This is a genomic window from Aeromonas sp. s2, from assembly GCF_040907935.1.
GTDB lineage: Bacteria > Pseudomonadota > Gammaproteobacteria > Enterobacterales > Aeromonadaceae > Aeromonas > Aeromonas dhakensis.
In genome coordinates this window covers 113105-169904 of record NZ_JBFOCR010000020.1, presented here as the reverse complement: position 1 = coordinate 169904, position 56800 = coordinate 113105, and the positions used below count along the sequence as shown (strand labels likewise).

General features: G+C 60.2%; 55 protein-coding genes and 2 tRNA genes (2 of these 57 cut by a window edge). 39 read left to right on the top strand and 18 right to left on the bottom strand.

Translation table 11 applies throughout. From position 1 onward, the window contains the following. On the bottom strand, nucleotides 1–203 hold the beginning of the coding sequence (gene ispA, locus AB5Y81_RS16535) for a (2E,6E)-farnesyl diphosphate synthase (protein WP_279485377.1). 688 nt of this gene lie to the left of the window's left edge; only the first 203 of its 891 coding nucleotides appear in the window; its start codon is at nucleotides 201–203; its stop codon lies beyond the left edge, outside the window. After that, the gene (gene xseB / locus AB5Y81_RS16530) at nucleotides 204–455 is read right to left on the bottom strand and encodes an exodeoxyribonuclease VII small subunit (protein ID WP_005298113.1); all 252 of its coding nucleotides are present in this window, start codon (nucleotides 453–455) and stop codon (nucleotides 204–206) included. A gap of 219 nt (nucleotides 456–674) precedes the next feature. Here xseB and pomA point away from each other — a divergent pair, with 219 nt between their 5' ends. The 3 genes from pomA to greA all read left to right on the top strand — a co-directional run bounded on the left by pomA (nucleotide 675) and on the right by greA (nucleotide 2969). Next, entirely contained in the window at nucleotides 675–1433 is a 759-nt protein-coding gene (pomA, locus tag AB5Y81_RS16525) for a flagellar motor protein PomA (protein WP_005298116.1), read from the top strand. A gap of 8 nt (nucleotides 1434–1441) precedes the next feature. After that, nucleotides 1442–2338 (top strand): flagellar motor protein MotB, encoded by an 897-nt coding sequence (locus AB5Y81_RS16520; protein ID WP_005298118.1) that lies wholly within the window; start codon nucleotides 1442–1444, stop codon nucleotides 2336–2338. Nucleotides 2339–2492: 154 nt separating this feature from the next. Beyond that, on the top strand, nucleotides 2493–2969 hold the full coding sequence (greA, locus tag AB5Y81_RS16515) for a transcription elongation factor GreA (protein ID WP_005298120.1): 477 nt from the start codon (nucleotides 2493–2495) through the stop codon (nucleotides 2967–2969). A gap of 47 nt (nucleotides 2970–3016) precedes the next feature. Here greA and AB5Y81_RS16510 read toward each other — a convergent pair whose 3' ends face one another. Together AB5Y81_RS16510 and yhbY are read right to left on the bottom strand one after the other, a co-directional pair. After that, nucleotides 3017–3610: a hypothetical protein gene (locus AB5Y81_RS16510; RefSeq protein WP_010633109.1), complete on the bottom strand. Its 594-nt coding sequence runs from the start codon at nucleotides 3608–3610 to the stop codon at nucleotides 3017–3019. A gap of 105 nt (nucleotides 3611–3715) precedes the next feature. After that, nucleotides 3716–4012: a ribosome assembly RNA-binding protein YhbY gene (gene yhbY / locus AB5Y81_RS16505; RefSeq protein WP_005298134.1), complete on the bottom strand. Its 297-nt coding sequence runs from the start codon at nucleotides 4010–4012 to the stop codon at nucleotides 3716–3718. Nucleotides 4013–4109: 97 nt separating this feature from the next. Between yhbY and rlmE the strand changes: the two genes are divergently transcribed. The 16 genes from rlmE to AB5Y81_RS16425 all read left to right on the top strand — a co-directional run bounded on the left by rlmE (nucleotide 4110) and on the right by AB5Y81_RS16425 (nucleotide 20851). Then, nucleotides 4110–4739, top strand: a complete 630-nt coding sequence (gene rlmE / locus AB5Y81_RS16500) for a 23S rRNA (uridine(2552)-2'-O)-methyltransferase RlmE (RefSeq protein ID WP_005298136.1) — start codon at nucleotides 4110–4112, stop codon at nucleotides 4737–4739. Nucleotides 4740–4784: 45 nt separating this feature from the next. After that, nucleotides 4785–6734 (top strand): ATP-dependent zinc metalloprotease FtsH, encoded by a 1950-nt coding sequence (gene ftsH, locus AB5Y81_RS16495; protein ID WP_279485378.1) that lies wholly within the window; start codon nucleotides 4785–4787, stop codon nucleotides 6732–6734. A 62-nt stretch (nucleotides 6735–6796) separates the two neighbouring features. Next, entirely contained in the window at nucleotides 6797–7642 is an 846-nt protein-coding gene (gene folP, locus AB5Y81_RS16490) for a dihydropteroate synthase (protein ID WP_279485379.1), read from the top strand. A gap of 17 nt (nucleotides 7643–7659) precedes the next feature. Next, entirely contained in the window at nucleotides 7660–8994 is a 1335-nt protein-coding gene (glmM, locus tag AB5Y81_RS16485; RefSeq protein ID WP_279485380.1) for a phosphoglucosamine mutase, read from the top strand. Between the two features lie 131 nt (nucleotides 8995–9125). Next, nucleotides 9126–9890, top strand: a complete 765-nt coding sequence (gene tpiA / locus AB5Y81_RS16480) for a triose-phosphate isomerase (RefSeq protein WP_279485381.1) — start codon at nucleotides 9126–9128, stop codon at nucleotides 9888–9890. Beyond that, nucleotides 9891–10217, top strand: coding sequence for a preprotein translocase subunit SecG (secG, locus tag AB5Y81_RS16475; RefSeq protein WP_010633113.1), 327 nt, complete (start codon nucleotides 9891–9893; stop codon nucleotides 10215–10217). 7 nt (nucleotides 10218–10224) lie between these two features. Continuing rightward, a tRNA-Leu gene (locus AB5Y81_RS16470) sits at nucleotides 10225–10309 on the top strand. A gap of 92 nt (nucleotides 10310–10401) precedes the next feature. Beyond that, nucleotides 10402–10478: transfer RNA gene (locus tag AB5Y81_RS16465), tRNA-Met, on the top strand. 166 nt (nucleotides 10479–10644) lie between these two features. Further along, complete coding sequence (gene rimP, locus AB5Y81_RS16460; protein ID WP_005298148.1) at nucleotides 10645–11103, top strand: ribosome maturation factor RimP; 459 nt, start codon at nucleotides 10645–10647, stop codon at nucleotides 11101–11103. 14 nt (nucleotides 11104–11117) lie between these two features. Further along, nucleotides 11118–12620, top strand: coding sequence for a transcription termination factor NusA (nusA, locus tag AB5Y81_RS16455; RefSeq protein ID WP_005298150.1), 1503 nt, complete (start codon nucleotides 11118–11120; stop codon nucleotides 12618–12620). Between the two features lie 20 nt (nucleotides 12621–12640). Further along, entirely contained in the window at nucleotides 12641–15343 is a 2703-nt protein-coding gene (gene infB / locus AB5Y81_RS16450) for a translation initiation factor IF-2 (protein WP_005298153.1), read from the top strand. Nucleotides 15344–15398: 55 nt separating this feature from the next. After that, complete coding sequence (rbfA, locus tag AB5Y81_RS16445; protein ID WP_005298154.1) at nucleotides 15399–15833, top strand: 30S ribosome-binding factor RbfA; 435 nt, start codon at nucleotides 15399–15401, stop codon at nucleotides 15831–15833. Nucleotide 15834: 1 nt separating this feature from the next. Further along, nucleotides 15835–16785: a tRNA pseudouridine(55) synthase TruB gene (gene truB / locus AB5Y81_RS16440; RefSeq protein ID WP_026141377.1), complete on the top strand. Its 951-nt coding sequence runs from the start codon at nucleotides 15835–15837 to the stop codon at nucleotides 16783–16785. 143 nt (nucleotides 16786–16928) lie between these two features. After that, nucleotides 16929–17198: a 30S ribosomal protein S15 gene (gene rpsO, locus AB5Y81_RS16435; protein WP_005298162.1), complete on the top strand. Its 270-nt coding sequence runs from the start codon at nucleotides 16929–16931 to the stop codon at nucleotides 17196–17198. Between the two features lie 167 nt (nucleotides 17199–17365). After that, the gene (gene pnp, locus AB5Y81_RS16430) at nucleotides 17366–19504 is read left to right on the top strand and encodes a polyribonucleotide nucleotidyltransferase (RefSeq protein WP_005298164.1); all 2139 of its coding nucleotides are present in this window, start codon (nucleotides 17366–17368) and stop codon (nucleotides 19502–19504) included. A 129-nt stretch (nucleotides 19505–19633) separates the two neighbouring features. After that, a complete protein-coding gene (locus tag AB5Y81_RS16425) occupies nucleotides 19634–20851 on the top strand; it encodes an MFS transporter (RefSeq protein WP_279485382.1) in 1218 nt (405 codons plus the stop codon). On the opposite strand, the gene AB5Y81_RS16420 is transcribed toward AB5Y81_RS16425, so the two are convergent. Next, nucleotides 20845–21927: a protoglobin domain-containing protein gene (locus tag AB5Y81_RS16420; RefSeq protein ID WP_010633118.1), complete on the bottom strand. Its 1083-nt coding sequence runs from the start codon at nucleotides 21925–21927 to the stop codon at nucleotides 20845–20847. The genes AB5Y81_RS16425 and AB5Y81_RS16420 overlap by 7 nt on opposite strands. A 134-nt stretch (nucleotides 21928–22061) precedes the next feature. Beyond that, nucleotides 22062–22415 (bottom strand): DsrE/DsrF/TusD sulfur relay family protein, encoded by a 354-nt coding sequence (locus AB5Y81_RS16415; RefSeq protein ID WP_211028834.1) that lies wholly within the window; start codon nucleotides 22413–22415, stop codon nucleotides 22062–22064. Between the two features lie 177 nt (nucleotides 22416–22592). Between AB5Y81_RS16415 and AB5Y81_RS16410 the strand changes: the two genes are divergently transcribed. Next, nucleotides 22593–22967 (top strand): DUF1090 domain-containing protein, encoded by a 375-nt coding sequence (locus tag AB5Y81_RS16410; RefSeq protein ID WP_211028835.1) that lies wholly within the window; start codon nucleotides 22593–22595, stop codon nucleotides 22965–22967. 67 nt (nucleotides 22968–23034) lie between these two features. On the opposite strand, the gene fumC is transcribed toward AB5Y81_RS16410, so the two are convergent. From fumC to AB5Y81_RS16395, 3 genes are all read right to left on the bottom strand, one after another. Continuing rightward, nucleotides 23035–24429, bottom strand: coding sequence for a class II fumarate hydratase (fumC, locus tag AB5Y81_RS16405; protein WP_279485383.1), 1395 nt, complete (start codon nucleotides 24427–24429; stop codon nucleotides 23035–23037). Between the two features lie 73 nt (nucleotides 24430–24502). Continuing rightward, complete coding sequence (gene pepE, locus AB5Y81_RS16400) at nucleotides 24503–25231, bottom strand: dipeptidase PepE (protein ID WP_279485384.1); 729 nt, start codon at nucleotides 25229–25231, stop codon at nucleotides 24503–24505. Between the two features lie 316 nt (nucleotides 25232–25547). Beyond that, entirely contained in the window at nucleotides 25548–26912 is a 1365-nt protein-coding gene (locus tag AB5Y81_RS16395) for an endonuclease/exonuclease/phosphatase family protein (RefSeq protein ID WP_279485385.1), read from the bottom strand. A gap of 140 nt (nucleotides 26913–27052) precedes the next feature. On the opposite strand from AB5Y81_RS16395, the gene AB5Y81_RS16390 reads away from it, so the two are divergent. From AB5Y81_RS16390 to AB5Y81_RS16370, 5 genes are all read left to right on the top strand, one after another. Continuing rightward, entirely contained in the window at nucleotides 27053–27901 is an 849-nt protein-coding gene (locus tag AB5Y81_RS16390) for a patatin family protein (protein ID WP_279485386.1), read from the top strand. Between the two features lie 525 nt (nucleotides 27902–28426). Further along, the gene (locus AB5Y81_RS16385; protein ID WP_017784592.1) at nucleotides 28427–29401 is read left to right on the top strand and encodes an isocyanide synthase family protein; all 975 of its coding nucleotides are present in this window, start codon (nucleotides 28427–28429) and stop codon (nucleotides 29399–29401) included. A gap of 10 nt (nucleotides 29402–29411) precedes the next feature. Continuing rightward, nucleotides 29412–30287, top strand: a complete 876-nt coding sequence (locus AB5Y81_RS16380) for a TauD/TfdA family dioxygenase (RefSeq protein WP_279485387.1) — start codon at nucleotides 29412–29414, stop codon at nucleotides 30285–30287. Then, nucleotides 30287–31570, top strand: a complete 1284-nt coding sequence (locus AB5Y81_RS16375; RefSeq protein ID WP_279485388.1) for a glycosyltransferase — start codon at nucleotides 30287–30289, stop codon at nucleotides 31568–31570. The genes AB5Y81_RS16380 and AB5Y81_RS16375 overlap by 1 nt, the downstream gene beginning before the upstream one ends. Before the next feature lie 276 nt (nucleotides 31571–31846). Then, complete coding sequence (locus AB5Y81_RS16370) at nucleotides 31847–32773, top strand: L,D-transpeptidase family protein (protein ID WP_005298188.1); 927 nt, start codon at nucleotides 31847–31849, stop codon at nucleotides 32771–32773. 72 nt (nucleotides 32774–32845) lie between these two features. On the opposite strand, the gene AB5Y81_RS16365 is transcribed toward AB5Y81_RS16370, so the two are convergent. From AB5Y81_RS16365 to fldB, 4 genes are all read right to left on the bottom strand, one after another. Further along, a complete protein-coding gene (locus AB5Y81_RS16365) occupies nucleotides 32846–33238 on the bottom strand; it encodes a VOC family protein (RefSeq protein ID WP_279485389.1) in 393 nt (130 codons plus the stop codon). 175 nt (nucleotides 33239–33413) lie between these two features. Next, complete coding sequence (locus AB5Y81_RS16360) at nucleotides 33414–34754, bottom strand: TldD/PmbA family protein (RefSeq protein WP_279485390.1); 1341 nt, start codon at nucleotides 34752–34754, stop codon at nucleotides 33414–33416. Then, the gene (locus AB5Y81_RS16355; RefSeq protein ID WP_208200720.1) at nucleotides 34754–36154 is read right to left on the bottom strand and encodes a TldD/PmbA family protein; all 1401 of its coding nucleotides are present in this window, start codon (nucleotides 36152–36154) and stop codon (nucleotides 34754–34756) included. Before AB5Y81_RS16355 ends, AB5Y81_RS16360 begins: the two co-directional genes overlap by 1 nt. Before the next feature lie 297 nt (nucleotides 36155–36451). Then, nucleotides 36452–36970 carry a flavodoxin FldB gene (fldB, locus tag AB5Y81_RS16350; protein ID WP_005298196.1) on the bottom strand — a complete coding sequence of 173 codons (519 nt, stop codon included), beginning with the start codon at nucleotides 36968–36970 and terminating at the stop codon, nucleotides 36452–36454. A 183-nt stretch (nucleotides 36971–37153) separates the two neighbouring features. On the opposite strand from fldB, the gene xerD reads away from it, so the two are divergent. Then, the gene (gene xerD, locus AB5Y81_RS16345) at nucleotides 37154–38053 is read left to right on the top strand and encodes a site-specific tyrosine recombinase XerD (protein WP_279485391.1); all 900 of its coding nucleotides are present in this window, start codon (nucleotides 37154–37156) and stop codon (nucleotides 38051–38053) included. Here the strand turns inward: xerD and AB5Y81_RS16340 are convergent. Continuing rightward, complete coding sequence (locus AB5Y81_RS16340; protein ID WP_279485392.1) at nucleotides 38050–39588, bottom strand: diguanylate cyclase; 1539 nt, start codon at nucleotides 39586–39588, stop codon at nucleotides 38050–38052. The two genes, xerD and AB5Y81_RS16340, sit on opposite strands and share 4 nt — an antisense overlap. 167 nt (nucleotides 39589–39755) lie before the next feature. Further along, nucleotides 39756–40166 carry a large-conductance mechanosensitive channel protein MscL gene (gene mscL / locus AB5Y81_RS16335; protein WP_279485393.1) on the bottom strand — a complete coding sequence of 137 codons (411 nt, stop codon included), beginning with the start codon at nucleotides 40164–40166 and terminating at the stop codon, nucleotides 39756–39758. 258 nt (nucleotides 40167–40424) lie between these two features. Between mscL and AB5Y81_RS16330 the strand changes: the two genes are divergently transcribed. The 6 genes from AB5Y81_RS16330 (at nucleotide 40425) to nqrE (ending at nucleotide 46084) form a co-directional block, all read left to right on the top strand. Beyond that, complete coding sequence (locus tag AB5Y81_RS16330) at nucleotides 40425–41144, top strand: disulfide isomerase DsbC N-terminal domain-containing protein (protein WP_279485394.1); 720 nt, start codon at nucleotides 40425–40427, stop codon at nucleotides 41142–41144. Further along, nucleotides 41107–42837, top strand: coding sequence for a single-stranded-DNA-specific exonuclease RecJ (gene recJ, locus AB5Y81_RS16325; protein ID WP_042006918.1), 1731 nt, complete (start codon nucleotides 41107–41109; stop codon nucleotides 42835–42837). The genes AB5Y81_RS16330 and recJ overlap by 38 nt, the downstream gene beginning before the upstream one ends. Nucleotides 42838–42986: 149 nt before the next feature. Further along, entirely contained in the window at nucleotides 42987–44168 is a 1182-nt protein-coding gene (locus tag AB5Y81_RS16320) for a MerR family transcriptional regulator (RefSeq protein ID WP_279485395.1), read from the top strand. A 40-nt stretch (nucleotides 44169–44208) separates the two neighbouring features. After that, nucleotides 44209–44712, top strand: a complete 504-nt coding sequence (locus AB5Y81_RS16315) for a GNAT family N-acetyltransferase (protein ID WP_117402510.1) — start codon at nucleotides 44209–44211, stop codon at nucleotides 44710–44712. Nucleotides 44713–45030: 318 nt separating this feature from the next. Next, nucleotides 45031–45324 carry a hypothetical protein gene (locus AB5Y81_RS16310; protein ID WP_082033526.1) on the top strand — a complete coding sequence of 98 codons (294 nt, stop codon included), beginning with the start codon at nucleotides 45031–45033 and terminating at the stop codon, nucleotides 45322–45324. Between the two features lie 160 nt (nucleotides 45325–45484). Further along, complete coding sequence (gene nqrE, locus AB5Y81_RS16305; RefSeq protein ID WP_010633144.1) at nucleotides 45485–46084, top strand: NADH:ubiquinone reductase (Na(+)-transporting) subunit E; 600 nt, start codon at nucleotides 45485–45487, stop codon at nucleotides 46082–46084. A 48-nt stretch (nucleotides 46085–46132) separates the two neighbouring features. Here nqrE and AB5Y81_RS16300 read toward each other — a convergent pair whose 3' ends face one another. Continuing rightward, a complete protein-coding gene (locus AB5Y81_RS16300) occupies nucleotides 46133–46702 on the bottom strand; it encodes an alpha/beta hydrolase (protein ID WP_279485396.1) in 570 nt (189 codons plus the stop codon). 433 nt (nucleotides 46703–47135) lie between these two features. On the opposite strand from AB5Y81_RS16300, the gene AB5Y81_RS16295 reads away from it, so the two are divergent. From AB5Y81_RS16295 to AB5Y81_RS16265, 7 genes are all read left to right on the top strand, one after another. After that, nucleotides 47136–47786, top strand: coding sequence for a TnsA endonuclease N-terminal domain-containing protein (locus AB5Y81_RS16295; RefSeq protein WP_279485397.1), 651 nt, complete (start codon nucleotides 47136–47138; stop codon nucleotides 47784–47786). Next, entirely contained in the window at nucleotides 47783–49645 is a 1863-nt protein-coding gene (locus AB5Y81_RS16290) for a Mu transposase C-terminal domain-containing protein (protein WP_368146735.1), read from the top strand. Before AB5Y81_RS16295 ends, AB5Y81_RS16290 begins: the two co-directional genes overlap by 4 nt. Continuing rightward, the gene (locus AB5Y81_RS16285; protein ID WP_279485400.1) at nucleotides 49642–50538 is read left to right on the top strand and encodes a TniB family NTP-binding protein; all 897 of its coding nucleotides are present in this window, start codon (nucleotides 49642–49644) and stop codon (nucleotides 50536–50538) included. The genes AB5Y81_RS16290 and AB5Y81_RS16285 overlap by 4 nt, the downstream gene beginning before the upstream one ends. A 1-nt stretch (nucleotide 50539) precedes the next feature. Then, on the top strand, nucleotides 50540–51421 hold the full coding sequence (locus AB5Y81_RS16280; protein WP_279485401.1) for a TniQ family protein: 882 nt from the start codon (nucleotides 50540–50542) through the stop codon (nucleotides 51419–51421). Between the two features lie 125 nt (nucleotides 51422–51546). Then, the gene (locus AB5Y81_RS16275; RefSeq protein WP_368146733.1) at nucleotides 51547–51969 is read left to right on the top strand and encodes a very short patch repair endonuclease; all 423 of its coding nucleotides are present in this window, start codon (nucleotides 51547–51549) and stop codon (nucleotides 51967–51969) included. 68 nt (nucleotides 51970–52037) lie between these two features. Next, nucleotides 52038–52430 carry a hypothetical protein gene (locus tag AB5Y81_RS16270; RefSeq protein ID WP_239053093.1) on the top strand — a complete coding sequence of 131 codons (393 nt, stop codon included), beginning with the start codon at nucleotides 52038–52040 and terminating at the stop codon, nucleotides 52428–52430. After that, nucleotides 52427–53410: a DNA cytosine methyltransferase gene (locus AB5Y81_RS16265; protein WP_368146731.1), complete on the top strand. Its 984-nt coding sequence runs from the start codon at nucleotides 52427–52429 to the stop codon at nucleotides 53408–53410. Before AB5Y81_RS16270 ends, AB5Y81_RS16265 begins: the two co-directional genes overlap by 4 nt. 40 nt (nucleotides 53411–53450) lie before the next feature. Here AB5Y81_RS16265 and AB5Y81_RS16260 read toward each other — a convergent pair whose 3' ends face one another. Both AB5Y81_RS16260 and AB5Y81_RS16255 read right to left on the bottom strand, forming a co-directional pair. After that, a complete protein-coding gene (locus AB5Y81_RS16260) occupies nucleotides 53451–55553 on the bottom strand; it encodes an ATP-binding protein (RefSeq protein WP_157737165.1) in 2103 nt (700 codons plus the stop codon). A gap of 112 nt (nucleotides 55554–55665) precedes the next feature. Continuing rightward, nucleotides 55666–56800 carry the 3' portion of a hypothetical protein gene (locus AB5Y81_RS16255; RefSeq protein ID WP_279485404.1) on the bottom strand. The gene runs 614 nt beyond the window's last position, so 1135 of the gene's 1749 nt are visible here — the last part of the coding sequence; its start codon lies off the right edge, out of view; its stop codon occupies nucleotides 55666–55668.

Here is a 56800-nt window from a genome sequence, read left to right as displayed (position 1 = left end):
CCGTCCAGCAGCTCGCGCTTTACGCCCAGCATCTCGCCGACGGCGTAGACCAGAAAGGGGCGCACCCGCTTGCCACCCAGCAGCAGGCCATAGCGCATGGCATCGCGCAGGCGGGGGGCCATGGGTGGCAAGGATTCAAGTTGTGCAGAGAGACAGTCGTCAATACGTTGCCGGTGCAGGCGGGAAAAATCGTCCAGCGTCACTCACTCCTCTCCTTGCTCTGGCTGGAAGGGGACTGCGTGCTCGCTGCCATCAGCCTGAGTCAGCAGGATCTGGATCTTCTGCTCGGCCTGCTCCAGCTTCTGCTGGCCAGCACGCACCAGGTGAATGCCCTGTTCGAACTGCTTGAGGGCCTCTTCCAGCGGCAGGGAGCCCTGTTCCAGTTGATGAACTATGGTTTCCAGCTCTTCCAGAGTGGCATCAAAACTCAGGCGGTCGATTTTTTTACTGGCCATGTCCATCCTCGGGGATTGAAAAAAACGGCTTATCTTAACATCGACGGCGGGCAGGGGGGAGGCAGAAAAATGCCATCGGCTTAAACTCTCGGAAAAGTGGCCGATAATAAGCCATCTTCCAAAGGGGAAAATGGTAGCGGCCCTTGCCGCTGGTGAGCCAATAGCAGAAAATTCAACAAACTACAGATACAACAAATTTCAGCTGACAGGAGTAGGGATGTGGATCTAGGTAGTCTGATTGGCATAGTGCTGGGATTTGGGGTGGTCATCTATGGCATGCTGCTGGGTGGCCCTGTGGGGATGTACATTGACGTTCCTTCAATCTGCATCACGGTGTTAGGCTCCATCTTTATCGCCATGATGAAGTTCAACATCGGCCAGTTCCTGATGGCGTTCAAGGTGGCCGGCAAGGCATTCATGTACAAGGGAGACAAGCTCGACGATCTGATCGTCAAGGCAGTCGAGCTGGCCGATGCGGCCCGCAAGGGCGGTTTTCTGGCGCTGGAAGCGGCCGAGGTGCCCAACCCCTTCATGAAAAAGGGCATCGACATGCTGGTGGACGGTCACGACGCCGACGTCATCCGTGCCGTGATGGAAAAAGACATAGAGCTCACCGCCGAGCGTCATGTCATCGCCATCAAGGTGTTTCGGTCGTTGGGGGATCTGGGGCCGGCCATGGGGATGATCGGTACCCTGGTCGGGCTGGTGGCCATGCTGGCCAACATGAGCGATCCCAAATCCATCGGCCCGGCCATGGCGGTAGCCTTGCTCACCACTCTGTACGGCGCCATCGAGGCCAACATGCTTGCCATCCCCATCGCCGACAAGCTGGAGCTGCGCAGCGGTGAGGAGAAGCTGAGTCGCTGCCTGGTGCTGGACGCCATCATGGGCATCCAGGATGGCCAGAATCCGCGGGTGATCCAGTCCATGTTGCAGAACTACCTCAACCAGTCGAAACGCAACAATGGCGATGAATAGGGGGCTGTATGTCTGATTGCAAATGTCCACCCCCCGGGCTGCCCGGTTACATGGGGACTTTCGCCGATCTGATGTCGCTCTTGATGTGCTTCTTCGTGCTGCTGCTCTCGTTTGCCGAGATGGATGTGCAGAAGTTCAAGCAGATTGCCGGCTCCATGGAGAAGGCGTTCGGGGTGCAGAACATTCTCGAGGTGAAGGACATCCCCAAGGGAACCTCCGTCATTGCCCAGGAGTTCAGACCGGGTCGCCCGGAACCAACACCCATCGATACCATCATGCAGCAGACTATCGACATGACCCAGACCGAGCTGGAATTCCAGCCCGGTGATGCCGACAAGGCTGGCGGTCATGACAAGAGCGAAGACAAGCTGGTGGGGGGCGATACCCAGCAGGAGGCGCAGAAACAGCAGCAGGAGCAGTCCAATGCGCTGGCCAAGGCGCTGGCGGATCAGATGAAGGCGCAGATCCAGGATGGGGCGATCGAGATCGAGGCGCTGGGCCAGCAGATCATCATCCGGATCCGCGAGAAAGCCGCCTTCCCGGCGGGTTCCGCCTTCCTGCAGCCCCAGTTCTGGCCTGTGGTGCGCAAGGTTGCCGCCTTGCTCAAGGATGTCCCCGGCGAGATCACCATCTCCGGTCATACCGACAACGTGGCCACCGAGGATGAGCTGTTCCAGTCCAACTGGGAACTCTCCTCCCAGCGGGCGGTGGCTGTGGCCCACCAGATGATCAAGGTGCCCGGTTTTGATGGCAGCCGGCTGGTGGTGCAGGGCATGGCGGATACTCAGCCGCTGGTGCCCAACACGACACCGGAGAACCGGCGCATGAACCGGCGGGTGGAGATCTCCATCATGCAGGGCAAACCGACGGTATCTGCGCCGATCAGCGCCCAGGAGCAGAAATAGTCATAGACAATTGTGATGCCAAAGCGCGATCTGCCTCGCAGGGACCGACATGGATTTTGTGCCGGCTTCATATTAAGATGCCTCATCCGAACCGACAGCTGCGGCTCTCTCTGATAGCCGCAGCTTCTCTTTTCAAGCAACCCAGGTTTCGACTATGAATCATACTCCGATGACTGTTCGCGGCGCTGAAAAGCTGCGTGAAGAGCTCGAATATCTCAAGACCGAGCTTCGTCCGCAGATTATCGAAGCGATTGCAGATGCCCGTGAACATGGTGATCTGAAAGAAAACGCCGAATATCATGCTGCCCGCGAGCAGCAAGGCTTCTGTGAAGGCCGTATCCAGGAAATTGAGAGCAAGCTCTCCAACGCCCAGGTGATCGACGTCACCAAGATGACCAACAATGGTCGTATCATCTTCGGGGCGACCGTGACGCTGCTCAAGAGCGAGACGGAAGAAGAGGTGGTCTACCGCATCGTGGGTGACGACGAGGCGGACATCAAGCAGAACATGATCTCCGTGAATTCGCCCATTGCCCGCGCCCTGATCGGCAAGGAAGTGGACGATGTCGCCATCGTCAAGACACCGTCCGGCGACGTGGAGTACGAGATCCTGGAAGTCGCCTACCTCTGAGGTATCGACCAGCCAGCAACAGGGGAGCCCGGCTCCCCTGTTTGTATTCAGCGGGGCTGATAAGCCTGGGTGAAGGCGTCCTGATGGCGCTGAAACATCCAGCCGCGCAGCTGTTCAAGATCCTCTCTGGCCATCTGGAAGTGCAGTGCCCAGCCCTGTATGCCGTTGCGACGGTGGATCCGCCTGACCGGCTCTGCGCTGAGGGGCAGAGGAGGGAGACCTTCGATCAGCAGGGTGCCTGCCAGCGTGGTATCCATGGCCAGCTCGGCCGGCAAGCCTTCCACCACCAGCCCGTCCAGCGACAGGCTGTGCACCAGGTAGTCCTCTTCTCCCATCTGGAAGCGGGCCTGTTCATCCAGCCGCCAGGTGCGCGGATGGGGGTAACCCAGCTCCTTGATGACGGGGGCTGCGATGCGTGGTTCGACGAAGCCGTCATCGCCCTGAGTGAAACGCAGCGGGAAGCGGAGCTGGTGTCCGGCGAAGCGGGCTTCCAGCACCAGCTGGTCGGCGCGTTGCAACAGGCCAAGCAGGGGAGTGGCGAGATAACCGCTCAGGGGTTGTCCGGCGGCCGTCTCCTGATCGTTTCCCAAGTCCCGTAGCATGGCCAGTTCATCTTCGGTGAGAATCTGATGGTGATCCATAGCGGGTTTCCACGAGTATTCATCGCAGGTTAAGGGCCTGGCGACTACTTTGGCAAGCGACTTGGGAAGAGAGAAAATGAGAGGAAAGAGCGATGCTCTTTCCTGTTACTTGCGGGGCAGTTGGATTTTCGGCTCGTTGGCCTGACGGTAGATGGTCAGCACGTGGCCGATGCTCTGTACTTTCACCGCGCCGGTTTCACGGACGATGGCATCCATAACCAGCTGTTTCATCTCACGATCTTCAGACGCAACCTTAACCTTGATCAGCTCGTGGTGGTTGAGCGCCAGATCGATCTCGGCCAGCACACCTTCGGTCAGACCGTGTTGTCCCAGCAGGACGACCGGCTTCAGACTGTGGGCAAGGCCCTTGAGGTACTGTTTCTGTTTATTGTTGAGAATCATGGCAATTTCTTCATAAGTCAGGGTTGAAAGGGGCGTATTCTACCCCCACTTAGCCCTTAATACTAATAACCCTTGTGGTTTTTTAAAGTCGACAATCATGACCCAGAAAAAACATTCCCCCAGTTCAACCCGCTGGTTAAAAGAGCATTTTGACGATCAATACGTCAAGAAAGCCCAGAAGTTGGGGCTGCGTTCCCGTGCCGTGTTCAAGATCGACGAGATCCAGGGCAAGGACAAACTGCTCAAGCCCGGCATGACGGTGGTGGACCTGGGGGCGGCCCCCGGTGGATGGTCCCAGTTTGCCATCGATCAGGTCGGTGACAAGGGGCGGGTGATTGCCTGCGATATTCTGCCGATGGATTCCATCGCCGGTGTCGATTTCCTGCAGGGAGACTTTCGGGAGGAAACTGTACTGGGAGCTCTGCTTGAGCGGGTCGGTCCGGACAAGGTTGACGTCGTCATGTCCGACATGGCACCCAACATGAGCGGTACCCAGCAGGTGGATCAGGCCCGTTCCATGTATCTGGTCGAACTGGCGCTGGACATGTGCAATCAGGTCCTGCGTTCCAACGGCAGTTTCGTGGTCAAGGTATTCCAGGGGGAGGGGTTTGACATCTATCTCAATGAAATCCGTAAGCTTTTCTCTGCTGTCAAGATTCGTAAACCAGACTCGTCTCGTGCCCGTTCACGAGAAGTCTACATTGTGGCTACCGGTTTTAAACTGTAGTACCCTAACCTTCATCGTTAACTGTCAGTCTGCGAGGTTACTGATTTGAGTGACATGGCGAAAAACCTAATCCTGTGGCTGGTCATCGCCGTCGTGTTGATGTCGGTGTTCAATAGCTTCAGCCCCAGCGATACCACCAGTCGCCAGCTGGACTATTCCAGCTTCGTTAAAGAAGTGACCCAAGAGCAGATCCGTGAAGTACGGATGGATGGCAAGGTCATTAATGGCGTCAAGCGCACCGGTGAACGCTTCACCACCATCATCCCGGCGCCGGATCCCCAGCTGCTCAACGACATGCTCAATCACAATGTCAAAGTGATGGGCGAGAAGCCGGAAGAGCCGTCTCTGATCACCTCCATCTTTATCTCCTGGTTCCCGATGCTGCTGCTGATCGGTGTCTGGGTCTTCTTCATGCGTCAGATGCAGGGCGGCGGTGGCAAAGGTGCCATGTCGTTTGGCAAGAGCAAGGCTCGCCTGATGAGTGAGGATCAGATCAAGACCACCTTCGCCGACGTAGCAGGTTGCGATGAGGCCAAGGAAGAGGTCAAGGAGCTGGTCGACTATCTGCGCGACCCGAGCAAATTCCAGAAACTGGGCGGCAAGATCCCGACCGGCGTACTGCTGGTAGGCCCTCCCGGTACCGGTAAGACCCTGCTGGCCAAAGCCATTGCGGGTGAGGCCAAGGTGCCTTTCTTCACCATTTCGGGTTCCGATTTCGTCGAGATGTTCGTGGGTGTGGGTGCCTCCCGGGTACGCGACATGTTCGAGCAGGCCAAGAAATCCTCCCCCTGCATCATCTTCATCGATGAGATTGACGCCGTCGGTCGCCAGCGTGGCGCCGGTCTGGGCGGTGGTCACGATGAACGCGAGCAGACCCTGAACCAGATGCTGGTCGAGATGGACGGCTTTGAGGGCAATGAAGGCATCATCGTCATCGCCGCTACCAACCGTCCTGACGTACTGGATCCTGCCTTGCTGCGTCCGGGCCGTTTCGACCGGCAGGTCGTAGTCGGTCTGCCGGATGTGCGTGGCCGCGAGCAGATCCTCAAGGTGCATATGCGCAAGGTGCCGTTGGCGGATGACGTCAACCCGGCGTTGATTGCCCGCGGTACTCCTGGTTTCTCCGGTGCCGATCTGGCCAACCTGGTCAACGAAGCCGCTCTGTTCTCTGCACGCGAGAGCCGCCGCGTGGTGTCCATGGCCGAGTTCGAGAAGGCGAAGGACAAGATCATGATGGGCGCAGAGCGTCGCTCCATGGTGATGAAAGAGTCCGAGAAGGAGATGACGGCTTATCATGAAGCGGGTCACGCCATCATTGGTCGCGTGGTACCGGATCATGACCCTGTCTACAAGGTCTCCATCATTCCGCGCGGCCGTGCGCTGGGTGTGACCATGTACCTGCCGGAGCAGGATCGCTGGAGCCACTCCAAGCAGCATCTGGAGTCCATGATCTCCAGCCTGTACGGTGGCCGTCTGGCGGAAGAGCTGATTTACGGTGCCGAGAAGGTGTCGACCGGTGCATCCAACGACATCGAGCGTGCCACCGACATCGCCCGCAAGATGGTGACCCAGTGGGGCATGTCCGAGCGTCTCGGTCCCATGCTCTACGCGGAAGAAGATGGCGAGGTGTTCCTCGGCCGCAGCATGGCCAAGGCCAAGCACATGTCCGATGACACCGCCCGCATTATCGATGCCGAGGTCAAGCTGGTGATCGACCGCAACTACGACCGTGCCAAGCAGATCCTGCTGGACAACATGGACGTGCTGCACAGCATGAAAGATGCGCTGATGAAGTACGAAACCATCGATGCCAAGCAGATCGATGATCTGATGGCTCGTCGCGAAGTGCGTGCTCCCAGCAACTGGCATGACGAGCACGGCGATACCCCGCAGGGTGGTGCGACTGTGGCACCCGAGCCCAAGCCGACCGTGACCGAGGCGGAACAGGTTGCCGATGTCGATATCGACAAGGCCAACGACCTGCCTGCCAAATAAGTCGTGATGATACAAACCCCGGGCTGGCCCCGGGGTTTTTCTTTATGTCCATGGAAGTGAAGATGCAGCTAATCAGCAAGGGGCTCAGCCTCTCCCTCGAACGTCCCCACATCATGGGGATCCTCAACGTGACGCCGGACTCCTTCTCCGACGGCGGCCATTTCAACCAGCTGGAGCGTGCGATGACCCATGCGCGCCAGATGGTGGCGGAAGGGGCAACCCTCATCGACATCGGTGGCGAGTCGACCCGTCCCGGCGCGCCCGACGTGAGCGAGCAGGAAGAGCTGGACAGGGTCCTTCCCGTGGTGGAGCGCATGGTACGTGAGCTCGACGTGATGATCTCCCTCGACACATCCAAGGCGGCGGTCATGCGGGAGGGCTGCGCGGCGGGGGCCCATCTTATCAACGACGTACGAGCCCTGCTCGAGCCTGGTGCACTGGCTGCGGCCGCCGCTGCCGACGTCCCCGTGTGTCTGATGCACATGCAGGGGCAACCGAGAACCATGCAGGCCGAGCCCCATTACGATGATCTGTTGGGGGAGGTGAGAGCCTTCTTTGACGAGCGGATCGCCGCCTGCTTGACGGCCGGCATCGCTCGTGAACAGCTGCTGCTGGACCCTGGCTACGGTTTTGGCAAGACCCTTGCGCACAACTATCAGCTGCTGGCACAGCAGGAGTCATTGCTCGATTACCAGCTTCCGCTCTTGGTCGGGATGTCGCGAAAGTCTATGATAGGCAACCTGCTCGGTCGCCCGGTTGATGAACGGCTGGCCGGCAGCCTGGCCTGTGCCCTTATCGGGATGCAGCGTGGTGCCCGGATCATCCGGGTGCACGACGTGCGAGCGACCATGGATGCTCTGCGCACCGGCTGGATGGTCATGACGGGACAAGATTTCATATCCAAATAAAAAAACGAGAACAGACAATGGCAAGAAAGTATTTTGGCACCGACGGTGTACGCGGCAAGGTGGGTGAATACCCGATCACTCCGGATTTCGTAATGAAACTGGGCTGGGCCGCGGGCAAGGTGCTCTCCAAGAAGGGTACCCGCAAGGTGCTGATCGGCAAGGATACCCGCATCTCCGGCTACATGCTGGAGTCGGCGCTGGAAGCGGGTCTTTCCGCCGCCGGTCTCAAGGCCATCCTGATGGGCCCCATGCCCACCCCGGCCGTTGCCTACCTGACCCGCACCTTCCGTGCCGAGGCAGGCATCGTCATCAGTGCTTCCCACAACCCCTATTACGACAACGGCATCAAGTTTTTCTCCGCCGACGGTACCAAGCTGCCTGACGAGGTCGAGCTGGCCATCGAAGCCGAGCTGGATCACGAACTGAAGTGCGTGGAGTCCGCCGAGCTTGGCAAGGCGCTGCGCATCGACGATGCGGCCGGTCGTTACATCGAATTCTGCAAGAGCACCTTCCCCTCCAACCTGAGTCTGGAAGGGCTGAAGATGGTGGTGGATTGCGGCCACGGTGCCACCTATCACATCGCGCCTTCCGTTTTCCGCGAGCTGGGGGCCGAGGTGATCGCCATCGGCTGCAGCCCGGATGGTCTCAACATCAACGATGGTGTCGGCTCCACCGCCCCGGAGGCACTGGCCGCCAAGGTGCTGGAGTGCAAGGCTGATCTCGGCGTCGCCTTCGACGGCGATGGCGATCGCCTGGTGATGGTGGATCACACCGGCTACATCATCGACGGTGACGAGATCCTCTACATCATCGCTCGCGATGCCCTGCGTAACGGTCGCCTCAAGGGCGGTGTTGTCGGCACCCTGATGGCCAACATGGGGCTGGAGCTGGCGTTGCAGACCCTGGGCATTCCGTTCGCCCGTGCCAAGGTGGGTGACCGCTATGTGCTGGAGATGATGAACGAGAAGGGCTGGCGCATCGGTGGCGAGAACTCCGGTCACATCATCTGCCTGGATCAGACCACCACCGGGGATGGCATCGTCGCCGCCCTGCAGGTGCTGACCGCCATCTGTACCGCGGAGATGCCGCTGGCCAAGCTGCGCTCCGGCATGAACAAGTTCCCGCAGGTGCTGGTCAACGTGCGCTTTGCCGAAGGCAAGGATCCGCTGGCGGCTGACGCCGTACAGCAGGAAGTGGCCAGGGTGGAACAGGAGCTGGCCGGTCGTGGCCGTGTGCTGCTGCGCAAGTCCGGCACTGAACCCCTGATCCGCGTGATGGTGGAGGGGGAGCACGAGCAACAGGTGCTCGATATGGCACAACGCATTGCACAACAGGTTGAATCGGCGTTTTAATGAACAAATGGGGCGGCTTTTTAGCCGCCCTGGTTGTATCTTGTTCAAGCGATTCAAAAATTTAAAAATAGCGCTTGTCAGCTGACAATCCTCTGGATATTATCAGCCCCGCTTTCGCAAGGGAGTTGCCGATGGGACATCGCAAGCCGTTTGTAGCAGCCAACTGGAAGTTACACGGTAGTAGGTCGCAGTTAGAACAGTTTGCCGGCCAATGCCTGAAAGGTGTTGATGAACAGGTAGACGTGGTCTTGTGTCCATCCCATGTGCATCTCGACTTCACGGCCGCTCTGCTCGGTGAGCAGAGGGTGATGAAGTTGGGGGCTCAGAATGTGAGCCAGCACAGACATGGCGCTTACACGGGTGAAATCTCGTGTCAGATGCTGGTCGAGGCAGGGTGTCGATACGTATTGGTAGGGCACTCCGAGCGCAGGCGTCTCTTTGGTGAGACCAGCTTTATCGTCGCAGAGAAGTTTGCGGCGGCCAGGTCGGCAGGGCTTGTTCCAATCCTCTGTTTGGGCGAGTCGGGTGCGGCAAGGCAGGCGAGAAGAACCTTCGAGGTGATTGCCGAAGAGCTGGATATCGTCATAGAGAAAAATGGCGCGATGGCTTTCGATAATGCTATCATCGCCTACGAGCCGATTTGGGCTGTAGGTACAGGTAAATGCGCCACACCCGAGCAGGCACAAGAGGTTCATTCCTTTATACGTGGTCGCTTGGCGGAGGATACTCCGGTCATAGGTGAGAAAGTCAGAATCATCTATGGTGGGAGCGTGACACCGGCCAATGCGAGAGAGTTGTTTGCCCAGCCCGACGTTGACGGCGGCCTGATTGGTGGAGCAAGTCTCGATGACCAGACGTTTTTAGGAATTGTTGAAGCGGCAAAGGGTGCAAGTTAAATGTACGAGATTCTTTTGGTCGTTTATCTGCTGGTATCACTGGCTCTGATTGGTCTGGTGATGATTCAGCAAGGTAAAGGGGCTGACATGGGCGCCTCCTTCGGCGCAGGGGCATCGAATACCGTATTCGGCTCCGGTGGTTCAGGCAGTTTCCTGACCCGCACAACAGCGATTTTGGCTACTCTGTTCTTTTTGATTAGCCTGGTGCTTGGCTCTATGTCCAGCAACAAGGTCAAACAGGGTAGTGAATGGGAAAATCTGCAACAGACCCAACAGGTTGAGCAGAGCAAAGCGCCAGTAAAGAAAGACACTGACGTTCCCGAGTAAGAGTTTTGCCGTGGTGGTGGAATTGGTAGACACGCTATCTTGAGGGGGTAGTGCTCTAGGGTGTGCGGGTTCGAGTCCCGCCCACGGCACCAATTAAGCAGTAAGCCTGGGTGACCAGGTGTGTTATAGCCAGTCAGTCTTGTGTGACGAGAGTGAAGTGGCTATAATCTCGCACGATTTCGGACGCGGGGTGGAGCAGCATGGTAGCTCGTCGGGCTCATAACCCGAAGGTCGTCGGTTCAAATCCGGCCCCCGCAACCAAATTTCACGCATTTCCTACGCTCAGGAAGGCGGTCGCTGCGAGGCGACAATCAGGGTAAAGCGCCAAGCCCCGATTTGACATCGGGGCTTTTTGTTATGTGCAATTTACTCTGAATCTATTTCTATCTGGGCTTTATGCCCTTTTTTTGTTTTTCGGAGGGTGACTTTGGCTACGTTGGAACAACGTTTGACCGATCTGCTCGAGGCTCCTGTCGTTGCCTTGGGTTTTGAACTGTGGGGTATCGAGTTTATCCGTGCGGGTAAACACTCCACCTTGCGCGTCTACATCGACGGCGAGCATGGCGTGAGCGTCGAGAACTGTGCAGAAGTCAGCCATCAGGTTGGCGCCATCATGGACGTCGAGGATCCCATCACCGAGGAGTATTACCTCGAGGTGTCCTCCCCGGGTCTGGATCGTCCCCTGTTCAAGGTTGCCCAGTTCGAAAAATACGTTGGCCAAGAGGCGGCGGTTTCGCTTCGGATGGCAACAAACAACCGCCGCAAGTTCAAAGGCGTAATCAAAGCCGTGCAGGGCGACATGATCACTCTGACGGTAGATGGTAAGGACGAAGTGTTGGCTTTCACCAATATCCAAAAAGCGAACATAGTGCCGAACTTTGGTTAACGAGGCTATCGGATATGAATAAAGAGATTTTGCTGGTCGTTGACGCAGTGTCCAACGAGAAGGCGGTTCCCCGCGAGAAGATTTTCCAGGCTCTGGAAACCGCACTGGCGACGGCGACCAAGAAAAAATATGAAGGCGAGATCGAAGTTCGGGTAGAGATCGATCGCAAGACCGGCGACTACGACACCTATCGCCGCTGGGTCGTCATCGCGGATCAGGCCGCCATGGAAAACCCCTACGCCGAGATCACCCTGGAAGCGGCGCAGATCGAGCAGCCGGACATCCAGATCGGTGAATATGTTGAAGATCAGATCGACTCCGTCACCTTCGACCGCATTACCACCCAGACCGCCAAGCAGGTCATCGTGCAGAAAGTGCGCGAAGCCGAGCGTTCACAAGTCGTTGACCAGTTCAAGGACAAAGAAGGCACCATCATCAGTGGCGTGGTCAAGAAGAGCAACCGCGACAACGTGATCTTGGATCTGGGCAGCAACGCCGAGGCCGTGATCTTCCGCGACGACATGCTGCCGCGCGAGACCTTCCGTCCGGGTGACCGCATCCGCGGTCTGCTCTACGCTGTGCGTCCGGAAGCCCGTGGTTCCCAGCTGTTCGTCAGCCGCTCCAGCCCGGACTTCCTGAAAGAGCTGTTCCGCATCGAAGTGCCGGAAATCGGCGAAGAGATGATCGAAATCATGGGCGCCGCCCGTGATCCGGGTTCCCGCGCCAAGATCGCGGTGAAGACCAACGATCGCCGCATCGACCCGATCGGTGCCTGTATCGGCATGCGCGGTGCCCGTGTTCAGGCGGTCTCCGCCGAGCTGAGCGGCGAGCGCGCCGACATTGTGCTGTACGATGACAACCCGGCCCAGTACGTGATCAACGCCATGGCGCCGGCCGATGTGGCCTCCATCATCGTCGATGAAGACAACCACACCATGGACATCGCCGTGGAAGCCGCCAACCTGGCTCAGGCCATCGGCCGCAACGGTCAGAACGTGCGTCTGGCCTCCCAGCTGACCGGTTGGGAACTGAACGTGATGACCGTCGAGGACATGCGTGCCAAGCACCAGGCCGAAAACGACCGCATCATGAACCTGTTCACCAGCACCCTCGACATCGATGACGATTTCGCCGGCCTGCTGATGGAAGAGGGCTTCTCCACCCTGGAAGAGATCGCCTTCGTACCGGTCAACGAGCTGCTGGCCATCGACGGTCTGGATGAAGACATGGTCGAAGAGCTGCGCAAGCGTGCCAAAGACGCCCTGACTACCAAGGCGCTGGCCAAAGAAGAATCCTTTGAAGGTGTTGAACCTTCCGAAGAACTGCTCAATCTGAACGGCCTCGGTCGTGAAATGGCGTACGCCCTGGCCGCTCGCGGCATCGGTACCCTGGAAGATTTGGCAGAGCAAGGCATCGATGACCTTGCTGATATCGAAGGGCTGACCGCCGAGAAGGCCGGTGAGCTGATTATGGCTGCTCGCAATATCTGTTGGTTCGGAGAAGAGCAGTCTAGTTAAGATCAAACGGAGGAAAATGAATGGCAGAAGTATCAGTCAAACAACTTGCCACTGACATCGACACACCGGTTGATCGTCTTCTCCAGCAGTTTGTCGATGCCGGTATCAGCAAGAGCAAGGCCGACGACATGGTCAGCGAGTCTGAGAAACAGACTCTACTGACTCACCTGAAGAAACAGCATGGAGGTGACGAGGTCGCCGCACCTGCCCGCATGACCTTGCAGCGCAAGACCAAGAGCACCATCAGTGTTCAGGGGACTGGCGGTAAGAACAAGGAAGTGCAGGTAGAAGTGCGCAAGTCTCGCACCTATGTAAGACGCTCGGCGCTGGAAGATGAACAGCGTCAGGCGGAAGCCGAGGAAAAAGCGCGTTTGGAAGCAGAAGAAAAAGCTCGTCGCGAAGCCGAAGAGAAGGCTCGTCTCGATGCTGAAGAGAAGGCTCGCCGTGAGGCTGAGCAGGCTCGTCGTGAAGCTGAGGAAAAGGCGCGGATCGAGGCACAACAAAAGGCTCGACAGGCTCAACAGCCCGCCAAAGCAGCCAGTAGCACAGCTCAGCAAGAGGCAGAAAAGATGGCCAAGCGCGAAGCAGAAGAACTGAAGCGCCAACAGGAACAAACAGCTTTGCAAAAGGCTGAAGAACTCGCCGCCAAGAAAGCCGAAGAGGCTCGCGTCATGGCGGAACAGAACGCAGCCCGCTGGGCTGAAGAAGAAGCCGCTCGCGCCAAAGAGAGCAGCGATTACCATGTGACCACCTCCAAGCACGCCCAGGCTGCTGAAGATGAACTGGATCGCAAGGAAGAGACCAGCCGCCGCACCGCTGCTGCTGCCAAGGGGCCGAAGAAGGCCGGTCGCCGCGACGACGATCGCAACGACCGCAACTCCCGTGACCCGCGCGCTCGCAAGGGCAAGCGTGGCAAGGTGGCTACCCCGAACGCGATGAAGCACGGCTTCAACAAGCCGGCTGCCGCCGTCAACCGTGACGTCATCATCGGCGAGACCATCACAGTGGCAGAGCTCGCCAACAAGATGGCTGTCAAGGGTGTTGAAGTCATCAAGGTGATGATGAAGATGGGTGCCATGGCCACCATCAACCAGGTGATCGACCAGGAGACCGCTCAGCTGGTCGCCGAGGAGATGGGTCACAAGGTGGTGCTGCGTCGTGAGAACGAGCTGGAAGAGGCGGTGCTGTCCGATCGTGACGAGACCTCCGAAGCCAAGCCGCGCGCGCCGGTCGTGACCATCATGGGTCACGTTGACCACGGCAAGACCTCGCTGCTGGACTACATCCGTAAAGCCAAGGTGGCTGCCGGTGAGGCCGGTGGTATTACCCAGCACATCGGTGCGTACCACGTACAGACCGACAGCGGCATGATCACCTTCCTGGATACCCCGGGTCACGCGGCGTTTACCTCCATGCGTGCTCGTGGTGCCAAGGCCACCGACATCGTGGTGCTGGTCGTTGCAGCAGACGACGGCGTGATGCCGCAGACCATCGAAGCCATCCAGCACGCCAAGGCTGCCGGTGTGCCGCTGGTTGTTGCGGTCAACAAGATCGACAAGCCGGAAGCGGATCCGGATCGCGTCAAGACCGAGCTGGCCCGCTACAACGTCATGTCCGAAGACTGGGGTGGTGACTGCCAGTTCGTGCACGTCTCCGCCAAGTCTGGCGAAGGCATCGACGACCTGCTGGAAGCCATTCTGATCCAGGCTGAAGTACTGGAGCTGAAAGCCGTGGTTGACGGCATGGCCAACGGCGTCGTGATCGAGTCCTTCCTCGACAAGGGCCGTGGTCCGGTTGCCACCGTGCTGGTACAGGAAGGTACCCTGCGTCAGGGCGACATCGTGCTGTGTGGTCTCGAATACGGCCGTGTGCGCGCCATGCGTGACGAACTGGGTCGCGAGATCAAGGAAGCGGGTCCGTCCCTGCCGGTGGAAATCCTCGGCCTGTCCGGCGTTCCCTCTGCCGGTGACGAAGCCACCGTTGTGCGTGACGAGAAGAAAGCCCGTGAAGTGGCGCTCTATCGTCAGGGCAAGTTCCGCGAAGTCAAGCTGGCTCGCCAGCAGAAGGCCAAGCTGGAGAACATGTTCGCCAACATGACCGAAGGCGAAGTGTCCGAAGTGAACGTGGTGATCAAGGCCGACGTACAGGGTTCCGTGGAAGCGATCTGCGATGCGCTGGTCAAGCTCTCCACCGACGAAGTGAAGGTGAAGATCGTCGGTTCCGGCGTGGGTGGTATCACCGAGACCGACGCCACTCTGGCGGCCGCGTCCAGCGCCATCCTGGTGGGCTTCAACGTCCGTGCCGATGCTTCTGCTCGCAAGGTCATCGATGCCGAGAGCCTGGATCTGCGTTACTACTCCGTCATCTATGACTTGATCGACGAAGTGAAGCAGGCCATGAGCGGCATGCTGGCCCCCGAGTACCGTCAGGAAATCATCGGTCTGGCCGAAGTGCGCAGCGTCTTCAAGTCACCGAAGTTCGGCGCCGTTGCCGGCTGTATGGTTACCGAAGGTGTGGTCAAGCGTTCCAACCGCATTCGCGTTCTGCGCGACAACGTGGTTATCTATGAAGGCGAGCTGGAATCCCTGCGTCGCTTCAAGGATGACGTCAACGAAGTCAAGAATGGCTACGAGTGTGGTATCGCGGTCAAGAACTACAACGACGTACGCGAAGGCGACCAGATCGAAGTTTACGAGACCGTTGAAATCCAACGGACTCTGTAAGCCAAGAGTCAGATTAAATAGGGGGCCGCGGCCCCCTTTTATCGCAGGATAGAATATGGCCAGAGAATTTAGCCGGACCCGTCGGGTCGGACAGCAGATCCAGCGCGAAATCGCGCTCATTCTGCAGCGCGAGGTAAAAGACCCGCGCATCGGCATGGTGACCGTTTCCGATGTGGAAGTGTCCCGTGACCTCAATTACGCCAAGGTGTATGTCACCTTCTTGCAGCTGGAAAATGATGCCGAGCGCATCAAGGAAGGGCTCAAGGCGCTGACCGAAGCCGCCGGCTACATCCGCAGCCTGCTGGGCAGCGCCATGCGCTTGCGCGTGGTGCCCGAGTTGCGCTTCTTCTATGATCAGACCCTGGTTGAGGGGATGCGCCTCTCCAACCTGGTGACCAACACCATCCGCGAAGACAAGCGTCGCATGGCCGAATCCGGTCGTGAAGAAGACGAAGCCGCACCGGATGACACTACTGAGGATAAAGCCTGAGATGTCTCGTAGACGTCGTTTCAAGGGCCGTGACGTACACGGTATCCTGCTGCTGGACAAGCCGACCGGCCTGACCTCCAACGATGTGTTGCAGAAGGTCAAACGGATTTACAACGCCGCCAAGGCTGGTCACACCGGCGCCCTGGATCCGCTGGCAACCGGCATGCTGCCGATCTGCCTCGGCGAGGCCACCAAGTTCTCCCAGTATCTGCTGGAGGCGGACAAGCGCTATGAGGTGACCGCCAAGCTGGGCGAGCGCACCAACACCAGCGACTCCGATGGCGAGGTGGTCTCCACCCGTCCGGTGAACGTGGCCGTGGGTACCCTGATCGAGGCGCTGGACGAGTTCCGCGGCCCCATCATGCAGGTGCCGTCCATGTACTCCGCCCTCAAGCACAACGGCCGTCCGCTCTACGAATATGCCCGTGAAGGCATCGAGATCGAGCGTGAAGCCCGTCCCATCACGGTGTTCGAGCTCAAACTGCTGAGCTTTGAAGGGGATGAGGTGCGACTTGAGGTGCACTGCAGCAAGGGTACCTACATTCGCTCCCTGGTGGACGATCTGGGGGAAGTGCTGGGCTGTGGCGCCCACGTCACCCAGCTGCGCCGTACCCAGGTGGCCAGCTACCCCTATGAGCGGATGCTTACCCTGGAGCAGCTCGAGTGCATCTTCGAGCAGGCCAAGGCCGAGAGCATTCCGCCGCGCGAGCAGCTGGATCCCCTGCTGCTGCCGATGGATACCGCGGTGGCTTCCCTGCCCGAGGTGAACATGTTGGCTGCCGTGGCCGCCTATGTGAACCAGGGCCAGGCCGTGCAGGTGGCAGGCAGCCCGCAGAGCGGCCAGGTCCGCATGACGGTCGGCCCGGAGCGCGAATTCATCGGGGTTGGCGAGATCGACGACGAGGGACGCGTGGCGCCCAAGCGTCTGGTGCGCTACCACGACGAGGAGTGATCCTCCGGCGGTATCAGGTTGCTTGCCCGTTGCGCGTCTTTATCGTTGCGAAAAGGGGCGGGGACGATTATGATACCGCCCTCATTTCACGGCTGAATTAGAGATTGGCTGTGAACCTTTAAACACTCTACTGGAGTATTACCATGTCTCTAAATGCTGAGATCAAAGCTCAAATCGTTGCTGACAACGCTCGTTGCGCCAACGACACTGGCTCCCCCGAAGTGCAAGTTGCCCTGCTGACTGCCCAGATCAACCATCTGCAAGGTCACTTCAAGGAGCACTCCAAGGATCACCACGGTCGTCGCGGTCTGCTGCGCATGGTTTCCCAGCGTCGTAAGCTGCTGGACTACCTGAAGCGTAAAGACGTTCAGCGTTACGCTGCTCTGATCGCCAAGCTGGGTCTGCGTCGTTAATCGACCATCAGATTTCGCGAAAAAGGGGAACCTCCGGGTTCCCCTTTTTTATTGCGCGTCAGGCTGTTGCCGCCCTCACAGAATTTGTGTCACTGCTTACCTTTTGCATCGAATCAAGTATACTTGCACGCGAATTTAAAGCGCCAAATTGTAAAAAGGAAATTCACGTGAATCCTATTGTAAAGTCATTCCAGTACGGTCAACACACCGTCACTCTGGAAACCGGTGTGATGGCCCGTCAAGCCACTGCGGCCGTCATGGTCAGCATGGACGATACCTGCGTATTTGTGACCGTTGTTGGCAAGAAAGAGGCCGATCACGGCCGTGATTTCTTCCCGCTGACCGTCAACTACCAGGAGCGTACCTATGCTGCTGGTCGTATCCCGGGTGGTTTCTTCCGTCGTGAAGGTCGCCCGAGCGAAGGCGAGACCCTGATCTCCCGTCTGATCGACCGTCCTATTCGTCCGCTGTTCCCGGAAGGCTTCCTCAATGAGGTTCAGGTGGTTGCCACCGTCATGTCCGTGAACCCGGCCGTCTCTCCTGACATCGTTGCCATGATCGGTGCCTCCGCGGCGCTGGCCATCTCCGGCATCCCGTTCGGCGGCCCTATCGGTGCAGCCCGCGTGGGTTACATGAACGGTCAGTACGTGCTGAACCCGACCACTACCGAACTGCCCCAGAGCGATCTGGACCTGGTGGTTGCCGGTACCGCCAACGCCGTGCTGATGGTGGAATCCGAAGCGGCCATCCTCTCCGAAGAGGTGATGCTGGGTGCCGTGGTCTTTGGTCACGAGCAGATGCAGGCCGTTATCAACGCCATCAACGAATTCGCTGCCGACGTCGGCACCAAGCCGTGGAACTGGACTGCGCCTGCCGTCAACGAAGCGCTGAAAGCCAAGGTTGCCGAGCTGGCGACTGCCGAGCTGGGTGAAGCCTACCGCATCACCGAGAAGGCCGTGCGTTACGAAACCATCGGTGCCATCAAGGCTCGTGTGGTTGAACAAGTCATCGCTTCCGGCGTGGAAGAAGATGCCAAGAAGATCGGCGAAGAGTTCCACAGCCTGGAAAGCCGCATCGTCCGTGGTCGCGTCGTTCGTGGCGAGCCGCGTATCGATGGTCGCGATCCTGAGATGATCCGCGCCCTGTCCGTCGCCACCGGCGTACTGCCGCGTGCCCACGGCTCCGCCCTGTTCACCCGCGGTGAAACCCAAGCCATGGTCGTTGCGACCCTGGGTACCGAGCGTGACGCCCAGAACATTGACGAGCTGACCGGCAACCGCGCCGATCGCTTCATGCTGCACTACAACTTCCCGCCATACTGCGTCGGTGAGACTGGCATGATGGGTAGCCCGAAACGTCGTGAAATCGGTCACGGTCGTCTGGCCAAGCGCGGCGTTGCCGCCGTGATGCCGAGCGCCGACGAGTTCCCGTACGTGGTGCGCGTGGTGTCTGAAATCACCGAATCCAACGGCTCCTCCTCCATGGCCTCTGTCTGTGGTTCCTCCCTGGCGCTGATGGACGCCGGTGTGCCGATCAAGGCCTCCGTCGCCGGTATCGCCATGGGTCTGGTGAAGGAAGAAGAAGGTTTCGTCGTGCTGTCCGACATCCTGGGTGACGAAGATCACCTGGGCGACATGGACTTCAAGGTTGCCGGTACCACCGAAGGTGTGACCGCCCTGCAGATGGACATCAAAATCGAAGGCATCACCAAAGAGATCATGGAGATTGCCCTGAAGCAAGCTCGTGGTGCTCGCCTGCACATCCTGAAAGTGATGGACGAAGCCATCCAGGCGCCGCGTGCCGAGATCTCCGATTTCGCCCCGCGCATCCACACCATCAAGATCAACCCGGAGAAGATCAAGGACGTCATCGGCAAGGGGGGTTCCGTGATCCGCGCCCTGACCGAAGAGACCGGCACCAACATCGAGCTGGATGATGACGGTACCGTCCGCATCGCCGCCGTTGACGGTGACGCCGCCAAGGAAGCGATCCGCCGCATCGAGGCCATTACCGCCGAGATCGAAGTGAACCGCATCTACGAAGGCAAGGTCGTCCGTCTGGCCGACTTCGGCGCCTTCGTCAACATCCTGCCGGGCAAAGACGGTCTGGTACACATCTCCCAGATCACCGATGCGCGCGTGCAGAACGTGGCCGACTACCTGAAGATCGGTGACGTGGTGAAGGTGAAGGTACTGGAAGTGGACCGTCAGGGCCGCGTGCGTCTCTCCATCAAGGAAGCGAACGCCCCGACCGAAGCTGCCGCCGCTCCGGCTGCCGTTGCCGTCGAAGAGCCGGCTGCCGAATAAGCCTCTGCTTGCTGAAAAAGCCGACCTCAGGGTCGGCTTTTTTTATATTTACTGCCTGATGTTGTCTCTCTTGAGGCCCCTTGTTATAACGAAAGGCTTCTCGCGCGACGGGCAACAAGGAGCAGTGTGATGTCGTGGGCCCTCCTCAGGCAGTTTCCTCCCCTGGTCTGGACCGTGATCCTGGGCACCTTCATGGTGCGCACCAGCTATTACATGGTCTGGCCGTTTCTCTCCATCTTGCTCTATCGGGAGTATGGTCTCTCGGCGACCGCCATCGGCGCCATGCTGGGGGCGACCGCGGCCATCTCCACCCTGGTCAGCTTCTATGGTGGCTGGCTCTCCGACAAGCTGGGGCGGCGCAACATCCTGCTGGCGGGCTGCCTGGTCTCAGTACTCTGCTACGGCCTGCTCGGCTTTTCCCACTCTGTATTCTGGCTCGGGCTCGGGGTGCTCGGCAGCGGCCTCTCCTCCGGTCTCATCGATGCGCCCGGCAAGGCGTTGATGGCCGACAGCCTGGCTTCGGCCAAGGCCCGTGAGCTGGCGCTGCACCTGCGTTACTTTCTGCTCAACCTGGGGGCGGCCCTCGGCCCCTTGCTGGGGGTGACCCTGGGCATCAATGCCCAGCAGCAGACCTTCCTGCTGCTCAGTGGCAGCTATCTGCTGCTGGGGGCTGTCTTCCTCTGGGGATTTGGTCAAAGCAGGGTTGCGGTGACCCGTGGCAACGAGCTGGGCCTGCGGGTGGCCATCAAGGTGCTGTGGCGGGATCGGGGCTTCTTGCTGCTGGTGCTGGCCAACCTGCTGATGAACCTGGTCTATTCCCAGTTCCACTCACCGCTGGTGCAGTACTTGACCCGGGCCGGGGCACCGGAGGTGGCGAGCCTCATCGCCATCCTGGTGGCCACCAATGCCCTGACCGTGGTGCTGCTGCAGTTTCCTCTGCTGCATCTGCTGGCCCGCTGGCCGGGCAAGGTGCGCCTGCAGGTCGGCATCACCCTGTTTCTGGGGGCTCAGGTGCTGTTTGCGCTGGGGGAGCCTCAGCAGTGGTCGCACTGGATCGGCGCCGTGCTGATGCTGAGCGTGGGGGAGACCATACTGTTCCCGCTGCTCAACGTGCTGATCGATCAGATGTCGCCCCCGCATCTGAAGGGGAGCTACTTCGGGGCCGGCGCGCTGGCCGGGCTAGGTGGCGCCATCGGCGCCTTGCTGGGAGGCTGGATCCTTGCCCAGTGGAACGGGCAGCTGCTCTATGTATTGATGGCGCTGCTCTGCCTGCTGACCTTCCTGCTCTATGAGTGGGGCGCCCGCATTCCGCGCCCCGAGCTGGCCCGGGCCAACCCGGGTCAGTGAGTACCTTTCTGGGCGACCTGTTTCATCGCCTTCTTGGCGGCATACATGCGCTCGTCCGCCAGCCGGATCAGGCTGTTGCCCTCGTCGAACTGCACCGGCCCGGTCTGCACCAGCCCTATGCTGAGGGTCACGTCACCGGTCCGTTCGGCCAGTGTCTTGTTGAGACGGGGTAGGAAGACGTCCCTGGCCTGATCCTCGTTGCAGTTGGGCAGGATCAGGCAGAATTCATCCCCGCCGTATCGGAAGCAGCTATCTTCCACCCGCGACACCTGGCGAATGCAGTCGCCGACGATGCGCAGGATCTCGTCCCCGCGCTGATGGCCCTGAGTGTCGTTGATCTGCTTGAAGTCATTGATGTCGAGGTAGGCGATGACCACAGGCTCGGAGCGACGCTGGCAGGTGCGCAGGGTGCGGGTGAGGTTCTCCTGCAGATGGCGCACGCTGAGCAGGCCGGTGAGGGCATCGGTCCGGCTCATCTCCTCCAGCTGCTGGGTGCGTTCGCGTACCTTCTCCTCCAGCGCCTTGGCGTAAAGTTCGGATTTCTCCTTGGAGGACTCTATTTCCGACACCAGGCTGCGGATATAGGTCTCAAACACCAGGGTGATGTCGAACAGGAACAGCTTGTCGAGGGCGGTGAGCATGGTGACCCGCTCCTGCTCGCTGGGGATCTGGGTGAAGATATCCTCGATGAGCAGCCCTTTCAGGGTGTTGATGGCGGCCAGGTAGAGCTTGGGTTCCACCCCGATCCGCTTGTGCACCAGCCCGATGCGCAGCCGGTTGTTGACGTACTCCAGGTCATACAGGCCGCTGAACAGGTCGAGAATGTAGCGGCGCTGGGCCGCCCGCAGCCGGGTCAGGGTGTCGGCGTCGCCGATCAGCAGGGCAATCTCGGTGATCCCGGTCTGCAGGGTGTAGAACTTGTCGACCAGGGCGTCTATGTGGGGCTCGATCTTGGGACGATAGCTGGCGAGCAGGAGGAAATCCTGCTCGTCCAGCAGCAGCAGCTCCTTGCGATGGGCGATTTCGAACTCTGTGATCCGCATCTGCTCCAGCAGCGTCTGTTCGGTTGGGTTCATGACAGTTTCCCGAGCAAAAATAAAGGCGCACACATTGTTATGTAATTGACAGTGTAGACAGTAACAGTCTGGAGCAGGTTTTCAAATGGCGCAGGGTTGTGACAGATCAACTCTGCGCCCATTTTTGCCTTGTGCTAGAAGGTGAGCACCTTGTGGGCGGCCAGGGTCCACTGGGCCAGCAGCGGCAGGGTGCCGATCTCGATCCCCTCGATGAGCGGCAGTGCCGTGATGCCGCGGGCATCGGTACAAGTCTTGCAAAGGCGGATGGTGACCCCCTGGGCCAGCAGGATTTCCAGCATCTGGCGCAGGTTGTAGCCCTCGGCCGGGGCCTGGCCCGCCAGGGCGGCGCTGACGGCATCGGACATCAGAAACAGTTTCAGGCTGGTACCGCCCTGTTCGCCCAGGGCGATGGCCAGGCGCAGGGCATTGAACAGGGATTCGCTGCCATAGGGGGCGCCGTTGGCGATGATGACAATATCTTGATTCATAACAGACTCCTCATGAAAGTCGCCATTGTAGACCCAGCAGCCCACCATTGGCGTGACGTCGCACAAACTCTGTCGTAGCGGTTTGCCCGCGCCTTGACCCGGCCGGCCGAGTACGGTCTGATAGGCGGCCATCAAACATGACAGGGGAACGAGGTCGTTATGTGGAAGGTTATCGGAATGAGCATGCTGCTGTTGGCCGGTCAGGCCTATGGCAGCGAGGCTGTCGGTTGCAAGTCGCGCCAGCAGGCCGTCAAGGAGCAGCTGGCCATTGCCAAGGCGCACGACAACGGGGACCAGGTGGCCGGGCTGGAGCGGGCCCTGCGCAATATCGAGACCCATTGCACCGATGCGGGCCTGTTCAAGGAGCAGCAGCAGCGGGTGGCCGAGCTCAAGGAGCAGGTCAACGAGCGGTTAGTCGAGCTGCAGAACGCCCGGGTGACGGGCAAGCCCGACAAGATCGCCAAGAAGCAGGCCAAGCTGGAAGAGGCCCAGACCAAATTGCTGGCCGCCCAGCGCGAGCTGGATGCACTCAGCAAGCTTACCAAATCCTGATTTGTCGATAAAAAGAAGCCGGCGCAGCCCGGCTTCTTTTTTATCTCGTGTCTTCCGCCAGGGAGCTTCAGCTGCCGCGCCGGCCCACCATGTCGGCCGGCACCACCCAGGCATCGAACTGCTGCGCCGTGAGGTGACCGGAGGCGATGGCCGCCTCCCGCAGGCTGAGCCCCTCATGGTGGGCCTGCTTGGCGATCTCTGCCGCCTTGTCATAGCCGATATGAGGGTTGAGCGCCGTTACCAGCATCAGGGAGCGGGCCAGCAACTCGTCGATGCGGGGCTGGTTCGGGCTGATGCCGACCGCGCAGTGATCGTGGAAGCTCTGCATGCCGTCCGCCAGCAGCCGCACGCTTTGCAGGAAGTTGTGGGCGATCATCGGCCGGAACACGTTGAGCTCGAAGTTGCCGCTGGCGCCGCCGATGTTGATGGCCACGTCGTTGCCCATCACCTGGGCGCACAGCATGGTGAGGGCCTCGCACTGGGTCGGGTTGACCTTGCCTGGCATGATGGAGGAGCCGGGCTCGTTCTCCGGGATGAGCAGCTCGCCGAGCCCGCTGCGGGGGCCGCTCGCCAGCCAGCGCACGTCGTTGGCGATCTTCATGAGGGAGGCTGCCAGCGTCTTGAGGGCGCCGTGGCCATGGACCAGGGCGTCGCTGGCGGCCAGCGCCTCGAACTTGTTGGGGGCGCTCACCAGCGGCAGGCCGGTCTGCTCGGCCAGGGTGGCGGCCACCGCATCGGCAAAGCCGGGCGGGGTGTTGAGGCCGGTGCCGACGGCTGTGCCTCCCAGCGCCAGCTCGCACAGATGGGGCAGGGCGGCGCGGATATGGCGCTCCCCCTGCTCGAGCTGGGCCACCCAGCCGGAGAACTCCTGCCCCAGAGTGAGCGGGGTGGCATCCTGCAGATGGGTGCGGCCTATCTTGACGATGTCGTCGAAGGCTGCCGCCTTGTCGGCCAAGGTAGCGCTCAGGGTGGCCAGGGCGGGCAGCAGTTGCCGGGTGAGGGTGGTGACGGCTGCCAGGTTCATGGCGCTCGGGAAGACGTCGTTGCTGGACTGGCTCTTGTTCACCTCGTCGTTGGGGTGCACCAGCCGCTCCTCGCCGCGGGGGCCGCCGAGCAGCTCGCTGGCCCGGTTGGCCAGCACCTCGTTGAGGTTCATGTTGGTCTGGGTGCCGGAGCCGGTCTGCCATACCCGCAGCGGGAACTCCTCATCATGCTGGCCGCACAGGATCTCGTCGGCGGCGCTCATGATGGCCTGCGCCGTGCGGGCGGGCAGCAGCCCCTTGGCGTGATTGACCCGGGCACAGGCCGACTTGATGCGGGCCAGCGCGTGGATCAGCGCCATCGGCTGGCGCTCGCCGGAGATATCGAAGTGCTGCAGGGAGCGCTGGGTCTGGGCTCCCCACAGCCGGTCGGCCGGTACGGCTATCTCGCCGAAGCTGTCGTGTTCACTCCTGCTCTTCATCTCATCCTCCCTTCATTGCGAAAAAGGGGCGACATCCTGCGCCCCTGTCGAATTATCCGCCGGTCAGTGCCATTCAGCCGCGGGGGCGAAACGGCGTCAGCTCGGCCAGCGGCGCCACCGTGCTGAACTCCTGGGTGGTCTCGGCGTGCTTGAAGATCTTGAAGCCTTCGCCGCGGGCGCTCCAGTACTCGATCTGCTCACCACTTACCTGCAGCAGGCTCGCCTCGCGCAGGGCCACCACGTGTTCGCTCGGGTTGATGGCGCAGAACTCGGCCAGGCGCTCGTCGCGGGTCTCCCCCATGTGGCCGCTGATGCTGGCGTCCAGGTAGTGGGGGTTGATCTGCAGCGGGAACAGCCCCAGTGCCGGCAGCACGGCGGCGCTGCAGACCGGCATGTCGTTGGTGGTGCGAATGCTCGGGGTCGCCACGTTGCAACCGGCGCTCCAGCCCACATAGGGCACGCCCCGCTCGCGCACGGCGCGCTGGATGGGCACCACCAGGCCGTTTTCGTGCAGCAGCTGGTTGAGGCGCCAGGTGTTGCCGCCGCTGATGAAGATGGCCTCCGCCTGCTGGATGGCGTCCACCGGATCGTCGAACTGGTGGATGCTGATGGCCTCCACTCCCAGGCTCTCGCTGAGCTCCAGGGCACGGGCATCCCAGTCGCTGCGGATCACCGCGTAGGGGATCAGCAGGATGCGTTTGACCTGTTTGCGGGCGAGCAGGGTCTGCACCCGATCCCGGGCCCAACCGAGCAGGCCTGGGCATTCGGTGGCTTTGCCGTTGCTGAGAAGAAGCAGTTCCATGAAGCGTGTCCTCGATAAGTGAAAGCGCGAAGAGGTCACCGGCCCCGGCCGGCTGACGGAAGCCCCCATTCTAGCCCGATCCGGCGTCGGGTTCTGTGATCGACTCGCCATGTACCCTGATGAGACCGTTTTTTGACCAAAGAGAGGCCCGGCACTGGTGGTCCTGCGACAGGCGCCATGGTGCCGAGCGGGTGGCATATGGGCGCGATGAGGCTGCAGAGCAGAGGATATCCGGGGTCAGTGGCCTCTTTGAATTTCGTCGGAGGCCACAAAAGCACAAGGGGGCCCGCAGGCCCCCTTGGTCTGTCTGGCGTGATCAGCCGAGTTTGAAGTCGACCCACACCAGGCGGTGATCCGAGCTGACTCCCTTGGCGATGCCCAGCTTGGCGTCATACACCAGGTGGTAGCCAGGTTCGAAGCTGGCCGGCCAGAACACGCCGGAGGCGACCGCGTTCAGGTTGGCGGAGGGCAGCACGTGGTCGAGCTGCAGGCCGCTGCTGCTGGTGATGCGCTCCGGGGTGGGACGGTTGTTGTTGCGCTTGCACTGATCCGGCTGGCTGGCGAGGCACTCGGGGCCGCCCTGGCTGACCGGGATCAGGGCGCCGTTGGTGACGGCCTGATTGACCAGCACATGGTTGTGCAGGTCCTGAATGGCGGTCAGGTCGCCATCGCCAATCTGGGGATCGGCGTTGAGATCGCCGGCGATGACGAACTTGGCACCCGCGGGCAGGCCACCGGCCTTGCCGGCGTCATCCACCATGTAGCTGGCGGTCTCCACGTAATCCTGCCAGAAGGCGACTTCGGCCCGGTTGTGCTTGACGTTGTGGCGCGCCGCGTTGCCGAAGATGGGCGGAGTCGGGTGGGAGATGAGGAAGTGGATCACCTCCTCCTTGTTGCCGCGCTTGATGCGCACCGGCACGTCGGCGTGGTTCTTGGACGAGAGCGGGAAGGCCTGCCAGGCGGCGTCGTCATACCAGGCATCGCCGCACTGGCGGCTGGCCGGGATCGGCGCCTTGGCATTGTTGCAGTCGTCGATGACGGGGTTCGTTTCGCCCGGCATATCCTTCCACTTGAATTTCTGGAAGGTGCGGATCTGCTGGGTATCGATGGGGTACTTGGACATCACGGCGAAGGCGTACTGGCCGTGATAGTTGCCAAAGCCCCAGGCGTCGTCCGGCCCGTTGTTGACCTTGCCGTCCAGGTTGAGGTCATGGCCGCTCATCAGGCCGGTGTTGGTGGCGAAGTTCTGCAGCACCGGGTAGCTGATGGCCTTCACCTCGTCGTGCTGGGCGTGGGCCAGGTAGTTGTCGTTGAAGGCTTTGAGGTCCGTGGTGTCGCTGCCCTTGCCGTCATTGTCGAATTCGTTGAGCAGGAACACGTCCGGCCGGGTGCGCTGCACTATCTCGGCGATGTTGCGGATCTGCTGCACGTCGAGGGCCTTGGTCTTCTCGGCGCCGCTCAAGGTGCCGTCGGCGAGACGGGCCAGCAGGGCATCCTGCTCGGTGCGGCTCAGGGCCAGTTCACCGGCGAGCATGCCGGCGGCGGTGCGATCGAAGGAGAGGTTGAAAGTAGCGAAGCGAACCATGGGCGTCGGGGTCTCGGAGTCATTCTGGCTGTTACAGCCTGCCATCAATCCGAGGGAAATGGCAGCCGCGAGCAGGGACTTGCTGATATTTTTCATTGTAATATTCCGTAGCATCAATAAGTTATACCTTGCTCATGGGTAGCGAAGGCGGGCCCATTATAGGGATCCCGGTCGACAGCCGGGCTCTGAATGGGCCAAAGTGTGAGACCATTCACAGAGCAAAACGGGGAGGCGGGATGAGTCGGCGACAAACGGCCCTGGTGGTCGAGGGGGGCGCCATGCGCGGCATTTTTGCCGCCGGGGTGCTGGATGCGTTTCTGGCCAAGGGCCGCACGGCGTTCGATCACTGCATCGGGGTGTCGGCCGGGGCGGTCAATCTGGCGGCCTTTCTGGCCGGTCAGCAGGGGCGCAACCACAACGTCATCACCGACTACTCCTGCCGCCCCGAGTTCATCAACCTGGCCAAGTTCGTGCGCGGCGGCCACTGGCTCGATCTCGACTGGCTGTGGGCCATTACCATTCGCGAGTGCCGGCTCGATCTGGCGCGCTTTGCCGCCAACCCGGTGCCGCTGACCGTGGTGACCACCCGGGTAGCGGACGGCCAGGCCGCCTACCTCAAGGCCAATGCCGCCGAGCTGGAGCAGCAGATCAAGGCCTCCTGCTCGGTGCCGCTGGTCTACCGGGATTTCGTGCGCATCGACGGGGAGGCCATGACGGACGGCGGGGTGGCCGACTCCATTCCGGTGCGCCACGCCTATGAGCAGGGGGCGCGCGACATCACAGTGGTGCTCTCCCGCCCGCTGGGCTATCGCAAGCGGGCGCCGCGCCTGCCCGCCCTGCATCGCTACCTGCTGCGCGAGACGCCGGCGCTGGCTCGCGCCAGCCTGTCGCGTCATCAAAGCTACAACGATGCCATCGATTTCATCCGCCAGCCGCCGGCCGATTGCCGCATCCGGGTCATAGTGCCGCCGGCGAGCTTTCGGGTCGGCCGCATGACCACCGACCGGGCGAGGCTGGAGCAGGGTTACCGGATGGGCTGGCAGGCGGCCCTCGACTATCTGGCGGCGGAGCCGGTGCCGGCCTGAGGGGATTCGGTCGACCATAGGCAGCGTCGCTGGGACGAGATGCAAAGACCGGGGCAACCCGGTTTTTTTGTGTCTGCGCCATCCCGAAACCCGGCCATGGCGCATCGGCTTATTATGTGAACAAATAATTGTTTGCGATATTTTCGGCGAAATGGTCACTATTATTCCGTTGAGCCGCTATCACTATTAAGCTCTGCTAAATAATGGCTGAGTCAACTTGTGACCAAATAAAATAATGGCTAGGGAACTTTTTGGGAAAAGGGTTTTTGGTAATTGCCTTAATATTCATTATTTTGTTTTTATTCATATAGATAAATGTGAATTGCTTATGCGGTAAAGATTATTAGCGCAGGGTTGAAGCTGTTTACATCAATGGCGAATTGATAGCCTGACTTTATCTCGGCTACTGTCCCCTCTCGATTCGTTTGGGTAGCAAACGGATACGCAAATAATAACAACAGAGACTGGACGCATTGATAAAGAGTCATCTTTATTGATTTTAATCCTGCCAAAGGAGCCGGAATAATGAGTGGTTTATCTTCCCATCAAATTGCCCAGAATATATTTGCCGAGCTGTTGCCTTATCGCCGCCGCTTCCCCGATCCCATCCTGGATCGGCAGCAGGAGGAGGCAGAGGTGGCCGCCATCCAGATCCCCCGTCTGCAAGAGTTCATCGAGCGGGGCGAGACCATCCTCTGCGTGTTGCCCGCCTTTCCCACCAAGTCGCCCAATCCTAACAAGGTGCTGGGCTCTCTGCCGGACATGGCGGAGCGGCTCTCCCTCAGTTTTCTCAACCACCTCTGCCAGCGCATCCAGCTGCACTATGCGCCCGGCATGCGGATCCTCATCTGCTCGGATGGCCACGTGTTCGGTGACCTCATCCGGGTGCCCGATCCGGCCATCGATGCCTATCAGGCCCATATCGAGCAGCTGATCCTGGAGCTGGGGGCGACCCATCTCGGGGTCTTCCACCTGGGGATGGTGGCGGGCATGGCCGAGTTTTGCGCCAGCCGCGACTTCGACACCCTGCGCGAACAGCTGGTGGAGCGCTACGCCGAGCCGCTGGAGCTGATTGCGCAGGAGGTAAGAAGCACCGAGGAGGGCATTCGCCTCTATCGCGCCATGACCCGCTTCCTCTATGAAGACAGCCAGCTGCCGGACACCCCGCTCTCCAACACGGCGCTGCAGCGGGATGCCAAGGGGCGCACTCATGCGGTGATCCAGCGCAGCCGCGCCTGGGGCAACCTGCTGGCGGAGCGATTCCCCGAGGCGATCCGCCTCTCCATCCACCCCCAGGCGAGCCACAGCCTGAAGATGGGCATCCACATGCTGCCGACCCGGGATGACTGGCTCACCCCCTGGCACGGGGTGGCGGCCAACCTGGATGGCCAGTTCGTGCTGATGAAGCGGCGCGACGTGCTGGCGATGGAGCATGAGCTGGTCCACATCCACGGCCGTCCGAGCCACTACCTGATCAACGGCAAGCAGGCCGCCGCCTGAGGAGTTTCCCATGACTGCATCCATCGTTACCCTCGGCGGCGAGCGCTGCCGCATCCTGCCGCAGGCCCCGTTCGGCCTGCTGATTGAGCCGGCCCGCAATGGCCAGCCGGTGCAGAGCCTGGATATCGAGGCGCTGCGCGAGCTGGCCCGCCGCCACGGCGTGCTGATCCTGCGCGGGTTCGAGTCGGGCTTCACCGATGCCGAGCGGCTGACCCGCTACGGCGAGGAGTGGGGCGAGATCATGATGTGGCCCTTCGGCGCCGTGCTGGACGTGAAAGAGCACGAGAACGCCACCGACCACATCTTCGACTCCAGCTATGTGCCGCTGCACTGGGACGGCATGTACAAGCCGACCCTGCCCGAGTTCCAGCTGTTTCACTGCGTGCACGCCCCGGCGGCGGACGAAGGGGGGCGCACCACCTTCATCAATACCCGCCAGCTGCTCACCGAGCTGGATGGCGAGCGGCTGGCCCGCTGGGAGCGGGTGCACATCACCTATCGCATCAAGCAGGTGGTGCACTACGGCGGCCAGGTGCGCTCGCCGCTGCTGGTGCCCCATCCGGTGAGCGGCGAGACGGTGCTGCGCTACAACGAGCCGCCGCGCGAGGGAGTGCGTTTTCTCAACCAGCATGCCCTCGACATCGAGGGGGTGGCACCGGCCGAGCAGGCCGCCTTCCTACAGGATCTGCACCAGCGGCTCTATGACCCGCGCTACTTCTATGCCCACCAGTGGCAAGGGGGAGACGTGGTGATCGCCGACAACCTCGGCCTGCTGCACGGCCGCGAGGGGTTCACCGCCCGCTCCGCGCGCCACATCCAGCGGGTCCACATCCAGGCCAGCCCGGTCTGCCTCAACCCGGCGCTGGCGCCGCAAGGGGCGGCGTGATGGCGACCCTGTTGCTGGCGGCCACCGCCACCCCGGGCCACGTCAATCCCATGCTGGCGGCGGCTCGCCAGCTGGTGGCGCAGGGGCATAGAGTGCTGATGCTGTGCGGCGCCCTGTTCGAGCGGCACATCCGTGACACCGGCGCCGAGTTTGTGCCCTTCGCCCCCGAGGTGGACTTTGACTACCGGGCGCTGGAGCGGCACTTTCCCGAGCGGGCCAGCCTGAGCGGCACCGCCCAGATGGCGCTGGCACTCAAACGCTTCTTCGCCGCCCCCATGGCGCAGCACGACAGTCAGCTGCGGGCGCTGATCGCGGCGGAGAGGGTGGATCTGCTGCTGGTGGAGAACGGCTTCTACGGCGTGCTGCCCTTGTTGCAGCAGCCCCATGGCCGGCCGGTGCCGATCCTGATGCTGGGGGTGAACCCTGTCTCTTTCTCGAGTCCGGACGCCATCTTCTACGGTCCCCGCATTCCCCCCGAGCTGCGCCGCTCCCTTGGCGAGCTGCCCTGGCTCGATGAGCCGACCCGGCAACTGCAAAGGGAGGTGCAACAGCGTTTCGATGCCGCCCTGGCCGAGGCGGGTGCGCCGCCGCTGACGGCCCCCTTCACCGACGTGATGGTGACGGCGCCCGATGCCTTCTTGCAGCTCTCCTGCGCCGGCTTTGAATACGAGCGGCCGGAGCTCGAGGGGGTGATCCGTTATGTCGGCCCGCTGCTGCCACCCCGGCTTGAGCTGACACCGCCGTCCTGGTGGGAGAGGCTCGATGAGCGGCCGCTGGTCATCGTCAGTCAGGGCACTCTGGCCAACGTGGATCTGGGGCAGTTGCTGCTGCCGGCCATGCAGGGGCTGGCCGGTGACGAGCTGCAACTGCTGCTGACCACCGGCGGGCGGGATCCGGCGCTGCTGGGCGATGTCGTTCCGGCCAATGCCATCGTCACCGACCACGTGCCGTTCGAGCTGGCGCTGCCCCGCGCCGCCGCCCTGGTGACCAATGGCGGCTACGGCTCGGTGCAGTCCGCGCTGGCCCACGGGGTGCCGCTGGTGGTGGCGGGTACCGGAGAGGACAAGGCGGAGGTGGCGACCCGGGTGGCCTGGAGCGGGGCCGGCATCAATCTGCACAGCAACGAGCCGACGGCGGCCATGGTGGCCACGGCGGTGCGCAAGGTGGTGAGTGAGCCGCGCTACCGCGCCCGGGCGCGGCTGCTGGCCGAGGAGATGGCGGCGCTCGATGGCCGCGCCGCCATCGCAGCGAGCGTGGCGGATCTGCTCGGCGGACGACAGTGATACCGTGATGAAAGGGAGGCCAGGCGGCCTCCCTTTTTGTTCAGCTTCTGCTCAGTTTGTGGCTGCTAGCGTGGCCATCATGACAGCAGGCTGCGCCAGTGGCGCCGGATGCGCTTTTTCATGCAAAAAAGAGCGTTTTCGACGTTGAAATTTTGGCCGACTCAGGAAAGAATGCGCGCTCGGTAATCGACCGCGGACGCCACCTTCGCGCCCCGGCACAACCGAGGATGACACGGCCTTCGGCCAACTTGGTACAGGAAACCACACAGGAATTTTATGAATCCCCTTCGCATTGCCGCTTCGGCTCTTTTATGTACGCTGGCACTGGCCGGCCAGCAGGCTGCCGCCGTTGAATACCAGCTGCCCGCCGCCAACAGCCGCCTGATCGGCGAGAACCAGGAATACGTGGTGCCCGCGGACAACCGTCCGCTGGAGCAGATCGCCTCTGACTTCCAGCTGGGTCTGACCAACATCATGGAAGCCAACCCGGGCGTCGACCCCTACCTGCCCAAGGCTGGCAGCAAGCTGATCATTCCCCATCAGCTGATCCTGCCCAACGCTCCCCGCGAAGGGATCGTCATCAACGTGGCCGAGATGCGTCTCTACTACTACCCGAAAGGCAAGAACGTGGTGCAGGTACTGCCCATCGGCATCGGCCAGCTGGGGGTCAACACCCCGGAGAACTGGATCACCAAGGTTGAGCGCAAGCGTGCCAACCCGACCTGGACCCCGACCGAGAACATCCGTCGCCGCTATGCCGCCCAGGGCAAGACCCTGCCTGCGGTCTGGCCGGCCGGCCCGGACAACCCCATGGGCCTGCACGCGCTCTACATCGGCAACCTGTACGCCATCCACGGCACCAACGCCACCTTCGGCATCGGCCTGCGGGTGAGCAGCGGCTGCGTGCGCCTGCGTGCCGACGACATCAAGTACCTGTTCGACCACGTGCCGGTCGGCACCCGCGTCCAGTTCGTCAACCAGCCGGTCAAGACCACGGTCGAGCCGGATGGCAGCCGCTACATGGAAGTGCACGAGCCGCTGTCGCGCACCGAGGCGGAGTTCAACTCCACCGCCTCCGTGCCGCTGCCCATGACCCCGGCCACCACTCGCTTCATCGCCCACGCTGAGAGCGACTCCAACGTGGTCAAACAGGTGCTGGAACAGCGTACCGGCATGCCGACCCGTCTTAACCCGCAGGTCTGATGACCCGAGAGACTGGCTCATGCACAACGGCGACCATCAGGTCGCCGTTGTTGTTTTTGGGAGCCGCCGTCGTCAGCCGGCTGGCGGGGCATAGAGGGCCAGCCAGTTGCCCTCGGTATCTTCGATGATGACCCGGGAGCCATGGCCGCTGCCGATGCTGTGCAGGGGCTCGAGCACCCGTCCGCCGATCTTGGGCACCAGCTGTTCGGCCTCCTGCAGGCGCTCGCCCAGGGCGAGGTAGATGAGGGGGCCCGAGTGCCCCGGCTGGTGGTACTTGTCCATGGGGCCGAGACAGGCCGCCGCGTTGTCGCCGTCGTGGCGCAGCATGGCGAAGCGGATCTCCTCCTGTATCGGCGTGACCGGCACGTCGAGCAGGGCCGAGTAGAAGGCCATGGCGCGATCCAGATCCCGTGTCGGAATGTCGGCCCAGACCAGGGTATTGTCCATCTTGATGATCTCCTGCATGTGCCGGCCGATGCGACCGGCGGCTCTGTTCCTTGCTGACGGCCTCTCGCAGCAGGTCGTAGACAGCTTCTTAGAGGTTAGGAGCGGCCCATGAGGGGCGCCAGAGCTAAAAAAGCGGCGCCATCAGGCGCCGCTTTCGGGTGGGGAACTGGAGGTTTTTTCCCTCGATATACAGTTACTTGCCGGCGATGCTCAATCCGCCGAAGCGGATTAGCGGCGCATAGAAGCTCTTGCCATCGTCGTGGTGCAGCAAGTTGCCGACCGCTTCCAGCTCGCCCAGCAGGCGATAGAAGTTGCCCGCCACCGTGATGCCGCGTACCGGGGCCACCCGCACGCCGTCCCGGCACAGGAAGCCGGAGGCGCCGAACGAGAAGTCGCCGCTCACCGCATCGGCGCCCGAGTGCAGGCCGTCCAGCTTGACCAGCTCCAGATACTCGCCGGCTTGCGCCTCGGCCTCGCTGTGGGGGCCGAGCCCGAACACCAGGTGGCGCGGGCTGACATCCAGCGCACTGCGGGCGCTGCGGGCAGCCGAGCCGTTGCTGGCCACATCGAAGTGGCGGGCGGTGGCGCTGTTGTGCAGCAGGGTCTTGAGCTCCCCTTCGCCGATCAGCAGCAGATCCCGGGTGGGGGCGCCCTCGCCATCGAAGGCCTTGATCTTCATCCCCCCCGGCATATGGACCCGGCTCTCCAGGGTGAGCCAGCGGGAAGCCACCGACTGGCCCAGCTTGTCCCGCCAGGGGTTGATCCCCTGCTGGGCCCACTTGCCCGACAGCGCTGCCTGAAAGCAGCCGAACAGGCTGGCCAGGGCATTGGTGTCGAAGATGGCGCTGTAGTGACCGCTCGGCACCGCATCTCCCGCCAGCAGGCCGTCGGCCACGGCGTGGATCTGCTGGATGAGGGGCTGGCTGTCCAGCGCATCGAAGCGGCGCTCATACTGCCCTAGGGAGAACATGGACTGACGGCCGTCGCGCTCGATGAGGGCGGAGCTGTAGCAGCCGACGCTGAACGCCTGGTGCTGGCAGAGGCTGCCCTGGCTGTTGGCGAGCCACAGCCGGCCCTCCCCCTCGAAGAAGCTGTTGTAGGGGGCGCCGGTCACGTCCGGCAGCGCCAGCATCTCCGACTCGAGGCGCAGGGCCAGGGCAATCTTCTCCTCCACTGGGGTGGTGTCGGGCTGATGGATCTCGGCGCAGTCGGTGGTGAGCCGGCTCTGCTGCACGGCGATGGTCTGATCCGGGTCCACCTTGGCGAAGCGGCTGGCATCCAGCGCATCCTGCACCATGGCGGTCAGCGCCGACTGGTCTAGGGATTCCGAATAGGCGATGCCGACCCGGCCCTCTTTTATCAGCCGAATGCCGATCTGCTGGCTGCTGGTGACCTTGTATTCGCTGAGTTCGCCCTTGTCGGCCTTGAGGGAGAAGGCCTTGTCCTGGTTGGCGATGATGTCCGCCTCGGCACCGAGATCGGCGACCTGGTCCAGCAGGCGGGTCAGCAGTTGGTTCATGTCGAGTTGGCTCATCAGGCGTTCCCCCCCACCAGAATATTGTCAACCTTGAGCGGCGGCTGGCCGACCGAGGCAGGAATGGAGCCGGAGACCGAGCCGCACATGCCGGCGGAGAGGGCGAGATCGCGCCCCACCATGGAGATCTCCTTGAGCACCTGCGGGCCTGTGCCGATCAGGGTGGCCGACTTGAGGGGCCGGGTGATCTTGCCGTGTTCGATGAGGTAGGCCTCCTGCACGTTGAAGTTGAATTCGCCGGTGCCGGGTTGCACCGAGCCGCCCCCCATCCGCTTGGCATAGATGCCGTGCTCCACCGTCGCCAGCATCTCGTCCAGGCTGTGATTGCCCGGCTCGATATAGGTGTTGCGCATGCGCGAGGCCGGTGCGAACTTGTAGGATTCGCGCCGCCCGGAACCGGTACGGGCGTAGCCGGTGCGAAGGGCCCCCATCCGGTCCACCAGGAAGCCGGTGAGCACGCCATCCTTGATGAGCTGGGTGTGCTGGGTCGCCATTCCCTCGTCATCGACGTTGATGGAGCCCCAGGCGTTGCCCTGCAAGCCTTCATCCACTGCGCTGACCGCCGGATTGGCGATGAGCTGGCCCATCTTGTCATGGAACACCGAGGCCTTCTTGGCCACCGAGGTGGTCTCCAGCAGGTGGCCGCACGCCTCGTGGAAGATGACGCCGCCAAAGCCGCTCTCCATGATGACCGGCAGCTTGCCGCTCGGGCAGGGGGCCGCCCCCAGCTTCACCAGCGCCTGGCGGGTGGCGGTGAGGGCCAGCTCGCGGGGATCGATACTGGCGGCGTGCTCCCAGCCCATCATGGCGCCGGGGGCTTCGTAACCGACGCTCTGCTCGCTGCCAAGGGCGGCGATGGTCTGGGCCATGATGCGGTTGTAGTGGCGGCGATCGCTCACCTGCACCCCTTCGCTGTTGAAGATCTCCACCTCCTGCTCCCAGCCCAGCACGTTGCCGGAGAACTGGCTCACCTTGTCGCTCTCGGCACGGGCCGCGGCATCCATGGCGTGCAGGTAGGCGATCTTCTGCTCCAGCAGCTTGTCGGCCGACAGGGGCAGGGCGATCGGGTTGCGATCGTGCAGGCGGGTGAAATCGAAGGCGGTGGCGGTGACCACGGGGTCACGCCGGTCCTTGGCCGCCAGCAGGGTGACGATGCGCAAGAGCTCGTTGCGATCGGCCAGGTTGGTGTAGCCGTAGAGCACCTTGTGGCCGTAGCACAGGCGTACACCGATGCCGAAATCGAGGCCACCGCTGATATTTTCTATCTGGCTGGAGAGCAGGCTGAGCTGGCTGCGGCGCTTGCGCTCCACAAACAGCTCGGCGAAGTCGGCACCCAGCGCCAGCGCGTGATCGAGCACGTCGCGGGCGATGGCGGGGGCCAACAGGGAGAATGGGGTCATAGAATGTCCTTTTCTGGTCTGTCCGTTTGCTTCCGACACCCGGCTGTGATTGTTATGGGGTGTCGCTTCCATTGTTGCAGACCAGCATAAAAAAGTCGCTATAGCGTCATGCGATGATACCGATTGAGAAAATCGGTGCGATTTATGCGCCCAGTGGTCCGAAACCCGGGGCGACAGGCGGGGAAGCGTCGCAGCTGACGTCTGTTCAAGGGCCTGTCACAAGGCCTTTTTTGACATGCCGTGCGGGAAGCGGGCGATGGCAGGGGGCCATCGCCACTGCTGTCAGAAAACCCGGCGTCACAGCAGTTCGTGGATCTCGCTCAAAATCTGGTCGACCCACTGTTCGATGCGCGATTCGGTCTGGTCGTACTGATTGGCGTCGTCGAGGGCCAGGCCAACGAAGTGACGACCATCGTCGATGAGCGCCTTAGAGGCGTCGAACTCGTACCCCTCGTTGGGCCAGTAGCCCACCAGCTTGACCCCCTTGGGCACCAGCTGATCGTGCAGCATGCCGAGGGCATCCTGGAACCATTCGCCATAGCCCAGCTGATCGCCCAGGCCAAACAGGGCGATGATGCGCCCCTCCAGATGCAGGTCGGCAATGTCTTCCCAGCGGGATTCCCAGTCCTCCTGCAGCTCGCCGAAGTCCCAGGTGGAGATGCCCAGGATCAGGATGTCGTACTCCTGCATGCGGATGAGGGGCACGTCCTTGATGTTGTGGAGATCGACCAGCTCCGGGCCAATGAGGGTGCGGATCTTCTCGGCGGCCATCTCGGTGTAGCAGGTGGTAGAGCCGTAAAACAAACCTATCTTCATCGCTCTTCTCTTGATCGCAGTAGGCAAGGGGCGTGACCGGCACAGCGGCGCCCGGGGTGGGCGCCAGTCTAGCAGATTGCCCGGCGCGCTTCACTTCTTGCCGGGCCATGGACAAGCCTGCCTTGCGGGCCGGGTGGGTCGACACGTTACAATGGGGGCCTGTTTCCCTGAGCGCGGCGTACCATGAGCAAAGCTGAATCCCATCCCCTGATCGAGCCGTTTCTCGACGCCCTCTGGCTGGAGCGGGGCCTCTCCGACAACACGGTCAGCTCCTATCGCACCGATCTGGAAAAATTCTCCCTCTGGCTCGACGAGCAGGGGGGCTCCCTGTTGCTGGCCGGGCTGGACGACATCCAGCACTACCTCGCCTGGCGGGTGGACCAGCAGTTCGCGGCCAGCAGCACGGCCCGTTTCCTGTCGGCCCTGCGCCGTTTCTACCAGTATCTCAATCGGGAGAAGCTGCGCAGCGACGATCCCACCGTGCTGCTGGAGGGGCCCAAGCTGCCCAAGAAGCTGCCATCGGATCTCAGCGAAGCCGAGGTGGAGGCGCTGCTGCAAGCGCCGCTGGTGGATGACCCGCTGGAGCTGCGCGACAAGGCGATGCTCGAGCTGCTCTACGCCACCGGACTGCGGGTCTCCGAGCTGGTGGGGCTGACCGCCGAGCATGTCAGCCTGCGCCAGGGGCTGGTGCGGGTGGTGGGCAAGGGCAACAAGGAGCGGCTGGTTCCCATGGGGGAGGAGGCGGTGCACTGGCTGGAGCGTTACTACCGTGAGGGGCGCACCCTGCTGCTGGGGGGCACCAGCTCGGACGTGGTGTTCCCCTCCAAGCGGGCCCAGATGATGACCCGCCAGACCTTCTGGCACCGCATCAAGCTCTATGCCCTGCGGGCCGGCATCAGCGGTGAATTATCCCCCCACACCCTGCGTCACGCCTTCGCCACTCACCTGCTCAACCACGGCGCCGACCTGCGGGTGGTGCAGATGCTGCTGGGCCATGCGGATCTCTCCACCACCCAGATCTACACCCACGTGGCCAACGAGCGGCTCAAGGCGCTGCACGGCCAGCACCACCCGCGCGCCTAGGCCAGACAGAGGCGATCTTTCCCCTCCTGCTTGGCGCGATAGAGGGCGGCATCCGCCCGGGCCAGCACCTCGGCGGGCGGGGCATCCAGCGCCTCGGCCAGCCCACCGCTGAAGGTGACGGTCAAGCCCGGTTCGCGCCAGTTCTGCGTGGCCATGGCGCGGCGCCACTGATCCATCTGCTGCTGTGCCTCCTTAAGCCGCCCCTGCTCGAAGATGGCGACCAGCTCCTCGCCGCCAAAGCGGCAGAGGGTGGCCTTGCCCTCCAGCAACTGGCTGCCCAGGGAGGCGGTGCGTCTGAGCACGCTGTCGCCGGCGGGGTGGCCATGACGGTCGTTGATCAGCTTGAAGTTGTCGATGTCGATGATGGCCAGCACATAGGGGGTATGTTGCTGGTGCAGCTCGCTCAGCAGGGTGTCCATGTAGCGGCGGTTGTAGAGCCCGGTCAGGGCATCGCGCTGGGCCTTCTCGCTCTCCGCCTGCATCTGGTCCGAAATCAGGGTGATCTCGTCCTCCAGCTCCTCGATGCCCGGAATACGGGGGATGATGAGGGGCTGTCCCGGCGGGGTGACCCGCAACTGGCGCACCACCTGCACCAGCATGCCGATGGTGTTCTCCAGCCGCTGATGGAAGATGACGGCCACCAGGATGAACATGACCAGCGACAGCAACAGCCCCATCATCATGTTGGGCAGCAGCTCCCTGATGACGAAGGAGTTGCTGAAGGGGTAGATGATGATGACCTGCCAGCCGGGGTTGTTGGCCAGGGTGTAGTAGGCGATGAGTTCGTCATCCTGGCTCTGGATCGCGCCATTTTTCCCCTGGAGCCTGGATAACCAGGGCTCGTCGAGCGGGGTGGCGTTCAGCAGCGGGTTGCTGTGCGCCACGATGCGCTGATACCTGCGATCGTAGAGCTGGTAGGTCATCTGCTTGCCGCCCTGCAGCATGCGCCCGATCCGGTCCGAGACTCGCGACAGCTCGACGTCCAGACCAATCACGGCCACTATCTTGCCGCTGTGGTTCAAGACCGCCCGCGACAGGGTCACCACCGGAATGTGCTGGACGGTGTCGAGATAGGGGGCACTCCAGATATTGATACCCGGCGTATGGATGGCCTCCAGATACCATGCCTGTTTGGCCATTGCCTGGGGGGAAGGGGGGAGCTGATGGTTGAAGTTGACCAGGGTATTGTCCCGCTGCACATAGTAGAGCCCCTTCAGCAGGCTGCCCGAGCGGCTGAGCTGCTGCCACACCGAGTAGTGCCGCGCCCGCATTTCCGGCGGGAGCACGCCGTCATGGTTGGCGAGATCCACCGCTAGAATATTGAGTTGCTCTTCGACCGAGCTCAGCGCGTTGTCCCATTGCTGGGCCGTACTGCTGCTGAAAAACTCCATGCGCTCGCGTACTACGTTCTGTTGTTTGATGAAAAACAGATAGAGGTTGCTGGCTGTCATCAATAGCAGGGGCAGGGAGAGCAACAGCAAATAGCGCAGAATGAAACCATGTTTCGCTCTGGTCTTCACTGTCGGGGATGTCATGGCGATGATTCCTGTAGGTTTACATTCATTCAAGCATGATGTGCGTGGGATGGGGGCGGATGCAGATCAAGGTCTGGGTGATGCCAAGTGTAAAGTGTTCCGTTGCTGATGTAGCTAAAAAACCGCCCGAAGGCGGTTTTTTTCCAGTACACGACAGGAGCTGGCGCTTATTTTCCCTGTTGGGATTTGAGCAGATCGCGGATCTCGGTCAGCAGCTCCTGATCCTTGGTGGGGCCGGCCGGTGCCGCAGCTTCCTCTTCCTGCTTCTTCTTCAGGGTGTTGATGGCCTTGAGCCCCATGAAGATGGCGAAGGAGATGATCAGGAAGTCGATGATGGTCTGGATGAACTTGCCGTAGGCGATGACCACGGCCGGCGCACTGCCCTCGGCGGCCTTCAGGGGCACGGCGAGGTCGCTGAAGTCCACGCCCCCCAGGATCAGGCCGATGGGCGGCATGATCACGTCACCGACGAAGGAGGAGACGATCTTGCCGAAGGCGGCCCCGATGATGATACCGACCGCCATGTCGATGACGTTGCCTCTGGATGCAAAGGCCTTGAACTCTTGAATCAGACTCATTTTCCCCTCCAAAAATGGGCTAGCAGCGGCCTGGGCCGCCCTGGTGTTTGAATAATAAAGCATCAGGAAAACAGAGGATGACCGTCGTGTTTCCTGTCGTCCCGGTTAGCTTGCTGGGGCTTTGCCCGATTGGCAACCTGTCAGATCGGGATTTTTTTGCGACCCTCCTATTAATCAATCAGTAATTAAGCAGTTGAGACGAGCATATTTGCTGAGTAACCTTGTGAGTCCATTCGTTCATGCCAAGTGAGTAAAAAAGTGCACTATTTACTGCTGGGAATGATGCTGCTGGGCTCTTTTGCCGTCAGCGCGGGGATGGATCCCCAACTGTTGAAACAGACCATAGAGCAGCGGCTCGGGGTGCAGGTCTACCTGGTGGACGAGACCCCGGTCTCCGGCCTCTATCTGCTGGGCACGGCGCAGGGGCCCCTCTATACCGATGCCAGGGGCGACCATGTGCTGCTGGGCACCATGCTGGATCTGGCCCACGACATGAAGAACCTCACCATGCTGGGCCAGCGTCAACAGCGGCAGCTGGCCCTGGCCCAGATCGGCGAGCGGCGGATGCAGCTCAAGGCCGTGCCCGAGCGCCACCGCCTCACCCTGTTTACCGATCTCGCCTGCCGCGGCTGTCGCGCCACCCTGGATGAGCTGTCCGCCTTGCAGGCGAGGGGGGTGAGCGTGCAGCTGCTGCCGGTGCTTGGCCCCTTTGCCGATCTGGCCGAGGCGCAGGCGCGCTGGTGTGATCCCGGGCTGCTGCGCGAACTCGACCTCAGTGATCGTTTGCCTGAGAGCGGCTGTAATGAGATCCTTGCCCATCATATCGGCCTGAGCCAGTGGCTCGGGATCAAGGCGCTGCCGAGCTGGGTCCTGCCAAATGGCGACCTGCTGCGCGGTTATCAGAGCCCTGAACAACTGCTCAAGATACTGGATCACATCGATGCCCCTGCTAATCCGTCGTCGTCCGCGCGTGGATGATTCCCATCTGCCCGCCACCCTTCATCCCTTGCTGCGGCAAATCTTCGCCAGCCGTGGGGTCGAAGACCCTGCCCTGCTGGAGCGCAGCGCCAATCAGCTGCTGCCACCCCAGCGCCTGTTCGGCATGGCGCAGGCAGTGCCCCTGCTGGCCGAGGCGCTGACGGCGCAAAAGCGTATTCTCATCGTCGGCGACTTCGACTGTGACGGCGCCACCAGCTCGGCCCTGTGCGTGCTGGCCTTGCGCGCCATGGGGGGTCGCCACATCGATTTTCTGGTGCCCAACCGCTTCGAGTTCGGGTATGGCCTCACCCCCGAGATCGTCGAGCTGGCGGTGGCCCGCGGCGCCGAATTCCTGATCACGGTGGACAACGGCATCTCCAGCATCGCCGGGGTGGCGGCGGCCAAGGCGGCCGGCATGCAGGTACTGGTTACCGATCACCATTTGCCGGGCCAGGAGCTGCCTGACGCCGACGCGATAGTGAACCCCAACCAGCATGGCTGCGATTTTCCCTCCAAGTCGCTGGCCGGGGTCGGGGTCGCCTTCTATCTGATGGCGGCGCTCAACACCCACCTGCGCCAGAGCGGCTGGTATGAGCGCCAAGGGCTGCGCGCACCCAACGTGGCGGACTACCTGGATCTGGTGGCCCTTGGCACCGTGGCCGACGTGGTGGCGCTCGATGGCAACAACCGCATCCTGGTCCATCAGGGTCTGCAGCGGATCCGGGCCGGCCGCTGCCGTCCCGGCATCCAGGCGCTGGTGGACGTGTCCGGTCGCGACGGTCGTCGCCTGTGCGCCGCCGATCTCGGCTTTGCGCTGGGGCCGCGCCTCAATGCAGTGGGCCGGCTCGACGACATGTCTCTCGGGGTCGCCTGTCTGCTGAGCGAGGACATCAACCTGGCGCGCCAGCTCGCTTCCGAAATGGACAGCCTCAACCAGGAGCGCAAGGAGATCGAGCAGGGGATGCAACAGGAGGCGCTGGCCACCCTGGAGCAGATCCGGTTTCGTGACGGCGAGGTGCCGTCGGGTATCGTGCTGCACCGGGACGAGTGGCATCAGGGAGTGGTGGGGCTGGTGGCCTCCAAGGTGAAGGAGAAGTACTACCGCCCGGTCATCGCGTTTGCCGAGAGTAGCGAGACCGAGCTCAAGGGCTCCGGGCGCTCCATCCCCGGGGTGCACCTGCGCGATGCGCTGGAACTGCTCGATACCCGTCACCCCGGCCTGATGGGCAAGTTTGGCGGCCACGCCATGGCGGCGGGGCTGACCCTGCCCAAGGCAAATATCGAGGCCTTCGGGCGGGCGTTCGAGGCGGTCATCGGCGAGCTGGTGACCCCTGAGCTCTTGACCGGGGTGCTGCTCACCGACGGCGAACTGCTGCCGGACGAGCTCACCCTCGAGCTGGCGGAGCTTATTCGCGCCTCCGGCCCTTGGGGTCAGGCCTTCCCCGAGCCGCTGTTCGACGGCGAGTTCGTGCTGGTGCAGCAGCGGCTGGTGGGGGAGAAGCACCTCAAGATGATGCTGACCACGGATTCCGGCCACGCGGTGGATGCCATCGCCTTCGGGGTCGACTTGCAGCGCTGGCCCGATGCCTCGGTCAAACGGGTGCGGCTGGTCTATCGGCTCGATGTCAACGAGTGGCGCGGCAACCGCAGCGTGCAGCTGCTGGTGGAGCATCTGGAAGCCGCCGGCCTCTGATCCGTGAGTCTCTCTTGCTGCCGATGACGGCCACCTCAGGGTGGCCGTTTTTTTATGGTATGAACCCGGATTTTGCCGTTGACCCGTCTATTGCTTCACAGTTTAAGCTTCCCTTCATCGGGTCACGGACCCCACTGCGAGTCGCTGTCATGAAAATATCCGAACTGGCCAGGCGCTGCGGCCTGGCCCGCTCCACCCTGCTCTATTACGAGAAGCTGGGGGTGATTGTGGGAACGAGGGGCGCCAACGGTTATCGCCACTACGACGATGAAGATCTGCAGCGGCTGCGGATGGTGCAGGCCCTGCAGGCCGGCGGGCTCAGCCTCAAGCAGTGCCTCGCCTGTCTGGCGGGCGAGCTTGATCAGACAACGCTGGCAGCCCGGGTCAGGGAGCTGGATGAGGAGCTGGCGCGGATGCAACGCGCCAGGGATCTGCTGGCGGATCTCGCCGGTTTGCGTGCGCACTCCGGCGACGAGTTCAAGGCCTGGCAGCGGCAACTGCAGCATCAAGCCCCGCAGGCCTACTTTGCCTGGGTGATGAAGCAGGGATTCAGTGAAAAGGAGCGCTACCACTTGCAGTGGCTGAGCAAAGACATGAATGAACATGAGCGCTACATCCGCGATTTCAAGCTGCTGCTGGATGGCATGAGCTATTGGGGGCCGGGCGATAGCCTCTTCACCCAGCAGCAGTTTGCCGCGCTGCCCATGGCGCCTCGCCGGATCCTCGACATGGGCTGCGGGCGCGGCGCCGCCACCCTGGCGCTGGCACAGGTGACGGATGCCGCCATCGTGGCCATTGATCTGGATGAGGAGGCGCTGGCCGCCGTGGCCAGATCGGCCAGCGCGGCTGGCTTTGAGCAGGTCACCACCCTGTGCTCCAACATGGCGGCGCTGCCGGTGGATCTGGCCCCCGCCGACCTTATCTGGGCCGAAGGGAGCGCCTACACCATAGGGGTGGCCAATGCGCTCAAAGCCTGGCGGGCGCACCTTGCCGGCCCTGATGGCTGCATCGTGTTGAGCGATCTGGTGTGGCTGATAGACACGCCGCCAGAGGAGGCGCTGGCGTTCTGGCAACGGGATTATCCCGCCATGCAGACCCTGGCTGGCCTGCTGAAGACGGTGCAGGAGGCGGGGTATCGCTGCCTGTGGCACACCCAGTTGCCGCAAATGGCCTGGCACAACTATCTGGAGCCCATCGAGCGCAATCTGGCGCGCCATCGCGCCGAGCTGGGGGATAGCCCAGCCTGGCAGGATCTGAGCCGGGAAGTGGCTATCCACCGCCAATACCTGGGCAGCTATGGCTATGTGATCTGCTGCCTGCAGGCAGTCTGATCAAACCAACCATTGAAAGAGAGCAAACGGAGAAACCCTTGTGAACATCCTCATTCGACCAGAAACGGTCGCCGATCACGACGCCATTGAAGCGGTGACCGTGGCCGCATTCCTCAAGGCCCCCCATACCGATCACAACGAGCAGCTGATCGTGCGCGACCTGCGCCAGGCCGGTGCACTCAGCCTGTCGCTGGTGGCGGAGCAGGCGGGGCGAGTGGTCGGCCACCTCTGCTTCTCGCCGGTGACCATCAGCGATGGCAGCGAGCGCTGGTATGGCCTTGGCCCCATTTCCGTCTCCCCTGCGCTGCACGGCAAGGGGCTGGGGTCACGGCTGATGAAGGTGGGTCTGGCCGAGCTCAAGGGGATGGGGGCGGCCGGCTGCGTGGTGCTGGGGGATCCCGGCTTCTACGGTCGTTTCGGCTTCGTGTCCGAGCCGGGGTTGACGCTGCCCGGCGTGCCGGCCGAGTACTTCATGGCCCGCTCGTTCGGCGCCGCCATGCCCAGTGGTGAAGTGCGCTACCATCATGCCTTTGAGCAGGGGTGAGTCCTCACCATGAGAGCAGACGTCATGGCGCTTGCTCTCATGGTGGTTTTTAATTGCTGGATTTTTTGATAATCAGGGTTTTTAGCATCGATTAAAGCTGATTTCCCATATGGTAAATTCAATAAATCGAGGAATTGTGATAAATTCGCCCTTCTTGTTCCTCTTTGTTTGAACCGGATGCATCCCTTGTTGCCCCCTGGCCGACTGTCGACTTGGTCGATGGCCCTCGCCATCGCCTGCCTTCTCTGGCTTGCCGCCTCTGCCGCGGCAGGGGTCGTTGCAACCCCGGGGCCGGCAACGGGAGGGCAGGAGGGCTCGATGCAGCTGCACGAGCCGGCCCAGCGGGGGCTGCTCGACAGCGCCAGCCTGCCGCCAGCCTCCCAGTGGCGCCTCGGCTTCGAGCAGGGGCGGCGACTGGAAGGGGCCGCTCATGCCGAGCTCTACCAGATGCTGCTGGCCTGGTTCCAGCACGAGATCCTCGGCCTGCTCTGTGGCCTGCTGTTCTTCCTGCCCCTCATCTACCTCAGGCAGCTGGCCGACCACTTCGGCTATCTGCATCGGCGGCTGCGATGCTGCCACCATCTGCAATTTCGGTTCTGCCACAGCGACTAGAGGCCGGCTGCACGCCACGCGCCCGTTCGATCCGATCCTGATCCCTGCCACAGAGTACTGCCTGCGGGCCAGGCTCCGATCCGGCGCCTCTTGCACCGCCTTCGTGCCCGCTTGCGCGCAGGGAGGCGGCTCCCGTTCGTACCCGTTGTGAGCCGACCCGATGGACTATTACGTAAACCTCTTCATTCAATCGATCTTTGTCGAAAACCTGGCGCTGGCCTTCTTCCTTGGCATGTGCACCTTCCTGGCCGTTTCCAAGAACATCAACACCGCCTTCGGCCTTGGCCTGACGGTGCTGGTGGTCATGGTGATCGCCATTCCTCTCAACAACCTGATCTACCGCCATATCCTGCGCCCGGAGAGCACCTTTCTCGGCGAGTTTGATCTGAGCTTTCTCGATTTCATCGTCTACATCGGGGTGCTGGCGGCCCTGGTGCAGGTGATGGAGATGGTGCTCGACAAACATTTCCCGGCGCTTCATCACGCGCTCGGCATCTATCTGCCGCTGCTGACGGTGCACTGCGCCATTTTCGGCGGGGTGATGTTCATGGCGCAGCGGGATTACGACTTCATTGAATCTGTGGTGTATGGAGCGGGCTCAGGCCTGGGCTGGCTGCTGGCCATCGTCGCCATCGCCGGCCTGCGCCAGAAGATGAAGTATGCGGATGTGCCCGAGGGGTTGAGGGGGATTGGCATCACCTTCATCGTGGCCGGGCTGATGTCGCTTGGCTTCATGTCCTTCTCCGGCATGTCGTTCTAGCCGGGTCGAAAACAACAACGGCCACCCTGATGGCCGTTGTTGTCTGCCTCAGCCCTCCGCCAGCATGGCGAGCAGCCGGTCACGCACCAGCGGCAGGGTCAGAAAGCCGTCCCGGTCGAGGAAGTGGCCACCATGTTCCAGGCTGTAGAGCGGCGCAGCCAGCCGCTCGCTCAGGTGCTGGCTGTAGGGATAGGGCACGATGGCATCATCCCGGGAGGCGACCACCACCCGGCGGGGGGCCAGCGCCATGATGTGGGCCGGGTCATAGTCCGGGGTCATGAAGGGATCCAGCTCCGGCAGGGTGTGCAGCGGCTGATCGAAGCCGGATACCAGCAGGATCCCCCCCACCTGGCTGCCGGCGGGCAGCCGGTCGAGCTGGCGCAATATGGTGATGCAGCCGAGGCTGTGACCGAGCAGAAAGGTGCGCTCATCGTGAGCCTGCACCAGGCTGTCCATGGCCGCGTCCCAGGTGGCGGGCTCTGGGTGGTGGGGGTCAGGCATGGCCAGCACCTCGACCCGGACATCCCGGGCCTCGAGTTCGGCCTTGAGCCAGGGAAACCAGTGGGCGTCGGGGGAGGCGGTATAACCGTGCACGATGAAGAGGCGGGTTTGAGACATGGTATATCCTGGGCGGTTGACGATAACGGCGGCCATATCATAACAGCGACCAAGGCCCCTCGACATGCCCGTGGGCGCCAACCAGCAGGATGTGCTTTGCGATTTGCATAAAAAAGAGCGCCATAAGGCGCTCTTTTGCTGTCGGCGGGCAGAGGCTTATTTGACCTCTGTGAATTCCAAAATTCCTATGTACTGGTACGGCCATTTCTGACGAAATTCACACAATTATCCGCGACTATATGGCTAATATGGGAAGGTGGAGCGCAACAATACAACGTTATACGGTACTGGTTTGAAACGGGATGGAGTCAGTTTGGCGGTGCTGCCACACACCCGGCGGGCCCTGCCCGATGTTTCGCCAGGGCCCTCCATATGTTATGCCTAGATCTGTCACCTCATTGATTTTAAAAGCCTGTTTGGTTAAGGACGATCCATGCCGGTACGGAACATTCCCAAGAACTACAGAAACGTCACCGGGGTGGCCGCCCACAGCAAGGCCGTTGGCAAGGTGATGTTCGAGTCTACGCTGGAGCGGGACTTTCTCTCCCTGCTGGAGTTCGACCGGGAGGTCGAGAGCTTCGAGGTGCAGCCGGTGAGGCTGAACTGGCAGGATGACAGGGAAAGGGTCAGATCCTACACACCGGACGTGCTGGTGTGTTATCGGAACGGGAGCCGGCGTCCGGTGCTCTGGGAGGTGAAGTATCGCGACGACCTCCGCACAAACTGGCTGGAATACAGACCCAAGTTCAGAGCCGCGGTGAGGTATGCCAGGGAGCGAGGGTGGCGGTTCCGGCTGATTACGGAACGGGAGATCCGCGGGGTCCGGCTGGACAACGCCAAGTTTCTGCTGCCCATCCTGAGACGCGGTTGTCCCGATGATGGCAACGTCTCTTCCGTTCTGGATGGTTTGCGCGTTTCGGGCTGCTCTACCCCGGCTCAATTGCTGTCCTTGCTTAGTCTGGACACGACGGAAAGGGCTCGTCTGCTGCCGGTGCTTTGGTATCTGGTGGCGATCGAACGGGTGGGGACGGATCTCGGAGAAAAGCTGACCATGGCGAGCAGGATATGGAGCGCCGACGCATGAGCGGGACCAAGCTGCTGGATCTGCGGCCGGGCAAGGCGGTCGCCTTCAAAGACCACCCCTACCGTATCGCGGAGGTGCTTTCGCTCACCGAGGTGCAACTGGTGGACGAGACGACCAGGGAGACCCTGACCGCGCCTGTATCCGAACTGGCGGTGCCGGAGAAAACCGGGCAGATCCGGCCGGACATCAGCACGGTGGACGAGGGCTCCTGGGCGCTGGCCAGGTCCAGGCTGGCGATACTCAAACCGCTGCTCAACCGGCCTGCCCGGACCCGTGCCGGGGTGGCCGCCGTGGCCGCCGAGCACTCGCTGCACGTCAACACCCTCTACGTCTGGCTTCGGGCTTACGAAGGCAGCGGTCTGCTTTCTTCCCTGCTGCCAAAAGGCCGCTGTGACAAGGGACAGGGACGGATAAACGAAGCGGTTGAAGAGCTGATCCGGGAAGCCATTGCGGCCGTGTATCTCACCAGACAGCGCAAGTCCCAGCGCAAGGTGTGCGAGGAGGTCAGGCGCCGCTGCCTGGAGGCGGGCGAGCCGCCGCCGCACGACAACACCGTCAGAAACCGCATCAGGGCACTCTCGGGGGAACTGGTGGCCGCTAGGCGTCTGGGGCGCAAGACTGCGGATCTCGAATTCCGGCCCCACGAGGGCAAGTTCCCCGGGGCCGACTGGCCACTGTCCGTGGTGCAGATAGACCACACCAAGATCGACATCATACTGGTGGACGACCATTACCGAAGGCCGGTCGGGCGGCCCTGGATCACCCTGGCGTTTGACGTGTTCAGCCGAGTGGTTACCGGCTTCTACGTTTCCTTCGATCCGCCGGGCGCCATGTCTACGGGGCTCTGCCTGGTGCACGCCTTCCTGTCCAAGGAACGCTGGCTGTCAGGGCACGACGTCAGGAGCAGCTGGCCCGTGTGGGGGCTGCCGGCGAAGATCCATGCCGACAACGCCAAGGAGTTCAGGGGGGAGATGCTGCAACGGGCCTGCGAGGAGTACGGTATCGATCTCGAGTGGCGGCCCGTGGGGCGCCCCCAGTTCGGCGCCCACATCGAAAGAGCCCTGGGCACGTTCTCTAAGGAGATCCACGAGCTGCCCGGCACCACCTTCTCCAACACCAGGGAGAGGGGCGACTACGACTCGGAAGGCAAGGCATCCCTGACGCTGTCGGAGTTCGAGACCTGGCTGGCCACCTACATCGTCGACGTCTACCACCAGAAGGTACACTCCTCGCTGGATGCCAGCCCCATGGCCGTCTATCAAAGGGGTATCTTCGGCGACGACGACAACCCCGGGTGCGGGCTGCCGGCCAAGGTGGCGGACGAGGACCGGCTTAGGCTGGATTTGATGCCGTTCGAACTGCGCACCGTGCAGGACTACGGCGTCGTCATCGACGAGATCCACTATTACCACGACGTGCTGAGAAGGTGGATCAACGCCCCGGATCCGGCGGAGTCAAGGCGCAAGCACAAGTTCATGTTCCGGCGTGACCCGAGGGACATCAGCGTCATCTGGTTTTACGATCCCGAACTGCAGAGCTACTACTCAATTCCCTACCGCGACACCTCCCATCCGGCGATCAGCATCTGGGAGCTGAGGGAGGCCAGAAAGAGCGCCCAGGCCCAGGGGGGCGGAGAGATCAACGAGAGGGCGATCTTCGACGCCTACGAGCGGATGCGGGAGATTGAACTCAAGGCGGTGGAGAAGACCAAATCGGCCCGCAGGGCAGCCCAGCGACGGCGGCTGCACGGTTCCGCCGGGCGACCGGCAGCCGGTGTTCAGGATGCTCCGGTGCTGACCACAGGCTTGGGTAACGAGCCGGAAATCCTGCCGTTCGATGAGATGGACGACATGTCATGAGCGACCTCGAACATCTCAACGACGCGGCCAGAACTCTGCTTGCGCTGCCGGACGAGGAGCGGATCCTGAAGATCCGGTCAGAACGCTGGATCGGCTATCCCAGGGCCAAGTCCATTCTGGCCAGGATGGAGGAGCTGGTCGCCCATCCCCGCACCCACCGCATGCCCAACCTGCTGTTGGTCGGCGACACCAACAACGGAAAGACCATGCTGGCAAGACGCTTCGTCCAGGCCCATCCGGCCCGGGACAATCCCGCAGGCGACAACGTCCTAGCGCCGGTGATCCTGGTCCAGGCTCCACCGGTGCCCGACGAGGGGCGCTTCTACAACGCCATACTGGAGCTGCTCTTCGCCCCCTATCGGCCGGGCGAAAGGGTGGACAAGAAGCAGTTCCAGGTGATGAAGCTGCTGCGCTACGTGGAGCTCAAGGTGCTGGTCATCGACGAGATACACCACATCCTCGCCGGCAACCTTAACCGGCAGAGGGCCTTTCTGAACGTCCTGAAGTATCTGGGCAACGAACTGCAGATAAACATCGTCGGCGTCGGCACCAGGGACGCCTTTCGGGCCATACAGACGGATCCCCAGCTCGCCAACCGGTTCGAGCCCGTCGTGCTGCCGAGATGGGAGCCGGACAACGACTTCCTGCGGCTGCTGGCGAGTTTCGAGCGGATGCTCCCCCTGCGCAACCCCTCCCGGCTGCACGGCGCTGAGCTCTCTGCGCGGCTGTTTGCCATGAGCGAGGGTTACCTCGGCGAGCTCTCCCGGGTGCTGACCGAGGCGGCGGCCCACGCCGTGCTGAGCGGCCGGGAGCTGATCGACCTCAAAACCCTGGACGGCATCGGCTGGACACCCCCATCTGAGCGCAAGCGCCGTATCGACAGGATCTACTGACGTGCTTTCTGGATCACTGTGGCCGGCCCATCCCAAGCCCCTGCCCGGGGAGTGCCTCTCCTCCTGGCTGGTGAGATGCGCCCATCACAACGGCCTCAAGGTCCAGACCTTCTGTGACCGGGTGTTCGGCAAGGAGCACCAGGTCTGGAACCGGGACGTCGACCGTCTGGCACCGCCCTGGCTCCTGCAGGTGATCACGGCGGGCACAGGCGTCTCCCCTCATTTGACGGACAAAACCACCATGAAGCTGTTCGAGGGCCGGCTGTTCGAGCATCGCAACAGGGGCGGACAACTGCGCTGGGTGCTGCTGCTTGAGCAATACCACCGCCTGCACCAGGGGTTCGGCATGCAGTATTGCCCGCTCTGTCTGGGGGAGGACAGCGAGCCGTATTACCGCCTTTCCTGGCGGCTGGCGTTTTACACCTTCTGTCCCCGACACCAGACCCTGCTGCTGGATCGTTGTCACGCCTGCGGCGCCCCGGTCGCCTTCCATCGTATCGAGCTGGGCCGGCCGGGGCGGTATGACACGCCAAGCCTGGACGAGTGCTGGCAGTGCCAGGCCAGATTGAGTGGCGTTCAGCCGTTGACGCTGGAGAGATGGCATCAGGGGGTGTTCCAGCGCTGGGAGCGCTGGCTGAGTGCGGTGGATCGCCTGTTCGTGAATTCGGGGCGTATCGACTACGGCTGCATGGCGCGTCTGCACGAGATCTGCCGTCGGATAGTATCGGAGCACAAGTTCCCCGGTCTGCAGCGCAACCTCTGCCGACGCAGCGGCCAGCCGGTGCTGTCGCTGAGCGTGAGCCGGCGGCCGTTTGAGCACAGGGAACTGCAGGAACGGCACTACGTGCTGGGACTGGCGTGGTGGTTCATGCAGAGACGATAGCAGATAGCAAGGAGCGATTAAACTTCGGGAGCGATATAACTTTTATCGCATAGATTAGAAAAAATTACCGTTGGACTATTTTGAACCATCATGCGTTCTAAAATTTATATCAGTCATGTCGAACTGTGCACTGGTATAAGGTTTTGGAAAAACTTTCGAAAGAAAAAAGAAGTGACATCATGAAAAAGGTCCGCAGAGAAGGAACTGGGCCGGAGTTGCGTGTCAGAAAATATCTCTTCAGCAAAGGGTTAAGATATCAAGTCTGCCGTAAGGACCTTCCAGGTTCTCCTGATATTGTGTTTTCAAAAAAGAAAATGGCAATTTTTGTTCATGGATGCTTCTGGCATCAGCATCTTGGTTGTCGAAAAGCTACGATTCCTAAATCGAATTCAGAGTTCTGGATAACTAAGTTTAAAAAAACAAAAGAAAGGGATGTTAGTGTCAAGGGAAAACTTAATGAAATGGGTTGGAGTGTAATAATTATATGGGAGTGTGAAATAGACGACGCAACGTTGGAGAAGCTTTTTGAACAACTGTTATCAGTTTGATTTTACTTGCACTGTCTCATTTTTATGATACAATTTTATCAATTGTAGTTTATAGATGAGACAGTTGGATGGGCGATTTTGCTTTTAGTAACAAAGAGATAAGTCTCCTTGTCTCTAAGGAGTTGAGTCGCAGATGTTGGAGCATTCGTAGCTGCGTTGCTCAGTACAACCACAAAAGAAAACGTGATCCTTTTTACATGGAACATCCTGAGTTAAATAAGGATTTCCTTCTAAGGATAAAAAACAACAAGTTCGAAGTTGCTAACGAGAGGGTGGCGAAACTTTGCCAATTTCTTGGGATAGAAGTTTCAAAAAGAAACCCTATAAAATCAGAGCTACGTGAAGAGTTCGATAGAGTCGAAGCGTTGCTGGAAGAACATCCGAATCTAAAAAGGCAGCTCAGCTCTATTCTTAACGGGATTGCTGATATAGCTATTGACGCAAGGAGTGCAAAAAAGTGAATTCCTATAAGATAGTGGAGCTTTTTTCAGGGGCTGGACTGATGGGGTGTGGTTTCAAGGAAGCCGGATTCCAGAGTATCTTTGCGGCAGAGCTAGATGGTCGGGCAGTTGCTACGTACAACAAAAATATTGATCCCGTTGCCCAAGTTTGGGATGTGACAGAAGTTAAAGATGGACTTTGTTATGATGTCTTAGTTGCCGGCCCACCCTGCCAAGGGTTCAGTACATTGGGAAGGCGAGACCCTAAGGACAAAAGGAATTCGCTGTCTCTGTCGGTATATCATTGGGCTGAACAGCACAGACCAAAGGTTGTCCTCATTGAAAACGTGCCACAGTTCCTTGAGTCTAAGTATTTTACAACTTTAAAAAGAAAATTTAAAAAAATTGGGTACTCGTGTACCACTTGGATTTTAAACTCAGAGTTTTATGGCGTTGCGCAGAGAAGGTTAAGAAGCTTCACCATATTTTCATCTATTGGTATCCCAATTAAGCCAGAAGAAAAAATGGATCGTCTTACCGTAAGAGACGCTTTCAAAGGGCTAAGTAATAAACCGACAGGAGACAACTACCACATTGCGCCGGAGCCAAAAGGAATTGCGCTCGAGAGGATGAAAATCATTCCTCCCATGGGTGATAAAAGAGATGTGATGTCAAAAGCTCCGCACCTTTGCCCTCCTAGTTGGATAAAAATGGGAAACCAAGCCGTCGATGTGTGGGGGAGAATGGATTGGGAAAAACCAGCCAATACATTAAGGTGCTCTTTTCAGTCAGCGTCTAAAGGCAGATATATTCATCCAACAGAAAACAGAGTTATTTCCCTGCGAGAAGGGGCAAGAATACAAGGTATCCCTGATTCTTGGGAGTTCGTTGGGGATAGAAGCTCAATTGCGAGGCAAATCGGAAATGGTGTTCCAGTGCCTCTTGCCAATGCAGTGGCTAGCTCAATATTTGATCTGTTGGATGCGATTCATAAAAAATAAAATAAATGCCCACTAAAACTAAATTTAGTGGGCTGAATTATTAATTCAGTTCTTCGTTTAGTCTTTTTTCTTCCGCTTCAAAAATCTCGATGCCATTTTTGTGAACTTGCTGGGCTCTAGTAAGCAAGTCCAATATGTCAAATATTGAATATTTCGTGTTGGGCCCAATCTCGGTTATCTTTTGAAGAAGATGTCTTTTTCCAGTTGCTTTAGTATCAGCATTGGGCTTTGTGCCAATCAGATAGCCTCTGACCCTTACGCTCTTCCCCAGTTTTGTGGTCAAATACTCGCTGGTTTTGAACATGTATTCTTCTAGCTGTATTAAGTGATTAACCTCTAGCTCGATACCTGGAGATTTTAATTCAACAATAATAATGTCATCTGGATTTGGTTGATTCGCGGCAACAAAGACAAGGTCAGGCCTTGTCATGTCATCTTCAAGAGAATCCTCTTCTGTCAGTGCATCATCAATATTTAAAATGCTATTTAATGTTTTGCATAGCTCACCCATCGGCTTGTCGCTAGTTAGATATGATGCAAACTCAGGTTGTATTAACCATGGTGAGTCCTTAAATAAACCATGGAGTTCCTTTTCGTAGCCTTTACCCTTTCGTGTTGATATTGATTCTGTGTGTAGCTTATATAACGCACCTATAGCTTTGGATCGTCCTCTGTAGAGTTTTAGAAGATCGCTGGTTTCCATTCTCGTTAATTCTACTAAGGAGTGAGCTAGGACAGGTATGCTCTTAGGATCGGTTTCAAGCTCGATAAGCCTTGTCAAAACTTCACTGGCGTTGACTGCCTGAAGCATGATAGGTGCCATTTCTCTGTACGTGCTACTATTAATTCCATGCTCACGCCCAATGACCTTAAGGATTTGTCTGGCAGCCTTTTGGGACTTTTTGTTTACTTGTTGAAGTGGGCTTAATATTCCTTTGCTGAAATCATCATTATCCAAATTATTATCAATTTCTTTATCTCTGAATTTATAGTGTTCGGCTAATGCTGTTTTCATCAGAGCAGTCACTGAATCAAAAAGATGGTCGACAACAGGATTGTCTTTGTTCAAGCCCTCTCGGCTTGTAACAATGAAGTCATTCTCAAACTCATCTATCGCGTCCGCTATTACAATACACTCCATGTAATCTTGGCCATGAAAATTATGGACGCCAGAATGTAGTTTTAGAAGACTTGGGCCATGTGTCAGACGGCCATGGGAGTATATTCTTGCACCTCTTCTTTCTGCAGGGAGGCTAGCTCTTTTTTTCTTCTTTTCATCGGTGGCACCATAATCATCTGGTCGCGCTCTAAACCTTATGAGGTATTGGAAGGAAAATGTATCGTCTTCATCTATTTGTACTATTTCAGATGCCATTTTGTCCATGGAGTTGCCAGCAGGATAAGAAAACTCCCAGTCAATCTCTTCTTCTTTTACAACGGTATTGTTTAGATATATATGAAAATCTTTATCTAGAATGCAAAACGTTCTCGCTAAGATGTTATTTATCCTGTCTTGACTTGCTTTCATTGAGTCGCAGCGAAGTTGACTGAGTGTGATTTCAGTAAATTGATCATCTGAGGATAAGTCGTTTTCGTACGAGGCCTTAAATCTTGCATTTCCCAAATCATCATGTTGTTTTATGTTGATGTAGTCCATTTCGAAGGTTGTGGAATAATATTCACCAGCTCTTTTGCTAGTCACTTTGATATGTTCTGCTGCACCAAATCCGGCTAATTTACCAACTCCCTTTCTACCCATTACTCTTCGCAGGCCAGATTCAGTAAATATTTTTGTTGGTTTTCCATCATCATCTTCGCGACGATTTCTTGTGACCGAAAGAAAAAAATCCTGTATTTGTTTTGCAGACATTCCATGTCCATCGTCTCTTATTTTTATCGTAATGTCTGAAGGTAAAGGATCGTAAATAGCCGAAATATCTGACCGTATACCTGCCTTCTTGTCTTCTTTAGCTTTACTTCGTATGATTCTTTTTGCAGAATCAATTTTGTCAAAGTCCATTTCTATATAGACATTTTTTGCATCTGCGTCATATGCATTTGCCACGAACTCAGCTATGCATTTTGCAACGGATGAATACATGTTGTGGCCCATGGTCTCAAGCATGCCAGAGTGTATTTTCATGTGAAAATCCTCTGGCCTTTCAGAATGGGCTTGTCTATCTAGGTTAGTCGATGACTCAGGTGCTGTACTTATTACTGAGATATGAGCTGTACTCTGTGGCGAGATAAGATCGTTATTCGTAGTCATGAAACTTGTCCCTATATAAGCCAGTGACTCTTCTTGATATAGCGTTAGAACAATGTATTGGGTTAGGCCATGTATGTTTAAGTGATATAACATGTATTCCCTGTGGATAAAGCATACTAACGTTGGCCCAAGTACCATTCTTTATCGCCAATCCACTTAGAAGCTGATGGATTGATATGTTGGAAGACAACACATGGGTTTGGTTGAACAACAATGCCAGCGTACAGTGTTCATTTTGACGTTGTTCAAACTCAATCAGCGAATACCATCTTTCCTGGTAACAGATATCCGCGATGATCACCCGCCGGCGGGTACGGATATCCGAATCCAGATAGGACCACTGCCTTTTACCGGCCGGCTTGGTCAGGGGGATAAACTCGATCAGCGGATCCGGCTCCCGGATCCTGGCGGAGAATTCCGGCTGTCTGTCCAGCTCCTCGATGGCTGCGGCAAAGGTCTGGAAGCTGGCCGGCAGGGCCTTGCGGCGTTGATGTTGCGTGACCACCTTGCCGGTTCCGACGACTGAACCGTTGTTCTCGCCGGTCCCGGTCCCCAGCTCTCCGGACACGGCTGTCTGCACCGGTATCAGCCGGCTGGCGTAGCGGCATTCGCTTTTGGGCGGTTTCTCGGCTTTCCTGCCGGCGATGGCGTCAAAGCGGGAGGACGGCAGGGGAATGATTTCGGTGGAGCACTGCTTGTTCGGCTCGCTTCGGTTTTGCAGATCCTTTCCCTGGTATTCCTCTGAGCGGAGCTTTCCGGGTCCGAACGCCGGCTTTTTCTCTGCGTCGGGAAGATCGGTTCCGGCAGGGGAGCGGGTGTTGTCGTTGTCCCTGTCTATCACCAGATCGTCGAACGGGAAGGGGGCGCTGCAGTGGGTCAGGGACAGCGCCAGATGCCGCCAGCTGCCGTCGTCGGACTGGATGCGCTTGCACCTGGCCTGCAGTGTGGTGCGGCCGGAGAACGGGAACTGCGTCTCCAGCTGCAGGGGTTCGTGGTTGAGGGAATGGCGCATCATGCTGTCGTGCGGCAGGGTTGCCCCGGTCCAGGCCTCCTTGGAGGCGAGTATCCTGGCGAGCACCCAGGCGTCGTCGTCCGTGAAATGTTGCCTCAATCCTATAACG

Coding starts and splice junctions, on each gene's coding strand:
- rbfA (WP_005298154.1), top strand. CDS start 15,399: ATGGCCAGAGAATTTAGCCGGACCCGTCGGGTCGGACAGCAGATCCAG.
- AB5Y81_RS16290 (WP_368146735.1), top strand. CDS start 47,783: ATGAGCGGGACCAAGCTGCTGGATCTGCGGCCGGGCAAGGCGGTCGCC.
- AB5Y81_RS16340 (WP_279485392.1), bottom strand. CDS start 39,588: ATGACATCCCCGACAGTGAAGACCAGAGCGAAACATGGTTTCATTCTG.
- fumC (WP_279485383.1), bottom strand. CDS start 24,429: ATGAAGAGCAGGAGTGAACACGACAGCTTCGGCGAGATAGCCGTACCG.
- glmM (WP_279485380.1), top strand. CDS start 7,660: ATGGCAAGAAAGTATTTTGGCACCGACGGTGTACGCGGCAAGGTGGGT.
- yhbY (WP_005298134.1), bottom strand. CDS start 4,012: ATGATTCTCAACAATAAACAGAAACAGTACCTCAAGGGCCTTGCCCAC.
- AB5Y81_RS16355 (WP_208200720.1), bottom strand. CDS start 36,154: ATGACCCCATTCTCCCTGTTGGCCCCCGCCATCGCCCGCGACGTGCTC.
- infB (WP_005298153.1), top strand. CDS start 12,641: ATGGCAGAAGTATCAGTCAAACAACTTGCCACTGACATCGACACACCG.
- AB5Y81_RS16415 (WP_211028834.1), bottom strand. CDS start 22,415: ATGAATCAAGATATTGTCATCATCGCCAACGGCGCCCCCTATGGCAGC.
- AB5Y81_RS16300 (WP_279485396.1), bottom strand. CDS start 46,702: ATGTCTCAAACCCGCCTCTTCATCGTGCACGGTTATACCGCCTCCCCC.
- rpsO (WP_005298162.1), top strand. CDS start 16,929: ATGTCTCTAAATGCTGAGATCAAAGCTCAAATCGTTGCTGACAACGCT.
- nqrE (WP_010633144.1), top strand. CDS start 45,485: ATGGACTATTACGTAAACCTCTTCATTCAATCGATCTTTGTCGAAAAC.
- secG (WP_010633113.1), top strand. CDS start 9,891: ATGTACGAGATTCTTTTGGTCGTTTATCTGCTGGTATCACTGGCTCTG.
- AB5Y81_RS16520 (WP_005298118.1), top strand. CDS start 1,442: ATGTCTGATTGCAAATGTCCACCCCCCGGGCTGCCCGGTTACATGGGG.
- AB5Y81_RS16380 (WP_279485387.1), top strand. CDS start 29,412: ATGACTGCATCCATCGTTACCCTCGGCGGCGAGCGCTGCCGCATCCTG.
- AB5Y81_RS16320 (WP_279485395.1), top strand. CDS start 42,987: ATGAAAATATCCGAACTGGCCAGGCGCTGCGGCCTGGCCCGCTCCACC.
- folP (WP_279485379.1), top strand. CDS start 6,797: ATGCAGCTAATCAGCAAGGGGCTCAGCCTCTCCCTCGAACGTCCCCAC.
- truB (WP_026141377.1), top strand. CDS start 15,835: ATGTCTCGTAGACGTCGTTTCAAGGGCCGTGACGTACACGGTATCCTG.
- AB5Y81_RS16395 (WP_279485385.1), bottom strand. CDS start 26,912: ATGAAAAATATCAGCAAGTCCCTGCTCGCGGCTGCCATTTCCCTCGGA.
- AB5Y81_RS16310 (WP_082033526.1), top strand. CDS start 45,031: ATGCAGCTGCACGAGCCGGCCCAGCGGGGGCTGCTCGACAGCGCCAGC.
- AB5Y81_RS16260 (WP_157737165.1), bottom strand. CDS start 55,553: ATGAAAATACACTCTGGCATGCTTGAGACCATGGGCCACAACATGTAT.
- AB5Y81_RS16375 (WP_279485388.1), top strand. CDS start 30,287: ATGGCGACCCTGTTGCTGGCGGCCACCGCCACCCCGGGCCACGTCAAT.
- AB5Y81_RS16285 (WP_279485400.1), top strand. CDS start 49,642: ATGAGCGACCTCGAACATCTCAACGACGCGGCCAGAACTCTGCTTGCG.
- nusA (WP_005298150.1), top strand. CDS start 11,118: ATGAATAAAGAGATTTTGCTGGTCGTTGACGCAGTGTCCAACGAGAAG.
- tpiA (WP_279485381.1), top strand. CDS start 9,126: ATGGGACATCGCAAGCCGTTTGTAGCAGCCAACTGGAAGTTACACGGT.
- AB5Y81_RS16365 (WP_279485389.1), bottom strand. CDS start 33,238: ATGCAGGAGATCATCAAGATGGACAATACCCTGGTCTGGGCCGACATT.
- AB5Y81_RS16425 (WP_279485382.1), top strand. CDS start 19,634: ATGTCGTGGGCCCTCCTCAGGCAGTTTCCTCCCCTGGTCTGGACCGTG.
- xerD (WP_279485391.1), top strand. CDS start 37,154: ATGAGCAAAGCTGAATCCCATCCCCTGATCGAGCCGTTTCTCGACGCC.
- fldB (WP_005298196.1), bottom strand. CDS start 36,970: ATGAAGATAGGTTTGTTTTACGGCTCTACCACCTGCTACACCGAGATG.
- AB5Y81_RS16390 (WP_279485386.1), top strand. CDS start 27,053: ATGAGTCGGCGACAAACGGCCCTGGTGGTCGAGGGGGGCGCCATGCGC.
- AB5Y81_RS16385 (WP_017784592.1), top strand. CDS start 28,427: ATGAGTGGTTTATCTTCCCATCAAATTGCCCAGAATATATTTGCCGAG.
- mscL (WP_279485393.1), bottom strand. CDS start 40,166: ATGAGTCTGATTCAAGAGTTCAAGGCCTTTGCATCCAGAGGCAACGTC.
- AB5Y81_RS16370 (WP_005298188.1), top strand. CDS start 31,847: ATGAATCCCCTTCGCATTGCCGCTTCGGCTCTTTTATGTACGCTGGCA.
- AB5Y81_RS16295 (WP_279485397.1), top strand. CDS start 47,136: ATGCCGGTACGGAACATTCCCAAGAACTACAGAAACGTCACCGGGGTG.
- recJ (WP_042006918.1), top strand. CDS start 41,107: ATGCCCCTGCTAATCCGTCGTCGTCCGCGCGTGGATGATTCCCATCTG.
- greA (WP_005298120.1), top strand. CDS start 2,493: ATGAATCATACTCCGATGACTGTTCGCGGCGCTGAAAAGCTGCGTGAA.
- pepE (WP_279485384.1), bottom strand. CDS start 25,231: ATGGAACTGCTTCTTCTCAGCAACGGCAAAGCCACCGAATGCCCAGGC.
- AB5Y81_RS16360 (WP_279485390.1), bottom strand. CDS start 34,754: ATGAGCCAACTCGACATGAACCAACTGCTGACCCGCCTGCTGGACCAG.
- AB5Y81_RS16510 (WP_010633109.1), bottom strand. CDS start 3,610: ATGGATCACCATCAGATTCTCACCGAAGATGAACTGGCCATGCTACGG.
- AB5Y81_RS16410 (WP_211028835.1), top strand. CDS start 22,593: ATGAGCATGCTGCTGTTGGCCGGTCAGGCCTATGGCAGCGAGGCTGTC.
- AB5Y81_RS16270 (WP_239053093.1), top strand. CDS start 52,038: ATGGGCGATTTTGCTTTTAGTAACAAAGAGATAAGTCTCCTTGTCTCT.
- xseB (WP_005298113.1), bottom strand. CDS start 455: ATGGCCAGTAAAAAAATCGACCGCCTGAGTTTTGATGCCACTCTGGAA.
- rlmE (WP_005298136.1), top strand. CDS start 4,110: ATGACCCAGAAAAAACATTCCCCCAGTTCAACCCGCTGGTTAAAAGAG.
- AB5Y81_RS16420 (WP_010633118.1), bottom strand. CDS start 21,927: ATGAACCCAACCGAACAGACGCTGCTGGAGCAGATGCGGATCACAGAG.